Consider the following 43,589-nt stretch of genomic DNA (forward strand, 5'->3'; position numbering starts at 1 on the left):
TGCGCCCGGCGGTACAGAATCTCGTCGATACGCTGATCGACAAAATGATCGCCAAGGGTGCGCCAGCCGATATCGTCACCGATTTCGCGGTACCGATCCCGACGATGGTGATCTGCGAGATCCTCGGCGTTCCCTATGAAGACCAGGACTTCTTCAAGGAAAATACCGAAGTCTGCATGTCTTCCGACCGTCCCGCGAGCGAGGCGCTCGCAGCCGCCGATGCACTGTCCGATTATCTCGACAAGCTCATCGACGTGAAGGATGCCAATCCCCAGAACGATCTCCTCTCGAGGCTGGTGATCGACGAGTTGCGCACCGGAAAGACCACGCGCAAGGACGTCGTCGAAATGGCTCGACTCGTGCTGATTGCGGGCCACGATACGACCGCGAACATGGTAGCGCTCGGAACGCTCGCCCTCCTGACGCATCCCGATCAGGCAGCGGTGATGCGCAGCGACCTCAGCCGGGCGGAACTCACGCTCGCGGTGCACGAACTCTTCCGCTGGGTGAATGTCACCCACACCGGCCGCCGCCGCGTCGCGACCGAGGATGTGGAAGTCGGAGGGCAGTTGATACGCGCCGGCGAGGGCGTGATCGTCATGACGAGCATAGCCGACCGCGACGAGCGTGTTTTCCCGGACTCCGACAAGCTCGACCTGCGGCGCAGCAACGCGCGCACCTGCATGGCATTCGGTGCCGGCGACCATCGCTGCATGGGGGCCTATCTCAGCCAGACCGAGATGGAGATCGCCTTCGGCACGCTCTGGAAACGCCTGCCGTCACTCAAACTGGCGGTGCCGTTCGAAACGCTGAAATTCCGTGAAGAGGGCGTGGTCTACGGCGTCCATTCGCTGCCCGTCAGCTGGTAGCAGGTGGGTCCGGGGTGCCCGGGCCGGTGACAACAAATTACAGATTTGGGGAAGGCAGCATATGCGATTGGTGCGTTATCTTGAGAATAGAGCTCCGGCATTGGCGCTCGAAGTAGGCGATAGCCTGCGCGGTCGGCCCGTGGGCGGCGATCTCGCCGATCTCCCTGCGCTCGTCGAGGCGGGCGGTGATGCGCTGAAGGCGGCCGAGGCGATCCTCAGACAAGCGCCCGTGATCGACTGGGACGCCCTCTCCTACGCAGCGCCGTTCCCGCAACCACGAAAGATCATCTGCTGCGGCCTCAACTACAAGGCGCATACCGAGGAATCGATCTACGACCAGCCAGCGCATCCGACGCTTTTCCTGCGCGCTGCAACGACCATCGTGCCGCACGAGCAGCCGCTGGTCCGTCCCCTGTCGTCCGACAGCCTTGACTATGAAGGCGAGCTTGTGGCCGTGATTGGCGTCGGCGGCCGCCACATCAAGGCGGTGGACGCGCTCGCCCATGTCGCGGGCTATTCGATCTTCAACGAAGGCTCGGTCCGCGAGTTTCAATTCCATACCCCGCAATGGACGCTCGGCAAGAATTTCGACGGCACGGGCGGTTTCGGTCCGGTCTTCGTGACCGCCGACGAACTCCCCGCGGGCGGCCGCGGCTTGCAACTCACCACCCGGCTCAACGGCGAGGTGATGCAATCGGCAAATACCGACGCGATGATCTTTCCGATTGAGGAAATCATCGCGGCGGCGAGCGCGGCAATCACGCTCGAGCCCGGCGATCTGATCGTATCGGGAACCCCTGCCGGCATCGGTTGGGGACGCGAACCCAAGCTGACGATGAAGCATGGCGACGTTTGCGAGGTGGAGATCGAGGGTATCGGCACCCTGCGCAACCCGATCGTGGACGAACGCGCCGCTTGAACGGACGCACGGCCGGCGAGCCTTGCGCGAAGGCGCGAACTGGGAGAGTGAAGTGTTCGATACGGACGTCCTTATCATCGGCAGCGGGCCCGCGGGCCTCACATCGGCTGCCCTGCTGTCGACCTACGGCATCAAGAATATGGTCATCACCAAATATGGCTGGCTTTCCGACACGCCGCGCGCGCACATCACGAACCAGCGTGCGATGGAGGTGCTCCGCGACCTCGACATCGAAGCCCATGCCAAGCTCTATGCGACCGGCCAGGGCGAGATGGCGAACAACGTCTTCTGCTACAGTCTCGCCGGGGAAGAATTCGGCCGGATGTACAGCTGGGGCAACCATCCCAGCCGCAAGGCCGACTACGACCTCGCCTCGCCCTGCCAGATCTGCGATCTCCCGCAGAATCTCCTCGAGCCGGTGTTGCTCGAGGCGGCGGCGTCGCGCGGCTCGAAGGTCCGTTTCAACGCGGAATATATCAGCTCGGAGCAGGATGAGGACGGCGTCACCGCAACGGTGCGCGACCGGCTGACCGGCGAGATCTTCACTGTTCGCGCGCGTTACATGATCGGCGCCGACGGAGGCCGCAGCACCGTCGCGAACGACATCGGCCTTGAGATGAAGGGCGAGATGGGCCTCTCGGGCAGCGTCAACATCATCTTCGATGCCGACCTTACCGATTATGTCGGCTATCGTCCAAGCGTCCTCTACTGGATACTCCAGCCTGGCGCCGAGATCGGCGGCGTCGGAGCAGGGGTAATCCGGATGGTCCGCCCCTGGAACGAGTGGATGGCAATCTGGGGCTACGACATGGCCGAAGGTCAGCCCAAGCTCACCGAATCCGACGCGGAACGTATCGTTCGCAACCTCGTCGGCGACGAGAAGGTGCCGATCAAGATCAAGTCGATCTCCTTCTGGACCGTCAACAATATGTACGCCGCGGACTACGCCCGCGGCCGCATCTTCTGCATGGGCGATGCGGTCCATCGCCACCCGCCTCTAAACGGTCTCGGCTCGAACACATCGATCCAGGATGCCTATAATCTGGCTTGGAAGCTGGCGATGGTGATCAACGGGCGGGCCGGCATCGGCCTCCTCGAAAGCTACTCGATCGAGCGTCAGCCGGTAGGCAAGCAGATCGTCGAGCGCGCCAACGCGAGCGCACTCGACTATCCGCCTATCTTCGAGGCGCTGGGGCTGCTTGCCGGCGGCGATTCCGACGCCGTCAACGCGGCGATCGCCGGCCGCAAGGCGGCGACCGAAGAGGCGAAGGAACGCCGGAAGGCGCTGCGTTCGGCGATCTGGAAGAAGAATTACGAGTTCAACACCCACGGCGTCGAGCTTAACCAGCGCTATCGTTCGACCGCCGCCCTGCCCGACGGCGCCCAGCCCGGGTTCGAGCGCGGCGACGCCGAACTTTATTATGAATCGACGACCTGGCCCGGCGCCCACCTTCCGCACGCATGGGTGGAGCGCGATCGCAAGCGCGTCTCGACACTCGATCTGTGCGGAAAAGGGCGCTTCACATTGCTGACCGGTATCGGCGGCGAGGCGTGGCGCGACGCCGCGGCGAATGTCGAGATCGAGCTCGGGGTGCCCGTCGATGTCCATCTGATCGGCCCGGCCGGGTCGGATGCGGTCGACATATATGGCGACTGGGCGGGCCTTTCCGAGGTCGAGGACGAAGGCGCGGTTCTGGTTCGGCCCGATCTCTTCGTCGCCTGGCGTTCGCGCTCTACCGATGGTGACGAGACCAACCGTCTCGCCGCTGCCTTCAAACAGATTTTGAGCCTCAGCTGATCGGAGACGCAGATGACCGAACTTCCCGTCGATGTTCCCGGCGAGCGCGCAGGAAGCGGCCCGGGCATCCACTCCCTCGACGCGTTCGTGCTCGAGGTGCCGGATCTTGAGGTTGCGCGGAACTTCTACACCCGTTTCGGGCTGGACGTGACAGATGAAGGAGAAGGCCTCGCTCTTCGTACCTTCGGTCAAGGCCATGTCTGGGGACGGGTCGTCGAGGGAAGCCGCAAGCAGACGCATCATCTCTCGCTCGGCATTTACGAGGCCGATCTGGCCGGCTTCGAGCGCAAGTTCGAAGAGCGCGAAATTCGCAGGATCGACGCGCCGCGCGGCTGGGATTCGGACGGCATATGGTTCCGCGGCTTCGACGAGACCGTCATGGAACTTCGCGTGACCGGCAAGAGCTCGCCGGACTTCAAATCGCCCGGCCATTCAAGCGATGCAGGGCGCGAGCCGCGCGGAACGCGCCTTGGCCATGCCTCTTTGACCCCGGTCCGCCCCGAGCGGTTGTCGCACTGCCTCTTCTTCAGTCCCGACGTCCCGGCGGCAACCGCCTTCTGCCGGGACATTCTCGGTATGCAGCTGTCGGATCGCTGCGGCGACGTGCTCGCCTTTCTGCACGGCGCGCATGGCTCGGATCACCACATGATCGCCTTTGCAAAATCGAGCGGCCCGGGCTTTCACCACCCTTCGTGGCAGGTGGGATCGATGGAGGAGGTCGGCCGCGGCGCGATGCTGATGGCGGACGCCGGATTCGACAAGGGTTGGGGTCTTGGCCGCCACGTCATCGGATCGAACTATTTCCACTATGTCCAGGATCCCTGGGGCGGCTTTTGCGAATATAGCTTCGATATCGACTATGTGCCGCGCGAGCATGTTTGGGACACGAAGGACTTTCCACCGGTAGATGCCCTCGCAATCTGGGGACCCGAGGCGCCGTCCGACTTCGTGCATAATTACGAAGCGGACTGAAGGCGGTGGGCCGCGCCCTATCGCCCGTGTCTTCGCGCGCCCCGATTTCCCTGTTCTGCCGGCAAGCGATGTGCCCGCGTTTGCCGTCCACGAGCCGCGTCAGGTCTCGCGCATCTAGTGGCTGCCGGCGGATCCTGGTCGGCCGGCAGCCCACCACCGCCTTACCCCCCGACGGTGACCGTAATCCCGTCCAGCTCGTCGTTCATGATGATCTGACAGCTCAGGCGGCTCGTTTCGCTTCGCGGCGTTTCGGCGAAGTCGAGCATGTCATTCTCGTCATCGGTCATCGGCGGCAGTTTGCCGACATAGGCCGGGTCGACGCGCACATGGCAGGTCGCACATGCGAGTACGCCCCCGCACTCGCCCGAAATCTCGAAGATTCCGTTCGCAAGAGCCGCGCGCATGACGCTGTCGCCGTCGATTCCGTCCACTTCGGTCTGCTCGCCGCCGGGGCGAATGAAATTGATTGTAGGCACCCTCTCATCTCCTTTCGGCCCGTTATAAAAAATCCATAAGCAACATTCAAATGGATTTTTCTGTTAAATGTTGAGGAGCCTGTCTAGACGAGCATCACCGGGCCGGAAGTGCCCAAGCAACAAGAGAAAAGAGGATAGCCATGACCGAGAAAATGCCAGGCGCTCGCCTTCGCGCCCTGATCGAGAAGCGCGCGACGGTCGCAGCGGGCGTGTTCGACACATTGTCGGCGACGCTGGCCGAACAGGCGGGTTTCGATGCGCTGCACATCACGGGCTTTGGGGTGGAAGCCACGCTCCTTGGAACCCCTGACATGGGCATGGTCACGCTCACCGAACTCGCCGACATCGTCCGCCGGATGGCTGCGGCGGTCGAAATCCCGATCATCTGCGACGTCGACATCGGCTTCGGTGAAATCGAGAGCGTCGCGCGCACCGTCCGGTTGATCCGCCATTCGGGCGCGGCCGCCATGCACATCGAGGATGCCGGGCCGCCGAAGCGCAATCCATTTGTCCCCGGGCAGGTGATGCTTCCCCGCCATCTGGCCGTCACGCGTGTCGCCGCTGCCGTCGAGGCGCGAGGCGACAGCGACTTCGTGATCATCGCCCGTTCGGACGCCGACTGCACCTCGGTCGACGAGGTGATCGAGCGCTGCAACCTCTACCTCAAGGCGGGGGCCGACGTCGCGATGCCGGTCACGGCGCGGATCAACGGTACCCCGATGGGATCGCTACCCGTCGACGAGCAACTCGAATGGCACCGTCATATTGTCTCGAGGATCGAGGGTCCCGTCCTCGGAATGGCAGTACCGCCCGGAAAGACGCCGCAAGACATGCTCGAATGCGGCTATGCGATCATGATCGTCCCGACGCTCACGATCCTCCCCGCGGCGCAGGCAATGTGGAACGCCCTCCTCGCCGCCAGCCCCAACCCGGCGCGCCGGCCCGGCGAGATCGCCAATCCGGGCGATCTTCTATACCGGCTCGGGATCCAGGAGTTCATGGACAGGCAGGAGCGCCATATCGCTCGAGAACAGGGTGAGCTGGGCCAATGAGCGACCTCGTCTATTTCCTCGTCCTCTCGAATCCGACCGAAGGCGGCGCCGAGGAATATAATCGCTGGTATTCGCGGCGGCATATCACCGACGTCCTGCTGCAGGTCGAGGGCGTGCGCAGCGTTCAGCGCTTCGGCCTCGGAGAGCATCAGCGCCGCAAGCCGCCATACGCCTTCCAGTTCATGGCGCTTTATGAAGTCGAACGGGATGCCGCCGAACATGTCTTCGCCGAACTCGAAAAGCGGTCGGGTACCGAGGTCATGCCGATCAGCGACACGTTCGATCGAAATCATATCGCACTCGTCTTCGATCCCGTCACCCCCAAGCTGACGCCGGCGACGGCCGCCGCCTATGCGCTCGGGACCGACTGAGCAGGTTACGGGTGGAGCGAGCGATGTACCCTCGCTATAGGCCATGGGATGGAGAATGGGGTGAAGCCTGCCGACGGCACGCAGAGTATCAGCCGGGCCGCGACCGTGCTGTCGGTCGTTGCCAGCTACCGCGGCGAAGGTGTCCGCCTTACCGACGTCGCCGAGAAGACAGGAATGCATGTCGCGACGGTGCGGCGGATTCTTGTCGCGCTGGTCAACGAGGCTTTTCTGTCGTTCGATCGCAAGCGCAAGCTCTATACGATCGGACCGACGATCTTCGCCTATGCGGTGATGAGCGACAGCTGGTATCAGCATCGAGAGACTTTCCTGCCCGCGATGGAAGAGGTCGCCGAGCGCACAGGGGATACCGTGTTGCTGTCGGTCCGCGTCGGCTCGGAGGCGGTTTGCCTCATCCGGCGCGAAGGCAGTTTTCCAATCCGCATCATGAGCCTCGACACCGGGCACCGGCGACCGCTGGGCGTCGGCTCGGGAAGTGTCGCAATCTTTGCCTATCTGCCGGTCGAAGAGCGCCACGAACTGCTCGCGACGCAAGGCGCGGCCTATGCGCAGTTCGGGCTCACCGCGGAGGATATCGAGAAGGCGGCAAAGGAAACGCACCGCAACGGATTTGCGGTGAACGAAGGCAAGATCATCGAGGGCGTCTACGGCGTGGCGGTGGCTGCGCTCGTCGGCGGCAGCCCCGTGGCCTCGATCAGCGTTGCCGCGATCGCGCCGCGCATGCAGAAGGACCGCCAGCGCGAGATCGTCGAGATTATTCGCGACGCGATGGCCAAAGTCCCCGGCGTCGAACTGCCCGCCTAAATTTACCGGTTTCGGGACATGAACGCCCGCGAAGGCCTCGTTGCGTCAACTTATCACTATATGATAGTATAGTATCGTATATTGACTTTATTGCGAGCGCGCTGCCATTCTCTCCCGAAAGGAGAGGCTGCACCATGTTCCCGATCGACCATTTCTGGCGCTCGGTCCGCCGCGCCCCGCATCGCCCGGCGGTCATCAGCTGCGACGGCGCGATCAGCTACGGCGACCTCGCCGCGCGCGTCCGCCGCCGCGCGGCCGGACTGCTTGCCGCCGACCCCGTTCCCGGCAGCACGGTGGGTGTCGGGGGCGACAATGGCATCGAACATCTGGTTTCACTGCTCGCCGTCCTCGCGGCGCGGAAGATCTGGGTTCCCCTCAATCCGCGCAACGGCGATCCCGAGCTCGCCCGGATCGTCGAATTTGCCGGACCCGCGATCAGTCTCGTCGACAAGGCCCTCGCCGCCCGCCTCGCGGCGGCACCCGGGATCGCTCTTTTCGCAGATCTCGATGTCGATATCGACAATGGTTGCCCCCTGCCCCTTCCTGCCGCTGTGCCGCCGCTCGGCGCGACGCAGGCGATCAAATTTACCGGAGGGACGACGGGCACGCCCAAGGGCGTGCAGCAGACATACCGCGCGTGGAACACCAATATCGTCACCCAGATCCACGAGATCGGCCTGCAGCAGCATGATCGCTATCTCGTAGCGGCACCGATCACGCACGGCACCTCGACCTACATATTGCCCCTGCTCGCAGTCGGCGGTGCGCTGGTCTTCCCGGGGGAAGCTGGTGCGGGACCAATGCTGGACGCGATTGCCGCGCACCGTGCGACGCTGAGCTTCGGCCCCCCGGCTCTCATCGCGATGCTCGGCGACGAGCAGCGGCGCGCGCCGCGAAAGATCCCGAGCCTGCGCTGCCTCATCGCGGGCGGCGCCGCGATGCGCGCAGACCAGATCGCCGCAGCGCAGTCGGTCTTCGGGCCGGTCATCGCATCGACGTTCGGCCAGACCGAGGCGCCGCAGATCGCGGCCTGGCTGGCGCCCGACGAAATGGAAGGCGCGCGTGCCTTGTCCACCGGGCGCGCGAGCTTGCTGACCGAGATCGCCATACTCGGACCCGGCGGAGACCCGCTAGGTCCCGGCGAGGAAGGCGAGATTGCCATCCGCGGCGACCTCGTCATGAGCGGTTACTACAAGGCGCCTGAGCAAAGCGCAGAAGTCCTCGTCGACGGATGGCTGCGCACAGGCGACGTTGGCCTGCTCGACGCCGACGGCTATTTGTTCATTCGCGACCGCCTGCGCGACGTCATCATCACCGGCGGCTTCAATGTCTTTCCGAGCGATGTCGAGGCAGTGCTTGGCAACCATCGGGACGTCGCCGATTGCTCGGTGATCGGCATCGCGGACGCGAAGTGGGGCGAGGCCGTCCATGCCGCGGTCACGCCCGCACATCCCGGCGAATGGAACCCCGCCCCCGTCCTCGCCGCGGTGCGCAAGGCGCTGGGGCCGGTGAAGACGCCCAAGGCCATTCACTTGTTCGACCGGCTCCCCCGCAGCCCGGTCGGCAAGATCCTGAAGTCGGCTATCCGGGACGAGATATCGGCGCGACTGGCCGCCAATGAAAATGCCGGAAAATAGAGGGAGACTGACATGCGCAACACTACGGAGGCCGAGCTAACCAATGTCGTGCTCGCCCGCTACGCGGGGACGCCCGACGCACGGCTGCGCGAGATATTGTCGAGCCTGATCCGGCACCTCCATGCGTTCGTTCGCGAGAGCCGGCTCACCGAGAGCGAATGGATAGAGGGGATTCTCTATCTCACGCGTACCGGCCAGATATGCGACGAGAAAAGGCAGGAGTTCATCCTGCTTTCCGACAATCTCGGCATCTCGGCGCTCGTCAATATGGTCAGCTCCAACGTCCCTGAAGGTGCAACCGAGACCACCGTGGTCGGCCCCTTCTATGTCCCCACTGCGCCCGAGAAGGCACCCGGAGAAACGGTGCTCCTGCGCCCTCTCGCCCAAGGCGAACGCGAGTTGATCGTCCACGGCCGGATTCTCGGTCCCGACGGCGAACCCGTCCCCGGCGCGAAGGTCGAGGTCTGGCAGACCGACGCGAACGGCATGTACGACATCCAGGACGACGCGCAGCCCGAAGACAATCTGCGCGGCTGGTATCGGGGCAGCGCGGACGGCCGCTATCTCGTCCGCACGATCCGGCCGGCGTCCTATCCGATCCCGACCGATGGCCCCGTCGGCGAACTGCTGCGGGCGACCGGGCGCCACCCCTGGCGGCCGGCCCATCTCCACGCCACGATATCGGCGCCGGGATACAAGCCGCTGACGACTCATCTCTTCGACGCCGAGGACGAATATCTCGATTCGGACGTCGTCTTCGCGGTCAAGGAATCGCTCATTCGCACCGTCCGCTTGAACGAGGACGCGGCGGCGGCCGCCTCGCACGGCGTCGCGGCGCCCTACTGGGAAATCGAAACCGATTTCCTCCTGCAACGCGCGAATTGAGAAAGGCTCCCGACATGGAAATCAAAAGGCTGCCCGAAGCAATGCCCTTCGAGGCTCCGGGGCATTTCGACATGCGCGCATTACGGCTGCAAGGCGCCGAGGCATCCGGCGCCGATTTCGCCTGGGTGGCGCTGTCGCACTTCTTGCCCGGGGGCGGCGCCGGAATGGACGGCAGCCCATTCGGCAAGATCTACGTAATGCTCGAAGGCGAAATGGTCGTCGAACTGGCCGACGGAACGCGCGACACGCTGCGCGCGCTCGACAGCTGCTATCTCGCACCGGGCGATACCCGCAGCCTGGTCAACCCGGGTAACAGCGTCGCCACGATGATCGTCATCACCCCCAATCTTTCCGCGGGGAAATGAACGATGGACACCGGACTCTGGTCGACCTGGTACGACGTCGACCCCGCGCATGAAGCCGAATATCTCGCCTGGGTTCACGCCGCCTATATTCCCTGGCTGAAGCAGGTGCCCGGGATTGCCTGGATCGCCCACTACAGAAACACCGGCGGCGGCCCCGCCATGCAGGAGTTGATGCGCCGCGCGCCGCATGCGGACGAGCCGATGCCGCAGGGCGGCGACTATATTTTGCTCGTCGGCGCGCCGACGGTTCATGTCTTCTGGAACCCCTATGTCCTCGAACTCGCGCTGCCGGATGGCTTCGAAGCGATGCTCGCGCACCGGCGCGAGGTTCGCCACGAGTTCTTCACCGAGGAAGCACGGGTCGACGGGGCGTCGGGCGCCAGCCGTTCGACGGGCCAGACATCAGCGCCGGCGATCCAGTTCGGAACCTACCGCATGCGCAATGTCGAGGCCGAATTCTATCTCGGACAGTTCAACACCCAGAGCCGCTTTCCCGCGATGGCGCAGCAGCCCGGGTGCGTGCGCGTACGCAAGATGGTGAGCGTCGCCGGCTGGCCGAAACATGGCGTCCTCTATGAATTCGAGTCGCTCGAGGCGCGCCTTAAAAACCATGAGGAACCGCTCGAGGCGCAGACCCTTCAGCCGGGCACGCCCACCGGCCGCAACACCGCCAACGCCATCTACGCGCCGAGGTCGCCGTTTGTCGGCGAACGTCTCTGGCCACCCGTGCTTCCAGGAGAAACAGCATGAAACGTACCGTCCTCGTCACCGGAGGCGCCGGCAGCCTCGGTTTTGCGTCGGCCATGGCACTCGCCGAGGAAGGTGCGAATGTCGCGATCGCCGATCTTTCCGCCACGGCGGCCGAGGAAGCCGCGGCAGCGCTTCCCGGCGGACCGCATATCGGTGTCGCGATCGATGTCAGCGACGAAGCATCGGTCGCCGAGGCCTTCGATGCCGCCGAGAGCGCGCTCGGCCCTGTCGCGGTGCTTGTGACCTTCGCGGGTTATATCGGGCAGGCCGTCGACGAGGCGCGCCCGAGCCTTGCCGATTTCGACCTGCCGCGCTGGGAAAAGCTCTTCGCGATCAACACCCGCGGCACCTTCCTGTGCCTGCGCGAGATGGCCCGACGCCGCCGTGAAACGCCCGTCACCGACGGCCGGATCATCACCGTCGCCTCTGCAGCGGGGCAACTTGGGGGGTATCAGGCGAACGCCGGCTATATCGCGTCGAAAGGTGCGGTCCTCAGCCTGACGAAGGGTGCGGCGCGCGATCTTGCCCCGCTCGGCATCACGGTGAACTCCATCGCGCCCGGCCCGATCGACACGCCGATGCTGGCGGAGGCCCGCGGAAAGGGCGAAGGCGACAAGGGCTTCGCCAATCTTGCCATGCTCCCCGCCGGACGGATCGGCCGCCCCGGCGAGATCGCGGCGGCGGTTCGCTACCTTGCCTCCGTCGATGCGGGGTTCGTGACCGGATCGACGCTCGACATCAACGGCGGGCTGCGGATGCAATGAGCGTCTTCATTGCCGGCGCCGGGATGACCGCGACCGGGAAACACCCCGCCGCGACCGTCAAGTCGCTCACCGCCGCCGCCGTGACGGCGGCACTCGCCGACGCGGGCGCCGAGCCCGGGCAAGTCGAGGCCGCATGGTTCTGCAACACGCGGCAGGGCGTACTTGAAGGGCAGCACGGGATCCGCGGCCAGGTCGCGCTTCGCGCGGCGGGCTTCGAGCGCATCCCCATCTTCAATACGGACAATGCATGCGCGAGTTCGAGCTCGGGTCTCATCCAGGCCTATGCCGCGATCGCGGCGGGGCTCTACGACAGTGCGCTGGTCATCGGCGCCGAGAAGATGGTCTTTCCCGAGAAGCGCGCCGCGATGTTCGAAGCCTTTCTTGGCAGCACCGACCGCGATCTGATGGAACAACATCTCGACGGCCTTCTTCGCAGCGCGGTGACCGAAGATATGGTCGAGACCGAAGGCGAGCGCTCGATCTTCATGGAGATTTACGCGGCGCAGGCGCGGCTTCACATGAAGACCTTCGGCACGACCGAGCGCCAGATCGCGGTGGTCGCATCGAAAAACCACGGTCATTCGCAGGCCAATCCCCTCGCCCAGTATCGCTTTCCGATGAGCGTCGAGGAAGTGCTCGCGGACCGGCCGGTCGCCTGGCCGCTGACCCGGTCGATGTGCGCACCGATGAGCGACGGCGCCGCCGCTCTCCTGCTCGTCTCGGACCGGCTCGCAGCGCGCCTTGGATCAACTCGCGCGGTCCGGATCGCGGGCCTGGGCGCATCGAGCGGAAGCGACAGGGCTCCAGAAGACTATCGCGGCCATTTGACGCGGACGGCGGCCGAGCGCTGCTACGCCATGGCGGGGATCGGCCCCGATGCCGTATCGCTTGCCGAAATCCACGATGCCACGGCCATTGCAGAGATCATCCAGTCCGAGCATCTTGGCCTGTGCGACTATGGCGACGGCGGACCCCATGCCGAGAGCGGAAAGAGCCGTATCGGCAGCGCTCAGCCGATCAATGTGTCGGGCGGTTTGCTTTCGAAGGGCCATCCGATCGGCGCCACCGGAGCGATGCAGATTTGCGAACTCGTGACCCAGCTGCGCGGCGAAGCCGGCGAACGACAGGTCGAGGGCGCGCGGATCGGGCTGGCGGAGAATGGCGGCGGCTTTCACGGCGTCGAGGAAGCGGCCTGTGTGGTGACCCTGCTCGAGGCGCCGTCACGCTAGACGGCTGCCGGTGCCTCGCCCGCCCAGGCGCGGCGGATGAGACCGCGAATGCGGGCCTCGTCGAGGGGAACCGGGTTCGGATATGGCTTCGACATGACAAGCTCGACCGCCCGGTCGATACCCTCCTCCGGCATGCCGAGCGCCGCGAGCGAGGTCATGGGCGCGATGTCACGCGCGAGGCGATCGAGGATTTGCACGGCATCGCCGCCGAGCGCCGCACCGATTGCCGCGTAGGCGGGCTGCACCGCTGGCGCATTATACGCCATCGCATGCGCGAGAACGATCGCATGCGTCTCCGCATGCGGCAGGTCGAAAGCCCCGCCGAGCATGTGGCACAGCTTGTGGTGGAGCCCCATGCTCACGCCGTTGAGACACAGCCCCGCCTCGCAGGCTCCGCGCAGCGCCTCGCTTCGCGCCGCAACATCGCGGGGATCGGCGACGACGCGGCGCAGCGAGCCCGCAAGCGCGGCGATCGCGTCGACGGCGATCGCCGAAACGATCGGATTGCCGTCGCTCGCATAGCTGGCCTCGACCGCATGGGCGATCGCGTTGATCCCGCTTGCCGCCGAGGTCGCGGGCGACAGGCTCAGCGTGAGATCGACATCATAGATGGCTGCCGCCGGCAGCGCGCGCGGATCGCGGCGGGTCGCCTTGACGCCGTCGCTCGTCTCGCCAAGGAGCGCCGTCATTTCCGATCCGCCATAGGTGGTGCCGATTGCAATCAGCGGCAGCCCCGTTCGAACCGCGAGCGCCTTGCCGAGACCCGTTGCCGATCCGCCCCCGAAACTGACGATCAGGTCGCCGCCGACGCTTTCGAGGCGGGCAAGCGCGTGCGCGCTGACGTCGACGGGCGTGTGCATCGCCGCACCTTCGAACCGCCCCGCAAAGTCGATCTCGAAAAGCAGCGCGGCCGCCTTCGGCATCTGCCCCGCGGTCGAAACGAGGAAGGGTCGCTGGCCGCCAAGCCGTGCGGCCTCCGCAGCCGTTTGCCGCACCGCGCCCTGGCCGAAGATGATGTGATGCGGAGCCGCTGCGTAAGTGAATTTCACGGCTGCATCATCCGCCCTTGCGGGTCAGGCCGCTTTCGAACGCGGAGACCGGCGCTTCGGCGCAGGTGACGCTTTCTTCGCCGGCGCAGCGACCGCTTCCTCGAGGCTCTCGACGAACTCTCGGCTCGGCGTGATCATGGCACGGAGTCGCTTTTCGGCGAGTTCCGCGTCGCCCGCGAGGACGGCATCCATCAGCTCGCGAAACTCCTTGTGGAGATTGCGCCGGCCCATGGTGCCGACCACCGTCAACCGGCGGTAACGCTCATATTGGACATAGGTCTGTCGGCGGAGGCGGAGCAGCCACTCATTGTCGCAGGCGCTCATCATCGCCTCGAAATATTCCTCCGCCGCCTTCAAATAGGTCTCGTTGAGCTCATGATCATCATCTTCGGTATGTTCGCTCGTGCGCGACAACCGGTGGAAGGCGGCGACGAGGCGCGACTCCCATTCGATCCCGCCGTGGCGGAGCGCGCAGCGCAGGCAGAGAAGTTCGACCTCGGTGCGTGCGAAGGCGAGATCGTTGAGATCCTTCACCGAAATCGGTGCGATCTGGAAACCCTTCTGCGGTTCGGACACGACGAGGCCGTCGGCGAGCAGGCGCGCAAGCGCCTCGCGCACCGCGCTGAGATTGGCGTCGACACGCTCGCAAAGAGCGGAGATCTTTACCCGCGTGCCCGGCCGCAGCCGGCACGAGAGAATGTCCGAACGCAGCGTCTGATACGCGGCTTCGGTAAGACTGCCCGACGCAGATTGAGTATCCGTCACCTATACCTCGCGATAAAATCGATTTGTTCTCCCATATTGACTTCCTTGCGATTGAACAAGGGGAAGTATCTTGTACGCAATTCAGGCGACCGGCGGCCAGATGCGCTGGCCAACGAACGGTGAGCCCGGCGGATAAGCAGCATTGTCGGCGATCTGTCCCGTCCATGCATCGGGATCGAGCGTCTTGGATTCATGCGGCTCCTCATGTTCCTTCATGCGCGCCTCGAGCGAGGAGAATTCATAAAGAATGCCGTGCTTGGCCCAGCCGACGCTGGACATGAGCTTGCGGGTGCGGACGCAGGCGTCCATCCGGCTCATCAGCGGCAGGCGCTGCTGCGAATACCAGCGACCGAGCATGGTTTCGGCTTCCTGCGTGCGCATGTTGTAGGTGCCGAACTGGATCGCCGGAGCAAGCGTCGAGCCCCATTGGCGATGCTCGACGGCGTTGCCGTCGACGCGCGCCTCCTCGGCGTAGATCTCGCTCCGGCTGCGCCGCCGAAGCGCGAGTTTCTCGGCGAAGCCTTCTGGCAGCGCCATGTCGAGCACCCAGGGGTTGAAGAAGCTGTAGCTCGAGGGCGCGCCGACCAGCAGCACGAACTGGCAGCCGTTAGGCAGCTCCTCGCCGCCACGCCGCGACGGATTGGTCTGGAGTTCCTTCATCGTCGCGCCGCCGCCGTCGTTGGCGTAATGCGCAACCCAGGCGATCCCCGGCTGCTGCTGCAGAAACGGCAGATATTCGGCATGCGCCCATGCGAGGAACTCGGCTTCGTCGCCCTCGTCGAGATCATACCAGGTCGCCCAGATACCCAAATCCATGTCTTCTCTCCTCTTGTCGCACATTCGCACGTAATCAATGTTTCTAACAAATATGCATATTTATAAAAAAGGTGCAAGTTCCATTGACGACCCGGAATCCCGCGCCGATTAACGTCAGGCAGCGAGTTGTTCGACTTCGCGCAGATCGGAAGGAGCTAGGTGCAGATTGGTCGCGGCGCAATTCTGCTCGAGGTGGGCGATCGACGTCGTGCCGGGAATGGCGAGAATGACCGGGGAGCGCGCGAGGAGCCATGCGAGCGCCACCTGTCCCGGGCTCGCCCCGTGACGCGCGGCAACAGGCGCAAGCGGCCCGTCCGCTGCCGTCAGCGATCCGGCGCCGAGCGGATACCATGGAATGAATGCGATCCCCTCGGCCTCGCAATAGGCGAGAACATCCTCATGGTCGCGATCGGTCAGGCTGTAGCGGTTCTGCACGGTGGCAATTGGCGCGACTTGGCGCGCACGCTTGATTTCCTCGACCGTGACCTCCGACAATCCCAGATGGCGCACGCGCCCTTCGTCGCGAAGTTCCGCGAGCGCCTCGATCGTCGTCTCCAGCGGCATCTCGGGATCGAGGCGATGGAGCTGGTAGAGCTCGATGCGGTCGAGCCGAAGCCGCGCGAGACTGCCGTCCAGCGATGCGCGGATGGCAGCCCGGCCCCCTTCGGGATGAATGAGGGGATGCGCCACCCCCTCGGGCCAGCTCCGCCGCATGCCGCATTTGGTCGCAATCACCATGTCGTCGGCGAATGGCGACAACGCGTCGGCGATCAGCCGTTCGCTATGGTGCGGCCCATAAGCTTCCGCGGTGTCGATGAAGTTGACGCCGAGCTCGGCAGCGCGGCGAAGCACCGCCCTTGCGGCTTCCGGATCGGCGGGCTCCCCCCACGTCGCCTTGCCATGAAGGCGCGCTGCGCCGAAGCCGATCCGGTGGACGACGAGGTCGCCGCCGATCGCGAAGTGATTGGGATGATCTGCCATTGCCCCGTTCGATATGTGCGAAAGGAGGCCGCGCGCCCGAAGGAGGCGCGCGGCCCGAGGCTCCTTAGAACTTCATGTCGAGCTCGACGCCGTAGATGCGGCCGCGGGTCGGGAACCAGATGGCCCCGCCGCCCTGGAAGGCCGGCAGCGGCGAGTTATTGCCGGTATTCTCCTCATTGAGGAGGTTCTTGGCGTAGACGCTGAGTTTCAAGCCCTCGAGGAAGTCGGGCTGGACCGAGAGATTGGCCGAGAGATCGTCGAACGCGGGCAGACGCCCGGTGTTGGGATCGTTGAACCAGCTTGCATCGCGGTGGTTGAAGGTCACTTGGGCGCCGACCGAGCCGAAGCCGTTGATCGACGTGTCATAGTAGGCGCCAAAACCGTAGGTCACCGGCGCAAGGCGCGGCAGCTTGAGGTTGAGATCGCCATCGTTGATCTGCCCGTCGCCGTTGAGATCGGCGGTGACCTTCGTATATTTGCCGTCGGTGATGCCGAGCGTTCCGTTGAGAACGAAACCATCGGCGACTTTCACGGTGAGATCGCCCTCGATGCCCTTGATTGTGGCGTTGGCTCCGTTGCCGACGAGCGAGAGCGGACCGGTGGGCAGGTTGAAGGTGCCCTGGCGCTGCAGATCTTTCGCCTTGTTGTAGAAAGCGGCGATGTTGAAGCGGACGCGCCGGTCGAACAGGTCGGACTTTAGGCCGACTTCGAAGCTGTTGGTCGTCTCGTCGCCGAACGGCTCCGCCGCGCCGAGGCTTTGCGCCTTGAGATTATAGCCGCCCGAACGATAGCCCTTGGTGTAGCTGCCGTAGATCTGGACGTCGGGATCGATGTAATATTTGATGCCGATCTTGGGGATGAAGCTGTCGAAGCTCACCTTGCCGCTATAGTCGGGGAAGGAGGTGCAATCCTCGGTCGCGACTTGGCACGGCTGCGGGATCGCGCGGCGGAAGTTGAGATCGGCTTCCTTCTCGTCGTGCGAATAGCGGCCGCCGATCCCGAGGATGAGGCTGTCCGTCAGGTTGATGTCCGCGTTCACGAAGACGCCGACCGACTTCTGGTCGGTCTGCCCGCCACCTTCGATAATCGGCGTCGCGAGCGGCTTGTTCGTATCGCGCTCGATGTAGAGCATATGCTGCTTGAACAGATAGAGGCCGGTCACGAAATCGACCCGGTCCCAGAAGCGCGCCGAATAGCGAAGCTCGTTGCTGATCTGATATTGTTCGAGGTAATTTTCGACGATGCTGACATCGGCCTGCTGCGCGTCGAGGTCGAAGCGGTTGCGCTGCTTGATCTCGCGGTAGTTGGCGATGTTCGTGATCCGGCCGTCGCCCGGCCCCACTTCGATCACCGACTCCGAGGTGATCGAATTGGCGCGAAGATAGGACAGGCCGATCTCGTCGGCGGTCGTCTGGAAGGGCGGCGCATAGGCCGGGTTGCGCGGTACCGGGCCCTCGCCGGTCAGCTTGAAGGTCTCGCCGATTAGAGTCAGCTCGACCGTATCGACCGGCTTGAACACGAGGGTCGGGCGCAGAAACCAGGTGTCGGTCTTGCCCGTGTGGCGGCCATAGGTACGGTTATAGAAATAGCCGTTGTCGTCATTGTAGTAGCCGGTGAGCTTGGCGAACAGCTTGTCCTCGACGAGCGTGCCTTCGATCGACCCGGCATAGGTATAGTTTTCGCGCGTTTCATAGTTGATGCGTGCGCGGGCCCGGAAGGTGCCATCAGGCCGCGCGGTACGGATCGAGACGGCGCCGCCCGTCACGTTGCGACCGAACAGGACGCCCTGCGGCCCGCGCATGATCTCGATCGAGTCGATATCGAAGGTGTCGACCACGACGCCGAAGTTGATCCCGAGGTAGACCCCGTCGACGAAAGTGCCGACAGCGGGATCGACCGACGGGGTCGAGCTATTCACGCCGAGGCCGCGAATGGTGAAGTTGGCGACCGCCTTGAACGTGCCGAGCTGGTCGAGCTGGACGTTGGGAACCGCATAGGTGAGGCTCTCGAGCGAACGGAACTGGAGCGCCTCGAGCTGATCGCCGCCGAGCGCCGTGATCGATGCCGGAACATCCTGGAGCTTCTCGCCGACCGACTTCTTCGTGCCGGTGACGACGATCTCGCCCATCATCGCATCGGAGGCCGACATGCGGCCCGAAGCTTCCGCAGGCTGCGCTTCGGTCTCTTCTGCGGCAGCCGCTTCGGTCGCGGGCGCCGGGGTGTCCTGCGCGGCTGCCGTCATCGGCAGCGCCACGAGCGCGGCAATCGCGCATGCGGAACCCAGGCGTAATTTGGTGGCCATCGTCATGCTCCCTCTCCTTTTATCGCGCTTGGCGACGTTTATGTCCGCACCGCTTTTTGTCTCGTTCGCCTGCCAGCCTGCACGCAGCGCCGGGCATGTTTTCTGCCCGGTCCCGCGTGCCGGCCGGCGCGCTTTCGAGCCGGTATCGTCCGCCAAATCCATCACGCAGCGATGCAATCCAGATATCGTCGGAATATCGACTTTATGTGGAAGACTGGATTTTATGTCAATACATGATGTTTTATTATCAACATGTGATATTATCCACTTTTCGACCATTCGCCGACCGGGCGCATTCCCGCGGTTTCCCCGCCATCGCAGACGAATTCGGCGCCGGTGCAAAAGCCGCTGAGTGGCGAAGCAAGATAGAGTGCGAGCCATGCAATATCGTCGGGTTCGCCTGTACGGCCGACGGGCAGACCGGCGCCGCGCTGCCGTAGCGCCTCCTCGCCATGGGCGATGCGCGACATTTCGGTTGCGATGAGCCCGGGCACGATCGTGTTGACCCGGATTCCCTTGTCCGCAAATTCGAGCGCCGCCGCCTTGCTCAATCCGCGTACCGCCCATTTGCTCGCCAGATAGGCCGAATGATTTACCCGCCCGGTGAGACCCGATATCGATGATATGTTGATGATTGCGCCGCGTTGTTCGGAAAGCGCCGGTAGCGCGGTTTTCATGCCCAGAAACGTGCCGGCCGTGTTGATCGCCATCACGTTCATGAACTCGTCGAGCGGCATCGTCTCGATCATCCCGTAATGGACGATTGCCGCATTGTTGATCAGGACATCGAGACGCCCATAGCGGTCGAGCAGCCGAGCCATCGCTTGCTGCCACTGCGATTCGTCGGCGATGTCGAGCGGCAAGGCGAGCGCGTCCGGCAGCGTTGCCGCCAGCGCCCCCGCCTCGGCCTCCGCCAAGTCTGCGATGACAACCTTCGCACCATATTTCGCGAATAACCGTGCTTCCGCGGCCCCCTGCCCGCGGGCACCACCGGTCACGAGCACCACCTTGCCCGCCATGTCGAACGGCTCCATCTCTCCCTCCTTCTCTATCTGCATTTTTAAGATTTAATGCATTAAATTTCCATATATCGATATTATTGGCAAGGGGCAGTGTCGAATTGGCGCCGTTTGATTGGTCGGCCCCGGAGACAGAAGAGACGGCCACATGGCTTTAACCCGCCGGACTTACGCAACAATCGATACCTTGTAGACAAATGGATTTTATCTTGTCAGATTGTCCCGGTGATCCCGCCGAGACGGGAAGAGACATTTCGGGAGAGGTTGCAGCGCATGAGCCTGACGAGAACCGCCGCCTATGATGCCGCCCTGGCCACGACGGGCGGCGAAAGCGGAGAATTTGCTAGAAACTGGAAGATGCTCATCGCCTGCATCGCAGGCTGCGGCTTCTGCATGGCCGGAGTTGCCACCTATTCGATCGGGCCGTTCGTCAAACCGCTCGGTGACGAGCTTGGCTGGAGCCGCACCGCAGTCCAGGCCTCGATCGTGTTCGGCCAGGGCCTGAGCGCGGTCGGTGCGATCTTCGCGGCGATGCTCATCGAGCGCTTCGGCGCGCGGCGCATCGCGCTTGCCGGACTCGTCGGCACCGCGTTCGGTTTCATCCTTGCCTCGATGTCCACCACCCTCGCCTTCTTCTACCTATCCTATTCGCTCGCCGCGCTGCTTGGCGCCGGCGCGGGCTTCATCACCTGGACGCGCGCGATCACCGGCGAATTCAACAAAAATCGCGGCCTTGCGCTTGCGATCGCACTTTCGGGCACAGGCATTTCAGGGTTCGTCCTGCCGCCGCTTCTGGTCTGGGTCATCGAGAATTACGGTTGGCAGGCGGGCTATCTTACCCTCGCCGCCATCCCGCTGTTCGTCGCACTGCCGCTCGCCTTCCTCCTCTTCAGGCCCCGCGAAAACGCGCCCGCTACCCGCGCCGCGACGCCGAACGCCGTCCCCGCGGGCTCGATGCGCGATGTATTCGGCTCCTACCGCTACTGGCTGCTCCTTGTATCGATCATCTGCCTCTATCTCGGGATCTGCGGCATCATCCCCAACCTCATCCCCTCGCTGACCGACGACGGCCATGCGCCCGAAAATGCCGCGCTCGCCCAGAGCGCCTTCGCCGTGGCGCTGGTAGGGGGCCGGCTTGCCGTGGGCTGGCTGGTCGACCGTTTCTGGGCGCCGGCGATCGGCGCGATCTTTCTCACCCCGCCCGCCATCGGCTGCCTCATCCTGATGTCGGACCCGAGCCTCGGCGGCGCGATCCTCGCCGCTGCGCTCGTCGGCATGGCCGGCGGCGCCGAGCTCGATCTGCTCGCGCTGCTCTCCTCGCGCTATTTTGGAGTGCGCAATTTCGCCCGTTCCTATGCATGGCTCTATGCGGCGGTCGCCGTCGTCGGTGGGGTCGGGCCCATGGCCTTCGCCTATCTCTACGATCTTACCGGCAGCTACGATACGAGCTTCCTCATCTCGGCGGTCCTGTTCGCGATCGGCGGCCCGATCCTCCTCTTGCTCGGGCGCTATCCGGAATTCCCGGAGGAAGCCGATCTCCCCGACAGCGCGCGTCATTAGGGGATCGGACATGCAGATCGACTGTACCGAATTCGACTATGTCGTCGTAGGCGGCGGCGCCGCCGGCTGCGTCGTCGCGAACCGGCTGAGCGCCAACCCCGCCAACCGCGTCTGCCTTCTCGAGGCGGGACCGATGGACAGCAATCCCGCGATCAGGGTTCCCCTTGCCTTCATGATCCTCTCGCAGCTCGGGATCCACAACTGGGGCTATGAGACCCTGCCCGAGCCCGCGACGGCGGATCGCCGCATCCCCTTTCCGCAGGGCAAGGTGCTCGGCGGAACGTCGTCGATCAACGGCACTGTCTATATGCGCGGTCACCCGAGCGACTATGACGGCTGGGCCGCGCTCGGCAACACGGGGTGGGGCTATGACGAGGTCCTCCCCTACTTCCGGCGTGCCGAAAATAATGTCGTGTTTCAGGACTCCCCGTTTCACGGCACAGGCGGCCCCGTCACCGTCAGCAACCCGACCCACATTCACGATCTGGCGAGGCGTTTCGTCGCCGCTGCCGAGGCCTGCGGGATCCCACCTACGCCCGATTTCAACGGCGAGAGCCAGGAAGGCGCCGGCATCCGCCAGCTGTTCCAGAAGAACGGTCGGCGGGTCTCGTCGGCCAGCGCCTACATCGCCCCGGTGCGCAAACGCCGGAACCTCACCATCATTCCTGGGTTCCACGCATCACGTCTCCGGATTGCCGAGGGGCGCTGCACCGGCGTCGACGGACTGCAGGAGGGGCGCCCAGCGACCATAACCGCGCGGCGCGAAGTCATCGTCTCGAGCGGCACGATCGGATCGCCCGCGCTGTTGCTTCGGTCGGGGATTGGCGACGGCGGTGCGCTCTCGGCCCTCGGCATCGCTTCTGTCCGCCATAGTCCCGGCGTCGGCGCCAACTATCAGGATCACGTCAATATCGTGGTTCGGCACGACGATCCCGGCCGCACCAGCTACGGCTTGTCGCTCCGCTCGGCGGGGAAACTTACTTGGGCCCCGTTGGAATATCTCTTGTTCCGCCGCGGACTGCTCGCGAGCAATCTCGCTTATGCTGGCGCCTTCCTGCGTACCGATGCGGCGCTGAACAGGCCCGACGTCCAGCTGATATTCTGGCCCGCACATAAACCGCCGGGCAAGCTCGCCGGCGCCGGGCACAGCTATCAGGTGATGACGCACCTGCTGCGCCCTGACAGCCGCGGCCGCGTCTCGCTCGCAAGTCCCCGCGTCACCGACAAGCCGCATATTGCCACGGGGGTGCTGAGCGAGGCGTCCGATGTGCGTACCCTCCTTGCCGGCATCAAGGTCGCGCGTGCAGTGATGCGGCAAATGGGCGGCGGCGCCGAACTCGAGCCTGGCGCCGATGTCGTCAGCGATGAAGCACTCACCCGCTACATGCGGGAGACCGCGGTGATGGGATTGCACTGCGCCGGCACCTGCCGAATGGGCCCCGACGCGGAATCGGTCGTCGACCCCGAGCTCCGCGTTCGCGGCGTCGAGGGCCTGCGCGTAGCCGATGCTTCGATCATGCCGACACTGATCGGCGGCAACACCGCTGCGCCTGCCATGATGATCGGCGAGAAGGTCTCCGACATGATACTTGCGGCCTCCCACTCGCGCATTCCCGAACGGCTCGACGCAAAGTGCGACGGGCACATCGGCACGCTTGCCGCCCGCCGGTCCGGAGCTTGGGTGCCGATCCCATGATCGCCGAGGAGCATTTCGCGCGCGCCCTCGCCGTGGCCGCAAGCGTTAGATTTTAAACATTGGCCGGTAGCGGCCTGACCGCTTTGCGGAACTGGATCATGCTAAGCTGACCTTTGAATTTCGCTATCTAAACGCGACAGGCCTTGCCAGATCGTGCCAAAATCCTCTCCGGCCCTTGCCTTTCGGACTGCGCTTCGGCTGATTGCCTTGCATGAACAGCGGGGAACGACCGTCAGATGAAGCGCCCGAAGATCCTTATCGCCGGACCAGCCAGCGCGCAGGCTTTCTTGGAGAAGCTCGCATCCGCAGTTATTTCGGAAGAGGCCCAGATCGACTTGCTGCTCGGGCTGGCTGCGCCAACCGGAGCGCCGGGATGGATCGATACCGAGATATTCGTTTCCTTCGGAGTTCCATGCAGCGGAGCAGACATGGATGCGGCCTTGGGCCTCAAGACGATAATCACGCCGTCGCTGGGCTATGAGGGCATCGACGTCGAGGCGGCGCACAGCCGCGGAATCGCCTTTGCCAACGGCCGAGTCGCTGAGAATTTTGAATCGGTCGCCGAAGCTGCGATGCTGTTCATGCTGACTTCGCTCTACCGGCTCCGCGAGGCAGAGGAACGGCTTCGCCGCGATGAGGTTCGCGTGGGACCGCCGCGCGCGCGAATGCTCAAGGGCAAGACCGTCGGGATCATCGGCCACGGCAATATCGCCAAGGCGCTTATTGAACGTCTGCAAGGATGGGAGACACGCATATTGCTCTGCAATCGCTCGCAGGTCCCTCCCTCGCTGGCTTTCGAACAGTGCGATCTCGACAGGCTCGTCGCGCAGAGCGACATTGTCCTGCCGCTGCTGCCGCTCACGCCCGAAACCGACAAATTGCTGTCCCGCGCGAAGCTGCTCGCCATGAAGCCGGGGGCCATCCTCATCAATCTCTCGCGCGGCGCGATCGTCGAGGAGAACGCCCTCGCCGACCCCGAAGTGATCGCTCACCTCGGAACGATTGCGCTCGACGTCTTCGTCACCGAGCCTTTGCCGGCAGACAGCCCGCTTCGCGGCCTCCCGGACCAGCTTCTGACCAATCACGAAATCTCGCACACGCAGGAAAATCTTGGCGCACTCTTCGCGATGGCGGTGGCCAATATCGAGGCAGCGATCGCAAACAGCCCCATGCCGACCGCATTCCGACCCTAACGCCGAGCGGGGATTCTAGCTGCTCGCGGGGGACCGCATATTGAGCATCAACGTTCCGACCAGAATGAGCCCGATCGCCGTGAGCGCCCAGCCATCGAGCTTCTGATCGTAGACGAACCACGCGATCGCCGTCACGAGGACGATGCCAATGCCGCACCAAATGGCGTAGGCAATGCCGACCGGAATGGTGCGCAACGCCATCGAAAGGCAGTAAAAGGCGACAGCATAACCGAGGATGACGACCGCCGAAGGGAGGGGACGCGTGAATCCGTCAGCCATCTTCAGGAACGACGTCGCAAGTACTTCGCACAAGATGGCAAGCGCCAGCCAGCCGGGACCGCCGAGCGTAATCATCCAGCGACTCCTTGGCCCAGCCGCTCGCGGACGGGTTCGTTTCGTCTCATCCCGCGGGTGATGGCATGGGCTACTCCTCCCGGCAACCGCCCGCCGGCCGTCGTTCACGCCAAAGACCCAGCATGAGCAGCGCCGCCAAGCCGACCAGCAACGCGCTCGCCGTCAGCGCAGCGTCGTAATTACCGCTCGCATCACGCATCTTCCCCATCGCGAAGGGACTGAGCCCGTAGCCGAGCGCGAAGACGCTATATTGCCAGCCGTAAATCGCGCCATATTGGCGCTGCCCGAAATGCAAAGCGGTCAGATAAGCCAGGAGGTCGATTTCGGCGCCGGCCGCCATGCCGAGCAAGATGGCCGCGACGGTTCCCATCGCGAGGCCATCCACCAACAGGAGGCCGATTCCGACGGCCGCGAGAACAAGGACCGCGAGAGAGACGATTGCGGCCGGGAAGCGGTCGAGGAGTACGCCGATTCCTAGCCGCCCGACTACGCTGGACAGTCCCACCAGCGAGGCGGTCGCGGCCGCTTGCATAGGGTCGGCTCCCAAGTCACGGAACAGCGGCACGAGGTGGACCACGACCCCGCCAAGCCCGGCGGCCATCGCGAAGGAAATGACGGTGAGCAACCAGAAGCGCCCGGTGCTGCGCGCTTCCCTCGCCGTCATGCCGGCCGGCCGGACATCGGACGCACTCGCAGGTCGGCCCTGCGGCACACTGCTGAACCCAAACCGGACGATCGGGGCCGCGACGATCGCAATTGCGGCGAGCGCAAGATAGGCTGCGCGCCAGCCTGCCGCTTCGGTGACCCCGGCCACCAGCTGCGGAACCCAGAAACCCGCAAGTCCCGCGCCGGTGAGCGCAATGCCGAGGGCCAGACCCCGTTGCTTTTCGAATGCTGCGGCGATGGGCCGGACAAGCACGATCGGTGTTGAGCCGACACCGAGAAGCGCGATGACGGTGTAGAGCGCCCAAAAGAGATGGATGCTTCCCGCCGTGGCGACGAGAAGGATCACGCCCAGTGCATAGGCGACCAAGCTTGCCGCGCCGACGTTGGCGGCGCCGTACCGGTCGCAGAGCCGCCCGGCAGCCGAGCCGGACACGAACACGGCAAGGGTCATCAGCGTCACCGCGAGCGATATGTCGCCGCGGCTCCAGCCGAATTCGGCCTCGAGCGATGGAATGAAGCTGCCGAGGCTGTAAAAGAGGGTCGCCGTCATGCCGGCCGACAGGCCGATCGCCGCGCTGGCGAGCAGGAAGCTCTTTCCGCCGAACTCGCCCGGCAGGGTCATGAGGCGTCCGCTATTCCGTAAACCGCCCTCACCACTGCGTCGCTCAACTGGTTGTCGGCTCCGGCTTCTTCGATCGTCTTCACCGCGTCGAGGCCGCGCAGTCCGACCGGCGTCGGTCTGCCGTCCTCGACCATCACATGTCGCTCGTCGAGCAGATAGGCCGATGCGTCGAGCTTCCCCGCCGCCGCAATCGCGCTGTCCCTGTCCGGCCAGATTCCGTGCAGCAAGGCGGCGAAAACCCTGCCGCTCGCATCGGTCTGATTCCACCCCGCAGGATCGCCGCCCGTCAGGTCGTAGACCGCCAGATATGCGTGCGCCTCGCCAAGCGCCGCGAGATCGGCGTCGACGTCGGCACCCGCGTCGATGACGATAAACATCGTCTGTCCCCCGGCATCCGCGTTGCCGCTGATCCGGCGCGAAGCTCCCTCGCCCAGATTGTAGAGAAGCGCCCGGCGGAAAACATTCTGCTCGTCGCGATGGATATGTCGGGTCACCTCGCTGTGAATGAGGCCTGCACGGTCGTCCTCCGAGCGATAGGTGACGATCGCAATCCCCTCGAAAGGCTCGGACGCCGCATCGAGCGGGGTCACATGATGCTGCGTGTAGCTGTCGAACCCCGGAATCCTTGCGGCCATGACCCCATGAACATCGCGCCAGTAGCGTGTGAAGAGCGAGCGCGAGATGTCGGGACGTCGCTCGATCAGGGCGACGGTGCTTACGCCGACCATAGAGCGCCTTCGACGGGGATGATCGCCCCCGACACATAGGAGCCCGCCTCTGACGCCAGAAACACGACAGCCCCGCCGATATCCGTCTCGCGGCCGAGGCGCCCGGCCGGAATACCCTCGATCATCTGGTCCTTGAGCCCGGGGACGGCGGTGAAGAATCCGTCGGTCATGTCGCTGGGGAAAAAGCCGGGCGCCACTACATTCACGTTGATGCCTTTGCGGGTCAGGTCCGATGCCAGCGCGCGCGTGAGTTGGTGGAGCCCGCCCTTGGCGGCACTGTAGGCGTAGGCGCTGCTGCTCTTCGCCCACAGCGCGGCAATCGATCCGATATTGATCACGCGGGCCGGATCCCCCTCTTGTGAGGCCGCCGAAAGCTGCGGGAGAAGGCCCTGAATGAGGAAGAAGGGCGTCCGCAGATTGACGGCCAGTTCGCGATCCCATTGCTCGGGCGTGATTTCGTCGACGGCCGCAGCCGTGAAGGTGCCGGCGTTGTTGACCAGGATATGCAACGCGTCCGTCGCGCGGCCGACATCCGCCACCGCGGCGGCAACGCCTGCGCTGGTCGCGAGATCATGTTCGAGCAGCTGGCATTTCCCGTCGCCGTTCAGCGTTTCGGCGAAGGCCCGGTTCTCCGCACCCGGCCGGGCAATGATCAGCACGCGCGCGCCGGCCGCGACTAGCGATCGACTGATCATCGCCCCGACACCCTTCGCGCCGCCGGTGACCACGGCGGTTTTCCCCGCAAGGTCGAAGAGGCCGGTCACGCCGCGGACACCGGCTTTGCGACGTTGATCGTCTGGAGCGCCAGATAGGGATAGAGGCCCTCGACTCCGCCCTCGACCCCGAACCCCGATTGCTTGTGCGCCGGGAACGGCACCTGCGGATCGAGCGCGCAATGCTGGTTCACCCAGACGCTCCCGCTCTCCAGCCGGGCGGCAACGGCGGTCGCAGCGGCGACATCGCTGCCCCACACCGAACCGCCGAGCGCGAAGGGCGAGGCGTTGGCGCGGGCCACCACGTCGTCGACATCGCTGTAGCGAATGATCGGCAGGATCGGCCCGAACGGCTCCTCATCGACGATCGCCGAGCCATCGGCCACGTCGCGCACCACCGTCAGCGGCACGAAATAGCCGGGTCCGCCGGCGACCTCGCCGCCCGCGACGATCCGGCCCGCCTTGCGCGCTTCGACCAGATAATGGAGCACTTTTTCATATTGCGCCTTGTTCTGCACCGGCCCGAACTCGGCCGCGGCGTCGCTTCCCGGCGCCAGCTTGGCCGACGACGCGAGGCCCGCCATCGCGTCGCACATCGCGTCATAGAGGCTGTCGTGGACATAGAGCCGCTTGATAATGGCGCAGACCTGACCCGAATTGAAGAAGGCGAAGGCAAAGATGGCGGGCGCGATCGCCGCGACATCGGCGTCGGGCAGTACGATCGCGGCGTCGTTGCCGCCCAGTTCGAGCGTCACGCGCTTCAGCGTCGGCGCCGCCGATGCCATGATCTTGCGCCCTGTCTCGGTCGATCCGGTGAAGGTGATCTTTGCGACATCCTCGTGCGCGACGAGCAGGGCGCCGGGGTCGTTGCCGCCCGACAGGATGTTGACCACGCCGGGCGGCACGACCTCGGCCCAGAGTTCGCCGAGGCGAAGCGTCGTGAGCGGCGTCGTCGGCGCCGTCTTGACGACAATCGTGTTGCCGGCGGCGAGGGCGGGCGCGATCTTGTTGGCGGCGATGAAGACGGGGGCGTTCCACGGCACGATCGCGCCCACCACGCCCAGAGCCTTGCGGTGCAGCTCGACGCGGCGGGTATCGTCCTCGACGATCAGTTCGGGCTGGACCTCGAGCCCCGCGTAATAGTTTAGATAGCCGGTCGCCAGATGCAGGATTTCGAACTGCGCGAGCCCCATCGGCCGTCCGGTTTCCTGGACAAGCAACGCGCAAAGCTCTTCGGCATTGTCCACGACCTTCGCGGCCATCGCGCGCAGAACGTCGCCGCGCGCGCCGGGGGCCAGATCGCGCCAGGCGGGAAAGGCCGCCTTGGCGGCGGCGACCGCGCGTTCGACGTCGGCCGCATCGGCGTCGGGAACCTGGGTGAAGACGGCGCCGGTGCACGGATCGACGACGTCGAGCGCCCGGCTCCCCTCCACAAACTCTCCGCCGATCAGCATCCGGACCATGTCATTCTCCTCATTGTCAGGCGGTCAGAGCCACCCGATTGTCGTCCTTGTTCGCTTCGGGGGCCGCCGCGGCGTTGCGGAACCGCTCGACCACGCTCGCTTCGAGCGCGCGGACGCGATCAACCGCCGCTTCCTTCACATGGCCATAGCCACGGATCTGACCCGGCAGGCTCGCCGCTTCGACCGCGAACTTGTGGTTCGCCGGAGTGAGTGCCCCAATCATGGCCCGCAGCCGTGCTTCATATTCGTCGATGAGCGCACGCTCCATCTTGCGCTCGGCGGTATAGCCGAACGGGTCGAGCGCGGTACCGCGCAGCCGCTTGCCCTTGGCGAGTAGCGGAAACAGCTTGCCGACCCAAGGGCCGAACTCGCGCTTCAGCAAATGCCCCGTCTCGGGATCACGCTTCGAGAAGAGCGGCGGCGCGAGATTGTAACGAAGCTTCGCACCATCCTCGAATGTCGCGGCGAGTTCGCGCTTGAACGCAGGATCGGCGTGAAGGCGCGCGACCTCATATTCATCCTTGTAAGCCATGAGCTTGGCGAAGTTGCGCGCGACCATGACGGCGAGCGCCGTGCTGCCGGGCAGCACCCGCTCCTCGGTCGCCGCGACTTCGTCGACGAGCGCGCGGTAGCGCGCCGCATAGGCCGCATTCTGATAGGCGGTGAGCAGTGCCGTGCGGTGCCCGACGATGTCGCCGAGATCGGTAAGCGGCTTGAACTCCGGCACCGTCCGGGTAGCGGCGGCCGCGGCATCGACTTTCGCCGGATCGACGACGAGCAGACGCCCGAGCGCAAAGGCCGACTGGTTGAAGGCGACGGCGACCCCGTTGATTTCGACCGCGCGCGCGATCGAAGCGGGCGAAACCGGAAGCAGCCCGAGCTGCGACGCATAGCCGAGCATGAAGAGGTTGGCGGCGATCGTGTCGCCGAACAGCGCAAGCCCCAGCCCGGTCGCATCGACCCCATGCAGTCCGGCCGAGAGCTTTTTCAGGCGATCGACAATCAGGCTCTGGTCGAGCACGAGGTCGGGATTGCGCTGAAAGGCCGGGGTCGGCGTGATGCGCGCGTTGACGACCGACGTCGTCCGCGTCGCCGAAAAGGTGACGACGGGTTCCTTGGCCAGTGCCGCGACGACGTCGAAGGCGAGCGCCAGATCCGCCTCACCGGTGCCGAGTTTCTGCGCCGCGAGGTCGCCCACCGCGGCGGCGATACGGACATGGCTGTAGACCGCGCCATTCTTCTGGCTGAGCCCCGTCATGTCGAAGACCGAACAGGCGAGCCCCTCAAGGTGCGCCGCCATGCCGAGCAAGGCGCCGACGGTGACAACGCCTGTGCCGCCGATCCCCGACACCATGATATTGAACGCGCCGTCCGACAATAGCGCGAGTGCAGGCTCGGGAAGGTCGGTCTGCGCCTCGCCCGCCAGCGCCGAGGCCTTGGGCTTGCGCGGTTCGGCGTCGAGCACGGTGATGAAACTCGGGCAGAAGCCTTTGACGCAGCTGTAATCCTTGTTGCAGTTCGACTGGTCGATCTGGCGCTTGCGGCCGAATTCGGTTTCCTTCGGCCAGACGCTGACGCAGTTCGACTGGACCGAGCAGTCGCCGCATCCTTCGCAGACGGCGCTGTTGATGAACATGCGCTTGGCCGGATCGGGAAATTTGCCGCGCTTGCGGCGGCGGCGCTTCTCGGCGGCGCAGGTCTGTTCATACACGATGACGGTGACGCCCTTCACCTCGCGAAGCTCGCGCTGCAACGCATCGAGTTCGTCGCGATGATGGACGGTGACGCCTTCGCCAAGGCCGCTGTTCGCATCGTAGAGGTCGGGGCGGTCGGTGACGACGATGCAGCGCTCGACGCCTTCGGCGAGCACCTGCCGTGTGACGTCGCCGGGGGTCAGCGGTCCGTCGACCGGCTGGCCGCCGGTCATCGCCACCGCATCGTTGAACAGGATCTTGTAGGTCATGTTGACCTTTGCCGCGACCGCGCCGCGGATCGCCAACAGGCCCGAGTGATAATAGGTGCCGTCGCCGATATTCTGGAAGATGTGCGGCGTCTCGGTGAAATGCGCGAGGCTGTACCAATGCGCGCCCTCGCCGCCCATTTGCGTGTTGGGAAGCATTTCGGGGCCCGAATACATCGCCATCGCGTGACACCCGATGCCCCCGCCGGCGAGGCTGCCTTCGGGAAAGCGCGTGCCAGTGTTGTGCGGGCAGCCAGAGCAGAAATAGGGCGCGCGCACGGCGTCGCCAGGCTTCTGGCTGGCGACCTTCGTCATCGCGTCGCGAAGCGCCGCGACGCGCTCCGCGATAGCGGCCGGCTCGCTTCCGAGACGCCGCAGCCGCTCGGCGATGACGAGCGCAAGCTGCAAGGGATCGAGCTGCTCATCGCTCGGAATCATGAATTCCCCGGTTTCGTCGGTCTTTCCGACGATCGGGGGAGCGCCGGGGCGACCGTAAAGGATCGCCTTCGCCTGCGCTTCGGTCAGGCCGTCCTTTTCTTCGATAAAAAGAAGTTCGGCCTGCCCGTCGGCGAATTCCGCAAGCCCCTCGCGCTCGACGGGATACATGCACCCGAGCTGATAGAGCGAGATGCCGAGCGCCGCCGCGTCGATGTCGGAAAGGCCGAGAAGCTTCAGCGCCTGGCGCGCATCCTGAACCGCTTTTCCGGTCGCGACGATGCCGAGCTTTCGCGCGCCATTGTCGATCAGCACCCTGTCGATGCCGTTCGCACGCACGAATTTTTCGACGAGCGGCCAGCGGAAACGCTTGGCGACCACCTCCGACTGCACCCGGTCGAGATGGGTCGGAAAATTGTGGAAGCCGTTCGCGGGCGCGACGCCGCGCTCGGGCAGCACCGGCCCGTTATCGAGCCGCGGCAGCTCGACCGTCATCGTCTGTTCGAGCACCTCGTTGCACATCTTGAAGCCGGTGAAGAGACCGGTGTAGCGGGACATCGCCCAGCCGAGCAGGCCATATTCGAGCACGTCCTGCACGTCGGACGGCGCGAGGATCGGCATGCCCGCATGCATCAGCGCCACTTCGCTCTGGTGTGCGACGGTCGACGACTTGCCGCTATGATCGTCGCCGGCAACGATCAGCACGCCGCCATTGGGATGCGAGCCTGCCATATTGCCATGCTTGAACGGGTCGCCCGAACGGTCGACGCCCGGCCCCTTGCCGTACCAAAGGGCAAAGACGCCGTCCTTCGTCGCATCGGGAATGCCGGCCAGCATCTGCGTTCCCCAGACCGCCGTTGCCGCGAGATCCTCGTTGACCCCCGGCTGGAACATGACGTCCATGCTCTCGAGCAGATCCTTCGCGCGCCAAAGTTCCTGATCGTAGCTACCGAGCGGCGAGCCGCGATAGCCCGAGATGAAGCCGCCCGTATCGAGCCCGGCGCGCGTGTCGCGATCCTTCTGCAGCATGGGCAGGCGCACGAGCGCATGGGTGCCGGTCATCAGCACGGTGCCTTCGTCGATCGTATATTTGTCGGTCAGCTTGACGTCACGCATGGGATAGGGACCTTCGGGATTCTTCTGGGCTATAGGCGGCGCCATGGTCCGCCAGATAAGTCGCGAAACTGGATTGGAATTCGGCCATCACGAGCCGGGTGCTGGACCGGGCACGCATGGCCTTGAGCCAGTCTTCGAGCCCTCCGATCTCTTCGATGAGCGAGCGATGATAGGTGAAGCGCGTGACGCGGTCGGCGATATCGAGATTATAATAGGCGAACAGGTCCGCCTGCCCGGGGCGTTCGCCGAGGAGAAAAGGCTCGGGGACGAGAAGCTGCGACAAGGCAGCCGTCGCGCGATCGAGCATCGCGCGAACCGACGCCTCGGTCGTCGGCAGATTGTCCCCGCCCATGAACAGGCCAGGAAAGAGCTGGCGCACCTGTGCCTCGACATAGATCTGGATGATGTTGATCATCTGCCGCGCCCGCGCCCGCTCGAATGCACGGGCGGGGCGCAGCGGAATGTCGGGATAGGCATCGTCGAGATAGTCGAGGATAGCGACCGTCTCGGTCAGACATCCGGCCGCAGTTTCGAGGACCGGAATCTTGCCGAGCGGGCTGAGCTGCCGAAACGCCGCATCCTGCGAAGCACGGGTCGGAACGAATTCGAACGGTAGCTCCTTTTCGAGGAGAGCCGCGCGCACGACGTTGACATAGTTGCTCACCGGATAGCCCAAGAGACGAAGCCGGGTCATGTCCGAACGTCCATGATCTTGCCGGGATTCAGGATATTCCCGGGATCGAGAAGGCGCTTGATTTCGGCCATCAGGCCGCGCTCACCAGCCGATCGCGACACGTCGAGCCAGGGCTTCTTCTCAAGCCCGATGCCATGTTCGGCAGAGATCGATCCGCCGATCGGCCGAAGCGGCTCATAGACGCATTCCTCGACGTGGTGCCGGTCGCCCTCTTCGCCCGCCCCGATCGCGATATGGAGATTGCCGTCGCCCATATGACCGAGGAAGGCGATCTTGCCGTCGGGCCAACGGGTTTTGAGCCTGCCGGTCACCGCCGCGATATAATCCTGCATCTTGCCCACCGGCAGCGAGACGTCGAAGGCGTAGAAGGGCTGGAATTCCCGGACCACATGTTCGAGATCCTCGCGGATTTCCCAGATCTGCTGACGCTGGGCTTCCGAACGGGCAAGGACGGCGTCGTCGAAGTAACCGCGTTCGCCCGCTTCGCCGAGGACGGTCTCGAAAAGCTCGGTATCGCGTTCCTGCTGCGATCCGAGCATCTCGATGATCGCATAATAGGGCTGGTCGGCCGAAAGCGGCGGCGCATGTTTGCCGGCGCCGGTGTTGACCCGGTAAAAGCTGTTGTCGATCAGCTCGAACGCGCTCAGCAGCCCGCCGAACCCTTGGTCGACGAAGCGCAGCAGGTTCACCATCTGGTCGAAATTCGCGGCGCAGACGATCGCGGTATTGGAACTGGTCGGGCGCTCGCGAAGGCGAAGAACGAGCCGGGTGATGACTCCGAGCGTTCCTTCGGACCCGATGAACAGCTGCTTCAGATCATAGCCCGTATTGTTCTTGATCATTTGGTTGAGCGACGAGATCACCCGCCCGTCGGCAAGCACCGCTTCGACGCCGAGCACCTGTTCGCGCATCATGCCGTAGCGGATGACGCGCATGCCGCCGGCGTTGGTCGAGGCATTGCCCCCAAGCTGGCACGACCCTCTGCCGCCTAGGTCGAGCGGAAAGGTCAGCCCATGCTCGGCAAGCTCGGTTTCGAGCGTTTCGAGGATGACGCCCGCCTGAACCGTCGCGGTGCGGTTGACCGGGTCGATCGTCTCAATCGCAGCCATGCGTTCGAGCGACAGCGCGATTTCGCCGCGCCGCGTCTCGGTCGCGCGCACCCAGCCCGACATGCCGCCGTGCACCACAACGGGCTGGCCGGCGGCGCTGCACAGACGCAGGATCGCAGCGACCTCGTCGGTCGTGCGCGGACGCACTATCGCATCGGCCCCGATCCGGTCCATGAAATAGCCCGGATATCGGCCCGCCACCTCGCCGCCGGTCAGCAGGCCCGCGTCGCCGACGATCTCGCGCAACTGCTCGATCAGCCCCGCCGAAACGGCCGGAAAGGCGTCAGCCCGGTTCATAGGCTGACAAAGACGTCATCGCCGTCGATCCGCACCGGATAGCGTTCGAGGACGATGGAATCATCTTCCTGACATGCGCCGGATTCCAGATCGAACGTCCAGCCGTGCCAGGGGCAGGTCAGGATCGTGCCGTCGACGTCGCCCTCATGCAGCGGGCCCTCGGCGTGCGGGCACTGGCCGTTGGTCGCAATCACCCGGCCGCGGCACAGGAAGAGCGCGACGTCCTGCCCGCCTGCCTCCGTGAGCACGGGCTCGCCGGCTTCGACCGCGGCCAGCGACCCGATGCGATATTCCTTCGTATCGGTCATGGCGGCAATCACCGGGGGATCGCATCGAGCTGCTGCAGCACCGGAATGGCGTCCCAGATGCTGCGTTCGAGGATGATCTTGCCGTCGTCGTTCCAGCCCATGACGGTCACGCCGCGGGTCTTGGTGATCTTGCCCTTGGCATCGACGCCCAGAAAATCGCCGGCATGCTTGGTTTCCCAGGTCCACTGAAACGATCCGAGGCGGTCGTCGCCGACATAGTCGAACACGTCGAACTTGTTGTAGCTGAGCGACGGGTTCTCGATGATGAAGCCTTCGAAAAAGGAACGCAGCGCCGGGAGGTCATTGTTGATCCGGAGGTCGAAATTGACATCCTCGAACTGGAATTCGGGGGCGTAGAGCGTCATGAGCTCGTCGGTCCCGTCGGCGAAGAGTCCGATCCAATATTGCGCCCACTGCTTGTTCATTTCATGCCTCCGTAGTTCGGCCTTGTCCTGCGACGCCGGATGGCGCCGCACTGTCCGATCATCTCAAAAATGTCCGTCCCCGGCAAAGCCTGTCGGGGACGGCAAGGTGGGGGAGAGATCAGAAATTGAACCGCCCTTCCACCCCGAGATGGCGGGTCTCGGCGCGCGATGTCAGCTGGAACACGCCGAGCAGCGGAAGGACCGAGCGGTTGTATTTCTCGTTGAAGATATTCTTGCCGAAGAGCGACAGGCTCCAGCGATCGGCCTTGGCGAGCGTCAGCCGCGCATCGACGAGGTCGACGGGGCTGCGCCGCGACCCCGGCGTGTTGATGACGTCCCACCAGGTCGAGCCGATACGGACATATTCGACCCGCGGCGTGAGCATGAGATCATTGCCGAGATCGAAGTCGTGCGTGATTCCCGCGTTCAGATTATATTTGGCCGCGTTGGGCGCCCGGTTCCCGACATAGGCCGGGTTCGCGGCGAACGCCCGCACCTTGCCGTCGGTATAGCCATAAGCGCCGAAAATCTGCGGCCCGCCGGGAATGTGCCAGTTGAAATCGACCTCGAAGCCGCGCAGGCGCACCTTGTCGATCGACGTGATCGTCTGAAGACCCGCCGTCGGGAAGAATTCGAACTGCTGGGCGCCCGACACATTGGTCGTGAACGCCGCGACGTTGAGATTGAGCGACCGGTCGAACAAGCGGAGCTTCGTCCCCACCTCCCACGAGGTGGATTTTTCGGCGTCGAACTGGTCCTGCACGAAGACCTGCGATCCGGGCGGGGCGACGGCAAGCAGCGCGGCGCGGCTGCCAAGCGGGTTGAACCCCCCGCTCTTGAAGCCCTTGCCATAGCTCGCATAGACGCTGCCGGTCCGGCCGAGGTCATAGGAGATGCTCGCCTTCGGCTCGAATTGCTTGAAGGTTTCCGAAGCGCGGCAATCGGCGAGCGTCGTACCGGGACCCCGCGCCTCGATGCACAGATTATAGTTGGCGCCCGTCACCGGGTTGATCGCATCGGGCGCCAGTTCGACGACGCTGCGCTTCTCGATGTCGTAGCGGCCCGCGAGGTTGAGGTGCAGCTGATCGGTGACATCGAACTGGACGCTGGCAAAGGGGGCGAAGCTCTCGGTCTTGTATGCCTGACGCGCATAGGAAACCGTCGCGCCGATGATCGAATCGCCCGGCGCATCGATGCCATCGGAAGGCGGAACGATTCCGACGAGATCCTGGTTGAGCTCACTGATCTGCCCGCGCTTGAAGTTGAGATAATAGAGGCCGACCTGCCAGCGCAAACGCTGATCGTCGGGCGACGTCAGGCGCAGTTCCTGCGAGAAATTCTTGTCGCGATATTTATAGCCCTGCACCGTCGAGCCCGGCGTTCCCGAGTCGGCGAGATAGGGCGGCGAATCCCCGCCGAAAAACTGGTAGAGCTTGTCGGCCGCGGTCACCGAGGTGATCGTCGCCCAGCCCATGTCATAGTCGATCTTGAGCGAGCCGGCGACGAGCCACTCGTCGAGCTGACCCCGGACGTTCGTCACGAACGGCAAGTCAGTCCGGTCAGCGTCGAGTTCGTTGACGGGGATACCGCCGATCGGCAGCCCGACGAACTGCGACTGAAGCGCGGTCGAGCCGCCCTTCGTATCATGCCCGCTGAGCTTGAAGTCGATCGTGAGCCCGTCGGCGGGCTCCCAATAGAGCCGGGCCTGCCCGAGCACCGTGCGGAGCCGGTACGGCTTTTCGCCGGTGGTGATGTTGGTGAACGGGCCGTCGGTATCGCGAAACGACGCCGCAAGGCCAAAGCCGAGCGTGTCGGTCAGCGGACCGCTGACTTCGGCTTGCGCGCGGGCGGTGTTCCAGCTGCCATAGCCCGCGAGCACCGATCCCCCGAGTTCCTCGCGCGGCAATTTGGTCGTGACGATGATCGCGCCGGCGGCGGCGTTGCGGCCGTAAATCGCGCTTTGCGGTCCCTTCAGCACTTCGATCTGCTGGATATTGAACAGATCTTGGTTGAACTGCTTGAGGCTCGACAATTGAACCCCATCGATGACGACGGCGACGTTGGGGTCGGAGTTGCGAACCGAAGTCTGGCCGCGGATATTGGTGAAGCTGTCGCCGGTGGCTTCGTCGATGAAGGTCACGTTCGGCGTCGAGACCAGATAGTCCTGCGGCCGCACGATGCCTTTCGCGGCAATGTCCGCGTCGGTGGTCACCGACACCGCGATCGGAACCTGACTCAGATTCTCGTTCCGCTTGGTAGCCGTCACGATGATGTCGGTCGGACCGCTGGTCTCGGCGGCCGGTGCCGCTTCGGTCTGCGCCATCGCGGGCGCGGTCGTCAGTGCCATGCCGACGACCCAGGCCGCCGACGCGCGATAAAGATAACCCCTGATGCGCATCAATCCTCTCCTCATTATGGCATCATCGGCCTTTGCGGCGCTATCTGCCTTCCTCGCAGCGTGCATCGGATATCGCAGCGCCAAACGACAGGGCGCCGCGTGCCAAGGCAAAGCCGTTCGGGACAAAGCGACACGTTCGGCACGAATTGATCGTCCGACCGGCCAATCGTGACATCGGTGACCGATTGGCCTATCTGCATGTCGAGAGAAAAGAATGAGGGTCGGGTGACTGAAGCGGAATCCAAGTCCGGACTGACGGGGTGGGTGCTGGCGATCGTGAGGGCGATGCGCGCGAGCGGCATCGATCCCGACCAGGTGCTGAGCGAGATCGGCATGGACCCCACCCGCCTCGAAGGCGGCTACGGGCGTTATTCACAGGAACAGATCAGCATGCTCTGGCGCAAGGCGGTGGCGCTGAGTGACGCCGACTTCGCTCTCCGGGTCGCGGCGGAGGTCCGGCCCTCGACATTCCACGTCGTGGGCTATGCCATGAGTTGCTCCGCGACGCTCTCACGCGCGCTCCACCGGTTTGCGTTCTATTGCAGGCTCATTTCGGATTCGGCGACCGCCACGCTCACGGAGTCGGGCGATCAGGTGACACTGTCGATCTTCTTCGACACGGGCGGCGAGCCGCCCATCTATCAGACGGTCGACACGGTGCTCGCTTCGGTCCTCGGCTATCTTCGCTGGATCGCGGGCATCGAAATCGCGCCGATCTCGGTCAGCCTTGCGCATCCCAAGCCCCGGCGGGGCGATGGCCTGGAGGCGTTCTTCGGTTGCCCGGTCGCTTACGGACAGCCCGAGGATTCCATCGTCTTCGCGCGGGCCGATCTCGATCGCCCGATCCTCGTCGCTGATGAGGAGCTCGCTTCGCTGCTCGACGGCGTCGCGAACCGCTATCTCGAAACACGGATGGCCGGACGCTTCGCGGTTCGCGTCCGCGACGCGCTCATCGCCCGCATGCCCGACGGCATGGTCCGCAAGAGCGATATCGCAAAGAGCCTGCATATGACCGAGCGGACCTTGCTCAGGCGTTTGAAGGACGAGGGCACGACCTTTTCCGATGTGCTCGACCGCGTGCGGCTGCAGCTCGCCTTTCAATATCTGAAGCGCAGCGATCTCGTCATTCGCGATATCGCCTATATGCTGGGATTCTCGGACGAAGGAACCTTTTCCCGGGCCTTCAAACGCTGGACGGGACGCCGGCCAAGCGTTGTCGCGCAGATGAAGGCCGACGAAATCGTCGAGGTCGCGCGGGGGCTCGATATCTAGGCTTGCCGCAAGGCCGGACTGGACCGTTCAAAGTCGCGCCGCTCCGCCTCGTTGGCGAGGAACGCCGGCGCTGCGCCCGCGAGCCGCACATGCTCGCGGCCAAGCTCGGCAAGCGTCGGGCAGCCGACCAGCGCCAGGGTACGCAGCGTTTCCTGCTTCATGCCCCCGAGCCAGCGCCTGACCCCCGCGGCGCCGAAAGCGGACAAGGCGTAAAGATAGGGCCGCCCGGTCATGCAGGCGCGCGCGCCCATCGCGAGGGCCTTGACGATATGGCTGCCCCTGCGAACCCCGCCGTCGAGGATGACCTCGATCCGGTCGCCCGCCGCGTCGGCGATATCGGCCACGAGGTCGATCGTCGCCGCGCCGCCGTCGAGCTGCCGTCCGCCATGGTTGGAAATGATGGCCGCAGTCGCTCCCGCATCGGCGGCGCGAAGCGCGTCGTCGGCGCACTGAAGGCCCTTGATCGCGAACGGGCCGCCCCAATAGGCCGCGATCTTCGCGATCCGCTCCCAGCTGATATGCGATTCCATCTTCGACGCGAAGAAGGCGGCAAGCGTCGACAGATCGCCCTCGCCGTCCGACACCACATTGGGCAACGAGAATTTGCCGCCGCCGAGGTAGCCGAGGCACCAGCCGGGCCGCTTGGCAAAGGACGCGAGCGAAGCCGGAGTAAGCCGGGGCGGAACGGTGAGGCCCGAGCGCAGGTCGCGCTCGCGGTTACCCGCGACGATCGTGTCGACGGTCAGGCACAGCGCATCGAAGCCCGCCTCCTTGCAGCGATCGATGCTGGCGAAGTTCAGGGCATCATCGGCGAGCAGGTAAAGCTGATAGATTTTGGGGCCGGTGCTGATCGCGCCGATCTCCTCGATCGAGGCCGTCGCCATCGTCGACAGGGCGTAGCCGCAGCCCGCATCGGCGGCCGCGATCGCCACTCCCTGTTCGCCGTCGGGATGGAACATCCGGCTCATTCCCGTCGGCGCAAGGATGAGCGGCCATTCGAGGTCGCAGCCGAGAACGCGGGTGGCGGCATTCACCCGCGTCACATCGGTCATGAACCGCGGAACAAGATCGTAGCGGTCGAAGGAGGCCACATTGGCCGCAGCCGTCTTTTCGTCATCGGCCGCCCCGCAGATATAGTCGAAGAGCGGTCGCGGCAGGCGGCGCCGCGCGGCGTCCTCATAGTCAGCGGTGCCGTAGCACTGCGCCAGCCTTGGCATTTTGCCCGCTCCCCTGTTCAAGCTTGCGCGCGAGTGGCTCAACCGCGCGCGCGGAAGCGGACCCTGAGGTGATGGGGGCCGCGCGCGAAGTAGGAGTCGAGCCACTCCACCTCGTCCGACACAGGCTCGAGGAGTTCGAAACGCCGGAACACCGTTTCGAGGGCCGAGCGCGCTTCCATCCGCGACAGATAATTGCCGAGGCAGAAGTGCGGCCCCTGGCCGAAGGACATCAGCGGGAAAGCGATCTTCCGGTCGATGTCGAAGACTTCGGGATCGGCGAACTTGCTCTCGTCGCGGTTGGCCGATGCGAGCAGCGGCATCACGGTCGAGCCCTTGGGGATCTTGACCCCGCCAAGCTCGGTATCCTCCATCGTGTGGCGGAAGATTATCTGCACCGGCGGATTGTAGCGCAGCACCTCCTCGATCAGCGCGGGGATGAGCTCGGGGTTGGCGCGCACGCGCGCGTAGACCTCCGGATGGCGTTTCAGTTCGACGAGCGTCGTGCCGAGCAGATTGGTGGTGGTCTCGACGCCGCCGATCAGCAGCAGGATCGACATCTGGATCACCTCGATCCGCGACATCTTCTCGCCGTCGATCTCGGCAACGATGAACTGCGAGATGAGGTCGTCCTGCGGATCGGCAGCACGCTCGTCGTACAGCTCCTCGAAAAAGGCGCGCACCTTGTCCGAACTATCCTGGATTTCCGCGAGGCGCTCGGGTCCATAGGCGGCGCGGTTGGCGGCGGCGAGAATGTTGTCGACCCAGATCTTGAATTCGGCGCGCCGGGCTGTGGGGACGCCCAGAACCTGCGCGATCACGGTGACGGGATAGAGAGCGCAGAAATCGGTCGCGAAATCGAACTCGCCCTCGGTGCCATGCTTGGCGATGATATCGTCGATCAGCTCGTTCGCGACCTCATAGGTGCGATCGACGAGGATCTTGATTTTCGAGGGCACGAACGCCTTGTTCGCGAGCTTGCGCAGGTGGACATGGCCCGGGGGATCCATCGAGATCATCGGCGGCACTTCGGGTACCGGATCATATTCGCCGAGCAACGCCGGCCAGAACATCGAGCTGCTGTAAAGCTTGCCGTTCTTCAGCAAAGCATCGACATCCTCGTAGCGCGCGACGCCAAAGGCCTGGAGCGAAGGCAGCCAGGTCACGGGATCGTCGCGGCGGAGCTTGGCATAATATGGATAGGGTTCGTGCTTCACGACCGGATCGAGCGGATCATAGACCCGTTCATCACTGCCAGTTTCGTCGCTCCGGTTGAGGAGGGTCTCGCTCATATGTCTCTCCACATGCGGGACGGCGCCGGGCGCCATCCTCTTTCTGGTTGATAAGAAGCCTATGGGCAGCAAGCGCCGCCCCCAAGGGCCAGCCGTGCCACGAAAAAGCAGAGGGTGCCAAAGATTTGGGCCGCTGGCACGTTCGGCCTCGCCGTGACCCCTTTTGCCGTGGCAAAGACCATAGAGCAGGATAATTTGCCGGAACGCAGAACGGGCCAGGCCCGCACATTTCCGGACGAGAGAGGAAGAAGCATGCATTTTCTATATGCCGCCCATGTCACCGACGACCATCTGACGCCCGATCAGCAGCGCGTGCTGCGCGGCCTGCGGTCGCCGACCATGGCAACGGGGGTCGACACGCCTTCGCACAATGCGCGGCCGAAGGATTTCGGCAGCGCGCAGGACTGGGTCACCGCCTTCTTCGACAAGGGCGCCGAGGAAGTGCTCGGCTATTATGCCGACGATTTCGTCTGGGAAGATATCGAGTTCATGCAGACGATCACCACCAAAGAGGATCTCTACAAGGCCTTCGTCGTCTTCAACAATTCGGGGCCGGAATCGCCCTTCGGCGTCCACAAGTTCGAGGTGTTGAGCTATGACGGCGACCGCTGCCCGCGCCAGCATGCCCAGACGCGACAGGGCCCGACCCCCGGCGAATTCCCCGAAGAAGTCTATCGCCGCTATGCGGACAATATCTTCCTCGGCGCCGACTTCGACTATGACGAATGGGGCTATATGCAGTGGATCTGGAAGGCCACGCATAACGAGGATTTCTTCGGCATTCCCGCCGCTGGAAAGACGACCTATACGCGCGGCACCACCACGCAATTCTATAAGGACGGCAAGATCGTGCGCTGCCGGACCCACTGGAACTTCCGCGAATTCGCGATGCAGCTCGGCGTGATCCCCTTCCCCGACGAAGCCTGGCGGAACAATCCGGGCCTCGGCGAGCAGGCCTGATGCGCTATCGCCTGCTCGGCAAGAGCGGCCTGCGCGTCTCGCAGGTCGCGCTCGGCACGATGACCTTCGGGACCGCGGCTGACTGGTCGCGGCCCGAAGAGGAATGTCGGCCGGTTTTCGACGCCTTTGTGGAGGCGGGCGGGAATTTCATCGACACCGCCAACATGTACACCGGAGGCGAGAGCGAGCGCATCGTCGGACGCATGGTCGCCCCCGACCGCGACCGGTTCGTGATTGCGAGCAAATATGCCAATGCCGTTCCGGGCGGCGGAGATCCCAACGCGGCCGGGATGCATCGAAAGAGCCTGATGCGATCGCTCGATGCCAGCCTCAAGCGGCTGGGAGTCGACTATATCGACCTCTACTTCGTGCATTGGTGGGATTTCACGACGCCCGTCGAGGAAGTGCAGCGCGCGCTTGACGATGCTGTCCGTGCGGGAAAGATCCTTCACGTCGGGCTGTCCGACGTACCGGCGTGGGTAGTATCGCGGGCGCAAGCGTTTCACGATCTGCGCGGACTAGTGCCCGTGAGCGCGATGCAGCTCGAATATAGTCTCGTCCAGCGATCGATCGAACGCGAACATCTGCCGCTTGCGGCCGCCCATGACATCGGCGTGACCGCCTGGTCGCCGCTCGCGGGCGGCATCCTGACCGGCAAATATACGCGCGCGGCCGACGCCGGCGGCAACAATCGCATGGACAGCATGCAGCTCCAGCCGCTGGACGCCCGCAATCGCGAGATCGCCGAAGCCCTCGACCGGATCGCCGACGGACTGGGCGCCTCATCGGGACAGGTGGCACTTGCGTGGATGATGGCACGCGGCGTCATTCCGATCGTCGGTGCTACCCGCGCAGATCAACTGAAGGAGAATCTGCGCGCGGCGGATCTCGTGCTGAGCGACGAGACTCTGGCGGCTCTCGATGCCGCGAGCGCATTTGACGCCGGCCATCCATACGGCATGCTCGAGTGGGAGATGCCCATCGCCCTCGGCTATGGCGGGATGTTCGATCGCATCGACATTCCCCGCTTCCCGGGGCGACGCTGATCCGGGACACGCGCTCACCGCCCTTTGGTCGGGCGGCCCGCGGGTGAAGATCCGTGACAATTGGATGAGGTGGGGATGATCCGTTACGACGTGGTGATAGTGGGAGCGGGGCATGGCGGTGCGCAGGTCGCGGTGATGCTGCGGACGCAGAAGTTCGAAGGCAGCATCGCGATCATCGGCGACGAGCCCGAGCTGCCCTATGAGCGCCCGCCCTTGTCGAAGGAATA

39 protein-coding genes and 1 pseudogene (1 of these 40 only partly in view) are annotated in these 43,589 nt (G+C 64.4%); 20 read left to right on the forward strand and 20 right to left on the reverse strand.

All coding sequences use genetic code 11. The features are described 5' to 3' along the window. From VFG17_RS17740 to VFG17_RS17755, 4 genes are all read left to right on the forward strand, one after another. Positions 1–869, forward strand: partial view of a cytochrome P450 gene (locus VFG17_RS17740; protein WP_325030688.1) — the 3' portion only. It extends 346 nt beyond the left edge of the window; the window shows 869 of its 1,215 coding nt (coding positions 347–1,215); its start codon lies off the left edge, out of view; it ends in the stop codon at positions 867–869. 100 nt (positions 870–969) lie between these two features. Continuing rightward, on the forward strand, positions 970–1,788 hold the full coding sequence (locus tag VFG17_RS17745) for a fumarylacetoacetate hydrolase family protein (protein ID WP_325030689.1): 819 nt from the start codon (positions 970–972) through the stop codon (positions 1,786–1,788). A 52-nt stretch (positions 1,789–1,840) separates the two neighbouring features. Then, on the forward strand, positions 1,841–3,586 hold the full coding sequence (locus tag VFG17_RS17750; protein ID WP_325030690.1) for an FAD-dependent monooxygenase: 1,746 nt from the start codon (positions 1,841–1,843) through the stop codon (positions 3,584–3,586). Between the two features lie 12 nt (positions 3,587–3,598). Further along, positions 3,599–4,558: a VOC family protein gene (locus tag VFG17_RS17755; protein ID WP_325030691.1), complete on the forward strand. Its 960-nt coding sequence runs from the start codon at positions 3,599–3,601 to the stop codon at positions 4,556–4,558. Positions 4,559–4,719: 161 nt separating this feature from the next. Here VFG17_RS17755 and VFG17_RS17760 read toward each other — a convergent pair whose 3' ends face one another. Then, positions 4,720–5,034, reverse strand: a complete 315-nt coding sequence (locus VFG17_RS17760; RefSeq protein ID WP_325030692.1) for a 2Fe-2S iron-sulfur cluster-binding protein — start codon at positions 5,032–5,034, stop codon at positions 4,720–4,722. Positions 5,035–5,174: 140 nt separating this feature from the next. Here VFG17_RS17760 and VFG17_RS17765 point away from each other — a divergent pair, with 140 nt between their 5' ends. From VFG17_RS17765 to VFG17_RS17805, 9 genes are all read left to right on the forward strand, one after another. Next, entirely contained in the window at positions 5,175–6,086 is a 912-nt protein-coding gene (locus VFG17_RS17765; RefSeq protein WP_325030693.1) for an isocitrate lyase/PEP mutase family protein, read from the forward strand. Beyond that, entirely contained in the window at positions 6,083–6,457 is a 375-nt protein-coding gene (locus tag VFG17_RS17770; protein ID WP_325030694.1) for a hypothetical protein, read from the forward strand. Before VFG17_RS17765 ends, VFG17_RS17770 begins: the two co-directional genes overlap by 4 nt. Positions 6,458–6,517: 60 nt before the next feature. Further along, the gene (locus VFG17_RS17775; RefSeq protein WP_325030695.1) at positions 6,518–7,279 is read left to right on the forward strand and encodes an IclR family transcriptional regulator; all 762 of its coding nucleotides are present in this window, start codon (positions 6,518–6,520) and stop codon (positions 7,277–7,279) included. Between the two features lie 134 nt (positions 7,280–7,413). Next, the gene (locus VFG17_RS17780; RefSeq protein ID WP_325030696.1) at positions 7,414–8,916 is read left to right on the forward strand and encodes a class I adenylate-forming enzyme family protein; all 1,503 of its coding nucleotides are present in this window, start codon (positions 7,414–7,416) and stop codon (positions 8,914–8,916) included. A 12-nt stretch (positions 8,917–8,928) separates the two neighbouring features. Then, a complete protein-coding gene (locus tag VFG17_RS17785; protein ID WP_325030697.1) occupies positions 8,929–9,801 on the forward strand; it encodes a dioxygenase in 873 nt (290 codons plus the stop codon). A gap of 14 nt (positions 9,802–9,815) precedes the next feature. After that, on the forward strand, positions 9,816–10,166 hold the full coding sequence (locus VFG17_RS17790) for a cupin domain-containing protein (protein WP_325030698.1): 351 nt from the start codon (positions 9,816–9,818) through the stop codon (positions 10,164–10,166). A 3-nt stretch (positions 10,167–10,169) separates the two neighbouring features. Beyond that, the gene (locus tag VFG17_RS17795; protein WP_325030699.1) at positions 10,170–10,916 is read left to right on the forward strand and encodes a hypothetical protein; all 747 of its coding nucleotides are present in this window, start codon (positions 10,170–10,172) and stop codon (positions 10,914–10,916) included. Next, positions 10,913–11,680 carry an SDR family NAD(P)-dependent oxidoreductase gene (locus VFG17_RS17800; RefSeq protein WP_325030700.1) on the forward strand — a complete coding sequence of 256 codons (768 nt, stop codon included), beginning with the start codon at positions 10,913–10,915 and terminating at the stop codon, positions 11,678–11,680. The genes VFG17_RS17795 and VFG17_RS17800 overlap by 4 nt, the downstream gene beginning before the upstream one ends. Further along, positions 11,677–12,909: a thiolase family protein gene (locus VFG17_RS17805; protein WP_325030701.1), complete on the forward strand. Its 1,233-nt coding sequence runs from the start codon at positions 11,677–11,679 to the stop codon at positions 12,907–12,909. Before VFG17_RS17800 ends, VFG17_RS17805 begins: the two co-directional genes overlap by 4 nt. On the opposite strand, the gene VFG17_RS17810 is transcribed toward VFG17_RS17805, so the two are convergent. From VFG17_RS17810 to VFG17_RS17835, 6 genes are all read right to left on the reverse strand, one after another. Beyond that, positions 12,906–13,958, reverse strand: a complete 1,053-nt coding sequence (locus VFG17_RS17810; protein ID WP_325030702.1) for a maleylacetate reductase — start codon at positions 13,956–13,958, stop codon at positions 12,906–12,908. The two genes, VFG17_RS17805 and VFG17_RS17810, sit on opposite strands and share 4 nt — an antisense overlap. Before the next feature lie 24 nt (positions 13,959–13,982). Further along, positions 13,983–14,723: a GntR family transcriptional regulator gene (locus tag VFG17_RS17815; protein WP_325030703.1), complete on the reverse strand. Its 741-nt coding sequence runs from the start codon at positions 14,721–14,723 to the stop codon at positions 13,983–13,985. A gap of 81 nt (positions 14,724–14,804) precedes the next feature. Further along, entirely contained in the window at positions 14,805–15,539 is a 735-nt protein-coding gene (locus tag VFG17_RS17820; protein WP_325030704.1) for a hypothetical protein, read from the reverse strand. A 114-nt stretch (positions 15,540–15,653) separates the two neighbouring features. Then, positions 15,654–16,520 (reverse strand): aldo/keto reductase, encoded by an 867-nt coding sequence (locus VFG17_RS17825; RefSeq protein ID WP_325030705.1) that lies wholly within the window; start codon positions 16,518–16,520, stop codon positions 15,654–15,656. A 64-nt stretch (positions 16,521–16,584) separates the two neighbouring features. Beyond that, entirely contained in the window at positions 16,585–18,828 is a 2,244-nt protein-coding gene (locus tag VFG17_RS17830) for a TonB-dependent receptor (protein WP_325030706.1), read from the reverse strand. A 254-nt stretch (positions 18,829–19,082) separates the two neighbouring features. Continuing rightward, positions 19,083–19,856, reverse strand: coding sequence for an SDR family NAD(P)-dependent oxidoreductase (locus VFG17_RS17835; RefSeq protein ID WP_325030707.1), 774 nt, complete (start codon positions 19,854–19,856; stop codon positions 19,083–19,085). Between the two features lie 258 nt (positions 19,857–20,114). Between VFG17_RS17835 and VFG17_RS17840 the strand changes: the two genes are divergently transcribed. The 3 genes and pseudogenes from VFG17_RS17840 (at position 20,115) to VFG17_RS17850 (ending at position 24,290) form a co-directional block, all read left to right on the forward strand. Further along, positions 20,115–21,401 carry an MFS transporter gene (locus tag VFG17_RS17840; protein WP_325030708.1) on the forward strand — a complete coding sequence of 429 codons (1,287 nt, stop codon included), beginning with the start codon at positions 20,115–20,117 and terminating at the stop codon, positions 21,399–21,401. A gap of 10 nt (positions 21,402–21,411) precedes the next feature. Next, positions 21,412–22,956, forward strand: a pseudogene (locus tag VFG17_RS17845) (GMC family oxidoreductase); the annotation flags it as partial. Positions 22,957–23,333: 377 nt separating this feature from the next. Beyond that, positions 23,334–24,290, forward strand: coding sequence for an NAD(P)-dependent oxidoreductase (locus VFG17_RS17850; protein ID WP_325030710.1), 957 nt, complete (start codon positions 23,334–23,336; stop codon positions 24,288–24,290). A 15-nt stretch (positions 24,291–24,305) separates the two neighbouring features. On the opposite strand, the gene VFG17_RS17855 is transcribed toward VFG17_RS17850, so the two are convergent. From VFG17_RS17855 to VFG17_RS17905, 11 genes are all read right to left on the reverse strand, one after another. Continuing rightward, positions 24,306–24,644 carry a multidrug efflux SMR transporter gene (locus VFG17_RS17855; RefSeq protein WP_325030711.1) on the reverse strand — a complete coding sequence of 113 codons (339 nt, stop codon included), beginning with the start codon at positions 24,642–24,644 and terminating at the stop codon, positions 24,306–24,308. Between the two features lie 70 nt (positions 24,645–24,714). Further along, positions 24,715–25,932 (reverse strand): MFS transporter, encoded by a 1,218-nt coding sequence (locus VFG17_RS17860; RefSeq protein ID WP_325030712.1) that lies wholly within the window; start codon positions 25,930–25,932, stop codon positions 24,715–24,717. Beyond that, positions 25,929–26,660, reverse strand: a complete 732-nt coding sequence (locus VFG17_RS17865) for an EthD domain-containing protein (protein WP_325030713.1) — start codon at positions 26,658–26,660, stop codon at positions 25,929–25,931. Before VFG17_RS17865 ends, VFG17_RS17860 begins: the two co-directional genes overlap by 4 nt. After that, complete coding sequence (locus tag VFG17_RS17870; RefSeq protein WP_325030714.1) at positions 26,648–27,424, reverse strand: SDR family oxidoreductase; 777 nt, start codon at positions 27,422–27,424, stop codon at positions 26,648–26,650. Before VFG17_RS17870 ends, VFG17_RS17865 begins: the two co-directional genes overlap by 13 nt. Next, entirely contained in the window at positions 27,421–28,836 is a 1,416-nt protein-coding gene (locus tag VFG17_RS17875; RefSeq protein ID WP_325030715.1) for an aldehyde dehydrogenase family protein, read from the reverse strand. The genes VFG17_RS17870 and VFG17_RS17875 overlap by 4 nt, the downstream gene beginning before the upstream one ends. Positions 28,837–28,852: 16 nt before the next feature. Then, positions 28,853–32,347 (reverse strand): indolepyruvate ferredoxin oxidoreductase family protein, encoded by a 3,495-nt coding sequence (locus VFG17_RS17880; RefSeq protein WP_325030716.1) that lies wholly within the window; start codon positions 32,345–32,347, stop codon positions 28,853–28,855. After that, positions 32,340–33,041, reverse strand: coding sequence for a glutathione S-transferase family protein (locus VFG17_RS17885; protein WP_325030717.1), 702 nt, complete (start codon positions 33,039–33,041; stop codon positions 32,340–32,342). The genes VFG17_RS17880 and VFG17_RS17885 overlap by 8 nt, the downstream gene beginning before the upstream one ends. After that, positions 33,038–34,447, reverse strand: a complete 1,410-nt coding sequence (locus VFG17_RS17890) for an FAD-binding oxidoreductase (RefSeq protein ID WP_325030718.1) — start codon at positions 34,445–34,447, stop codon at positions 33,038–33,040. Before VFG17_RS17890 ends, VFG17_RS17885 begins: the two co-directional genes overlap by 4 nt. Further along, positions 34,444–34,755, reverse strand: coding sequence for a Rieske (2Fe-2S) protein (locus tag VFG17_RS17895; protein ID WP_325030719.1), 312 nt, complete (start codon positions 34,753–34,755; stop codon positions 34,444–34,446). Before VFG17_RS17895 ends, VFG17_RS17890 begins: the two co-directional genes overlap by 4 nt. A gap of 8 nt (positions 34,756–34,763) precedes the next feature. Beyond that, entirely contained in the window at positions 34,764–35,180 is a 417-nt protein-coding gene (locus VFG17_RS17900) for an ester cyclase (RefSeq protein ID WP_325030720.1), read from the reverse strand. A 118-nt stretch (positions 35,181–35,298) separates the two neighbouring features. Beyond that, on the reverse strand, positions 35,299–37,578 hold the full coding sequence (locus VFG17_RS17905; protein WP_325030721.1) for a TonB-dependent receptor: 2,280 nt from the start codon (positions 37,576–37,578) through the stop codon (positions 35,299–35,301). Positions 37,579–37,803: 225 nt separating this feature from the next. On the opposite strand from VFG17_RS17905, the gene VFG17_RS17910 reads away from it, so the two are divergent. Further along, complete coding sequence (locus VFG17_RS17910) at positions 37,804–38,850, forward strand: AraC family transcriptional regulator (protein WP_325030722.1); 1,047 nt, start codon at positions 37,804–37,806, stop codon at positions 38,848–38,850. On the opposite strand, the gene VFG17_RS17915 is transcribed toward VFG17_RS17910, so the two are convergent. Together VFG17_RS17915 and VFG17_RS17920 are read right to left on the reverse strand one after the other, a co-directional pair. After that, a complete protein-coding gene (locus VFG17_RS17915; protein ID WP_325030723.1) occupies positions 38,847–40,067 on the reverse strand; it encodes an alpha-hydroxy acid oxidase in 1,221 nt (406 codons plus the stop codon). The two genes, VFG17_RS17910 and VFG17_RS17915, sit on opposite strands and share 4 nt — an antisense overlap. A gap of 38 nt (positions 40,068–40,105) precedes the next feature. After that, positions 40,106–41,356, reverse strand: a complete 1,251-nt coding sequence (locus tag VFG17_RS17920) for a cytochrome P450 (RefSeq protein ID WP_325030724.1) — start codon at positions 41,354–41,356, stop codon at positions 40,106–40,108. Positions 41,357–41,608: 252 nt separating this feature from the next. Here VFG17_RS17920 and VFG17_RS17925 point away from each other — a divergent pair, with 252 nt between their 5' ends. The 3 genes from VFG17_RS17925 to VFG17_RS17935 all read left to right on the forward strand — a co-directional run. Next, positions 41,609–42,316, forward strand: a complete 708-nt coding sequence (locus VFG17_RS17925) for an ester cyclase (protein WP_325030725.1) — start codon at positions 41,609–41,611, stop codon at positions 42,314–42,316. After that, positions 42,316–43,362, forward strand: coding sequence for an aldo/keto reductase (locus tag VFG17_RS17930; RefSeq protein WP_325030726.1), 1,047 nt, complete (start codon positions 42,316–42,318; stop codon positions 43,360–43,362). The genes VFG17_RS17925 and VFG17_RS17930 overlap by 1 nt, the downstream gene beginning before the upstream one ends. Positions 43,363–43,437: 75 nt before the next feature. Beyond that, a partial coding sequence (locus VFG17_RS17935; RefSeq protein ID WP_325030748.1) for an FAD-dependent oxidoreductase occupies positions 43,438–43,589 on the forward strand: 152 nt, incomplete at its 3' end.

Origin of the sequence: Sphingopyxis sp. (genome assembly GCF_035686825.1) — a bacterium.
Classification (GTDB): Bacteria; Pseudomonadota; Alphaproteobacteria; order Sphingomonadales; family Sphingomonadaceae; genus Sphingopyxis.

Excerpts from the sequence above, each read along its gene's own strand:
- VFG17_RS17805 (WP_325030701.1), top strand. The coding sequence starts at position 11,677 with ATGAGCGTCTTCATTGCCGGCGCCGGGATGACCGCGACCGGGAAACAC.
- VFG17_RS17830 (WP_325030706.1), bottom strand. The coding sequence starts at position 18,828 with ATGACGATGGCCACCAAATTACGCCTGGGTTCCGCATGCGCGATTGCC.
- VFG17_RS17825 (WP_325030705.1), bottom strand. The coding sequence starts at position 16,520 with ATGGCAGATCATCCCAATCACTTCGCGATCGGCGGCGACCTCGTCGTC.
- VFG17_RS17835 (WP_325030707.1), bottom strand. The coding sequence starts at position 19,856 with ATGGAGCCGTTCGACATGGCGGGCAAGGTGGTGCTCGTGACCGGTGGT.
- VFG17_RS17865 (WP_325030713.1), bottom strand. The coding sequence starts at position 26,660 with ATGGTCGGCGTAAGCACCGTCGCCCTGATCGAGCGACGTCCCGACATC.
- VFG17_RS17850 (WP_325030710.1), top strand. The coding sequence starts at position 23,334 with ATGAAGCGCCCGAAGATCCTTATCGCCGGACCAGCCAGCGCGCAGGCT.
- VFG17_RS17885 (WP_325030717.1), bottom strand. The coding sequence starts at position 33,041 with ATGACCCGGCTTCGTCTCTTGGGCTATCCGGTGAGCAACTATGTCAAC.
- VFG17_RS17925 (WP_325030725.1), top strand. The coding sequence starts at position 41,609 with ATGCATTTTCTATATGCCGCCCATGTCACCGACGACCATCTGACGCCC.
- VFG17_RS17915 (WP_325030723.1), bottom strand. The coding sequence starts at position 40,067 with ATGCCAAGGCTGGCGCAGTGCTACGGCACCGCTGACTATGAGGACGCC.
- VFG17_RS17855 (WP_325030711.1), bottom strand. The coding sequence starts at position 24,644 with ATGATTACGCTCGGCGGTCCCGGCTGGCTGGCGCTTGCCATCTTGTGC.
- VFG17_RS17900 (WP_325030720.1), bottom strand. The coding sequence starts at position 35,180 with ATGAACAAGCAGTGGGCGCAATATTGGATCGGACTCTTCGCCGACGGG.
- VFG17_RS17785 (WP_325030697.1), top strand. The coding sequence starts at position 8,929 with ATGCGCAACACTACGGAGGCCGAGCTAACCAATGTCGTGCTCGCCCGC.
- VFG17_RS17770 (WP_325030694.1), top strand. The coding sequence starts at position 6,083 with ATGAGCGACCTCGTCTATTTCCTCGTCCTCTCGAATCCGACCGAAGGC.
- VFG17_RS17840 (WP_325030708.1), top strand. The coding sequence starts at position 20,115 with ATGAGCCTGACGAGAACCGCCGCCTATGATGCCGCCCTGGCCACGACG.
- VFG17_RS17755 (WP_325030691.1), top strand. The coding sequence starts at position 3,599 with ATGACCGAACTTCCCGTCGATGTTCCCGGCGAGCGCGCAGGAAGCGGC.
- VFG17_RS17920 (WP_325030724.1), bottom strand. The coding sequence starts at position 41,356 with ATGAGCGAGACCCTCCTCAACCGGAGCGACGAAACTGGCAGTGATGAA.
- VFG17_RS17880 (WP_325030716.1), bottom strand. The coding sequence starts at position 32,347 with ATGCGTGACGTCAAGCTGACCGACAAATATACGATCGACGAAGGCACC.
- VFG17_RS17780 (WP_325030696.1), top strand. The coding sequence starts at position 7,414 with ATGTTCCCGATCGACCATTTCTGGCGCTCGGTCCGCCGCGCCCCGCAT.
- VFG17_RS17860 (WP_325030712.1), bottom strand. The coding sequence starts at position 25,932 with ATGACCCTGCCGGGCGAGTTCGGCGGAAAGAGCTTCCTGCTCGCCAGC.
- VFG17_RS17905 (WP_325030721.1), bottom strand. The coding sequence starts at position 37,578 with ATGCGCATCAGGGGTTATCTTTATCGCGCGTCGGCGGCCTGGGTCGTC.
- VFG17_RS17895 (WP_325030719.1), bottom strand. The coding sequence starts at position 34,755 with ATGACCGATACGAAGGAATATCGCATCGGGTCGCTGGCCGCGGTCGAA.
- VFG17_RS17890 (WP_325030718.1), bottom strand. The coding sequence starts at position 34,447 with ATGAACCGGGCTGACGCCTTTCCGGCCGTTTCGGCGGGGCTGATCGAG.
- VFG17_RS17765 (WP_325030693.1), top strand. The coding sequence starts at position 5,175 with ATGACCGAGAAAATGCCAGGCGCTCGCCTTCGCGCCCTGATCGAGAAG.
- VFG17_RS17820 (WP_325030704.1), bottom strand. The coding sequence starts at position 15,539 with ATGGATTTGGGTATCTGGGCGACCTGGTATGATCTCGACGAGGGCGAC.
- VFG17_RS17800 (WP_325030700.1), top strand. The coding sequence starts at position 10,913 with ATGAAACGTACCGTCCTCGTCACCGGAGGCGCCGGCAGCCTCGGTTTT.
- VFG17_RS17930 (WP_325030726.1), top strand. The coding sequence starts at position 42,316 with ATGCGCTATCGCCTGCTCGGCAAGAGCGGCCTGCGCGTCTCGCAGGTC.
- VFG17_RS17875 (WP_325030715.1), bottom strand. The coding sequence starts at position 28,836 with ATGGTCCGGATGCTGATCGGCGGAGAGTTTGTGGAGGGGAGCCGGGCG.
- VFG17_RS17795 (WP_325030699.1), top strand. The coding sequence starts at position 10,170 with ATGGACACCGGACTCTGGTCGACCTGGTACGACGTCGACCCCGCGCAT.
- VFG17_RS17790 (WP_325030698.1), top strand. The coding sequence starts at position 9,816 with ATGGAAATCAAAAGGCTGCCCGAAGCAATGCCCTTCGAGGCTCCGGGG.